The sequence below is a fragment of the Paenibacillus methanolicus genome (assembly GCF_008124765.1).
GTDB lineage: Bacteria > Bacillota > Bacilli > Paenibacillales > Paenibacillaceae > Paenibacillus_Z > Paenibacillus_Z methanolicus.
In genome coordinates this window covers 1,037,436-1,095,106 of record NZ_VNHS01000001.1, presented here as the reverse complement: position 1 = coordinate 1,095,106, position 57,671 = coordinate 1,037,436, and the positions used below count along the sequence as shown (strand labels likewise).

Genomic DNA, 57,671 nt, shown 5'->3' with positions numbered 1-57,671 from the left:
TCGTTCGAGGGCAAAAGCTACGGCGTCTCCACCGGGGGCAACACGTTCGGCATCGTGTACAACAAGCAGGCGTTCGCCAAAGCCGGTATCGCGGAAGTGCCGAAGACGCTCGACGAGTTCTACGAGGCAAGCCAGAAGCTGAAGGACGCCGGCATCGTGCCGTTCGCTTCGAACTTCAAGGACAAATGGCCGCTCGGCGCCTGGTCCAACGACGTCGTGTCGATCATCTCCGGCAAGCCGGACGTCGCCAATATGCGCGCCGAGACGGATACGCCTTACGCGCAAGACAGCACATACTTCCAATCGTGGAGCATCATCCGCGAAATGTACGCCAAAGGTTTCCTTGAGAAAGACGTCAACTCCACGAACTGGGAGCAATCGAAGAAGGATATCGCGACCGGTAAGTTCGCGATGTACGGCCTTGGCAACTGGGTCATCAATCAAGTCATCGGCGCAGGCGCCAAATCCGAAGACGTCGGTTTCTTCCCGTTCCCGGCCGACAATTCCGGCACGCCGAAGGCGCCGCTCGGCTCCGACTACTTCTACGCGGCCAGCAAAGACGGCAACACGGCGGCGGCCAAAGCGTTCATTCACTGGATGATCGAGGAATCCGGTTACGAGGACTTCGCGGGCTTCATCCCGACGCTGAAGAACAAACCATCCGGACTCGCGCAGCTGGCCGAGTTCAAGGGCTATAACCCGACATTCGTCGAAGCGGTGGCGGGCAGCGACAAAGCGACCCAAATCCAGAACGAGGCGAAGATCGATCAAGAAGCGCTCGTGCAGGAATTCGTGCTGTCGAAGGATCCGATCAAAGTCATCGACAAAGCGAACGAGCAATGGGCGAAAGCGAGAAAGAAGATTCAATAGAACAATAGACGAGAAGCTTGACGGGGGCTAATCAATCGGGCAAGGACGCGCGCTTCCGGGCGCATGCTGACCTTGCCTCCCTTGTCAGGCGCCAGGAATCGGAGGGAGGGGAAGACATGCTGGGCAGATTAAACTTTTCCACGCAGAAAAAAATCATCATTATCGCGTTCGTCGCCATACCGGTACTGCTGCTTCTCACGTTCGCGTATTATCCCGCGCTAGAACTCGTTCGCCTCAGCTTCACGAATTGGGACGGAATGAGTCCGACTTCGGACTATATCGGCTGGGATAACTACAAGGAAGTGTTCAGCAATCCCGAAATTTTCGGCGTTTTCAAAAACAACTTCGCTTATTTCGCGGTCGGCATCGTGCAGAACATCGTCGCGATTTATTTCGCGGTCATCCTGAACGGCAAGCTGCGAGGGCGGAACTTCTTCCGGCTCATGCTGTTCCTGCCGTATATTCTGAACGGCGTCGCGGTCGCGTATTTGTTCAGCTACGTATTCGATACGACGCAAGGCTCGCTTAATTTCCTGATTGGCCATCTGGGCTTCGCCAGCGATACGAGCTGGCTCGGCAACGAAAGCATGATTAATTACACGCTGGCTTCGATCGGTTTCTGGCGGTTCATGGGCTTCAACATGGTCGTCTATCTGGCCGCGCTGCAGGCGATTCCGTCGGATATTTACGAAGCGGCGGCGATCGACGGAGCGGGGGGCTGGAAATCGTTCCTTCATATTACGCTGCCGAATCTGTATAAGATCATCGAGCTTAATCTGTTCCTCACCGTGACCGGCGCGCTCGAAGTATTCGATCTGCCGTACATCGTCACGAAGGGCGGACCGGCGGGCGCAAGCGAAACCTTTGTCATGAAAATCGTGGAGACGGCGTTCCAGTTCAACGATTACGGACTGGCGTCGGCGATGAGCGTCGTGCTGCTCGCATTCGTCGTCGTGCTCCTTTCGATACAACGTTATCTTCTGAACCGGGGAGGCCAAGACTAACATGGAAAGACGAACTCCGATCTGGACGACGGTCAAATATCTCTCCCTGCTCGTCGCGGTATTCGGCGTGCTCTACCCGCCGTATATTATCGTGGCGAACGCTTTCAAGACACGCGATGAATTCAATCTGAAGCCGGCGACGTCGCTGCCGGACAGCTTCCTGAATTTCAGCAACTTCGGCCAAGCCTATCAAGCCGCGGACATGACGTCGGCGTTCGGCAATCAACTGATCATCATCGTCTGCACGCTCGTCTTGAACCTCACGCTCGGCTCGGCGTTCTGTTACGCGGTCGGCCGGTTCAAATTCAAAGGCAGCGGTTTGATCATCGGCCTCTTCATGTTCGCGACGATTATCCCGGGCATTACGACGCAGGTCGTCAACTTCAAGACGATTCAAAGCCTCGGCCTGCACGATCATCTCGGCGGACCGGTGCTGCTGTACGTCGGCGCCGACGTGCTCATGATTTTCATCTATCTCCAATTTATCCGGAACATCCCGTACGAGCTGGACGAGAGCGCGATGATCGAAGGCGCGTCGCTGCTTAAAATCTTCACGACGATCATCTTCCCGCTGCTCGTGCCGGCGACGGCGACGATCGCGATCTTGAAGGTCATCGGGATCTACAACGACTTTTTCGTGCCGCTCTTGTACTTGCCAAGTCCCGAGAAGGTGGTCGTGTCCACGTCGCTCATGCGCTTCTTCGGCAATAACAGCGGCGATTGGCAGATGGTGTCCGCGGCGCTCTTAATCATCATGATTCCGACGGCGCTGCTCTACTTGTTCTTGCAGCGGTACATTTTCGCGGGGGTAACCAACGGCGCGGTCAAATAAGAGGCGGGACTTGCAACTTCCCCGCCGATGCGGCACACTGGTGGGACATAGACAGGTTCGGCGGAAGGGCGGCGTTATGGCTTGAACATCATCATTGTGGACGACGAGGAATTCATCCGGCTGGGACTGGCCAAAATCATGTCGAGAATGAGCTTGCCGATCAACGTCGTCGGCTCCCATGCGAACGGGAGGGACGCGCTGACGCACGTGCTTAACTTGGCCCCGGGCGCGCTGGATTTGCTCATAACGGATATTAAAATGCCGATGATGGACGGCTTGAAGCTGATCGAGCAGGTGCGGGAAGCGCGGCGCGACCTGCCGATCGCCGTGCTGAGCGGCTACGGGGAATTCGAATATGCCAGACTGGCGATGCGCCATGGCGTGAAGGACTATTTGCTGAAGCCGGTCGATACGGCGCAGCTGCACGAGCTGCTCGCGTCCGTCAATCAAGGCACGGCCGCCGAGTCGGGCGCGCCGGAGGCGGAGGATGGGCTTGCGGAAGGCGAGGAGCGGGACCACTATGCGGTCGAAGAGCTCAAGCGAATCTTGCATGCGGAATACAACAAAAATTTCGAGCTCGAGCAGCTGGCCAAGGCGGTCGGAATGAGCGCCAGTTACATCAGCCGGTTGTTCCGCAGCCGAACGGGGCTCACGCTGACCGATTACGTCATCGGCTTGCGGATGGAGAAGGCGAAGCAGTTTTTGACCGATCACCCGCATTTGCGCAATTACGAAATTTCGCAGCTGGTCGGCTATTTCGATCCGGTCTACTTCAACAAGCTGTTCAAGCGGACATTCGGCATGACGCCGAAGGAGTATAAGGAGAAGCATCATACGTAAGCGTCCGCGCCAGGCAGAGGCGAGGGCAAGGAAGTCGAACCTAAGAAGGCTCGCGGCCTTGAGCCGCGAGCCTTCTGGTCGTTTTGGTGAAGCCCCCATATATGACAGGCTTATGTCTGAGGACTGATTTCAAAACCCACTGAAGCTTTGTCCGCCAGGATAAAAGCGTGCCACACTCAATCCTTCCCGCCGACCGCGAACAAACATGTCAGCACGAAATAGGGAGTCCTGAGCGTTTTCAAAGGAAAACGCACTTCGGAAGCATACGCTTGGGCAAAGCCCTGAACGCTTTCCAACGGAAAGCGCACTTCGGAAGCATACGCTTGGGCAAAGCCCTGAACGCTTTCCAACGGAAAGCGCACTTCGGAAGCATAGGCTGTGGAGCCTCCTCGGCGGAGGAGGTGGGAGGAGGGAGCTACAAAACTCGGGTTAAAAGGGCGAAGCCCTCTTAACCTGACAGCATTGCAGCGGAGGGGAAGGGGGAGGAAGCAATAAATGTCGGGTTAAAAGGGCGGAGCCCTTTCGTCCCGTCTATCCGGACTGCCGCACGACCAGCCTGGAGGACAGCGCGATCCGTTCCGCGAGCGCGCCGGGGTTCTCGCGTCGGCGGGCGAGCTGCTCGACGCCGCGGTAGCCGAGCACTTCCTTCGCCAGCTCAATCGTCGTCAGGGGCGGGTCGAAGTAGGCGGCCTGTTCGATATTATCGAAGCCGGCGACCGCGCACCGTCCCGGGATGTCGACGCCGCGTTTCTTCAATAGCTGGATCAGCTCCAGCGCGATGTGGTCGTTGGCGCAGACGATGGCGTCGATGTCATGCTCGGCGAGCAGCTGCTCCGCTTTGCGCCCCAGATTATCCTGCCACCCGGTCTCCTTGTAGCGGATCGTCAGCTTCCGTAGCACGCAGCCCGATGTTCGTCCGCCTAATTCCTCCACGGCCTGCCGGCATCCCGTCCACCGGTCGCGGAAGCTGACGGCGAACGAATCGTCGCCGACGAACAGCAGCGAACGGCGGCCGGCTTGCGCAAGGTGGCGGACCAGCCGGGCGCCGCTCTCCGCATTGTCGTTGAACACCGAATCGGCTTCGATCAACGGGTCGCGGTGATCGATCAGCACGACCGGCTGCCCCATCTGATAGATGGAGGCGACCGATGCCGTCGGCATTCGGCCGACGATCAGATGGCCGAGACATAGCCCTTCGTCCAGGTAATGGGGGAAGGAGGGACGCCCGGAGTTGCCGCCGCTGCCGGAGGTCATAACGTAATGCCAGCCCAAGGCGCTCGCGCCCGCGGATATGCCGGACAGGACGCGTCCCCAATAAGCCGGATCCTGCGCTTGGCGTTCATCGATCCAGATCAGAATATAGGACGCCGGCGTTGCGGCCGCTGCCAATTCACTGTCTGATTTACCCAAACGATAACCTAACGTTTTGGCTGCGGCCCAAACGCGCTGCCGGGTTTCCTCGCTGACGCCAGGCTTGCCAGATAATGCCTGGGACACGGAATACTTGGACAAACCGAGATGATCCGCAATGGTTTGCATCGATATTTTGGCCATAAGTTCGGATTCTCCTCTTGACGATTACTAACATTACGCTTAAATTGACTGAGAAAATCATAACACGAACCAAACATACCTAACAAGGAGACTCATCCAATGAAGCCGATATTATTTTATGACGAAACATTCCCATACCCGGGTCAGCCGCTAGCGGCCGAGACGCTCGAGCAGCTGAACGACGCATTCCGCATCGTGAACGCGAACGAGCTGGCCGAGGCGCTTGCCGGCGATGAAGGCGAATGTCTCGTTCATTTGCACGGACCGTATTTCCCGAAGTCGGCTTGGAGCGCGATTCTAAGCTATTTGCGCCAAGGCAAAGGACTGCTTCATACGGGCGGAGCGCCGTTCAAGATTCCGGTGAACGACGAAGAAGGGAGCTGGAAGGCCGAACGCGAACAGACCGCTTACCACGCGCAGCTGTTGATCCACGAGACGCTTCGCGTCAAGCGCGATCCGATCGCTTCGCTGGCTCACAACCCGGATCTCCCGTTGTTCGCCTCGCATGAATCCCTGTTCGGCATCGAGGACACGTACGGACTGATCCTCCACGTCACGCGCAGCGACGACCACCCGGACCAGCTCGGCTCGAGCGGCCCGATGGACGCGCATATTTATCCGCTGCTAAAGGGCATCTCGAAGGACGGGCGCGAGGTGGCGGCGCCGGCCGTGCTGCTGGAGCATACGAAAGGCGATTACGCCGGCGGGCGTTGGGTGTTGATCAACCAGAAGGTGAACGAGACGTTCTGGCGCAGCGGCGGCGCTCAGGCGCTGCGGTCTTGGGCGACATTCGCCGGACGGCCGGTAACGGAGGCTTGGGTGAAACCGAATTACGCGAGCTACGAACCGGGCGAGAAGCCGGTGTTGTCGATGCAGTATCAGACGATCCGCCGCGCCGACTCGCGCTCGTGGCGTTACGCGCTGAGCGTACTGCGCGAAGGCGCGGAAGTGTGGAGCGGAGAAGGCGACCTGAAGACGTCGAATGATATCGGCTTCTTGCGTACCGCGCTCCCGATCGCCGCGGAAGCGGGGCTGTACGAGGTCGTCTGCGCGCTGACCGCTAGCGACGGCGAGCGCCGGACGCTCCGCCAAGGGTTCTGGGGAATGGACCGCGAGCTGCTCGCGAGCGGAGAATCGCTGCGCTGCGGACGCGATTATTTCGTGAAGAACGGCAAGCCGATGCCGATCGTCGGCATGACGTATATGACTTCGGACGTGGCGCGAAAATTCCTGTTCCTGCCGAACGTGTCCGCCTGGAACCGCGATATGGGGCAGATGGAGAAGGCGGGCATCAATCTGATTCGCACGGGCATCTGGACGGCATGGCGGAACTTCGCGTTCGTCGACGGTCATACGACGGAGGAGACGCTGCGGGCGATCGACGCGTTCATTCTGACGGCGGCCCGTCACGGGCTGGAGCTGACCTTCAACTTCTTCTCTTTCACGCCGGAAGCGTGGGAAGGCGCGAATCCGTACCTTGACCCGCGCAGCGTCGAGGCCCAGAAGCGGTTCATCGCCTCGGTCGTCTCCCGCCATACGGAGTCCAGGAACGTGCAGTGGGATCTCATCAACGAGCCGACGATGTTCGATCCGAAGCGGCTGTTCCAAGGACCGCGCTCGGCGCGCGATCCGTTCGAGAAGGCTCGCTTCTTCGCCTGGCTGCGCCAACGGCACGGCACGATCGAAGCGCTCCAGGAGCGGTGGAACATGACGCCGTCCGAGCTGCCGGACTTCGAGTCCGCGGTCGCGCCGGAACCGACCGACATCAACTTCAGCGTGCAGGACGTCGGCGGCATGAAGCGGGGACTTCGCTGGCTCGACTATTGCCTCTTCTCCATGGATATGCATAACGTCTGGGCATCCGAGCTGACCGCCTCCATCAAGCGGATCGTGCCGAACCAGCTCGTCACGGTCGGTCAGGACGAAGGGCTTCCGTCGCAGCGGCCTACGCCGTTCTTCTACGCCGAAGCGGTCGACTACACGACCGTGCATACGTGGTGGGAGATGGACAATCTCGTCTGGGACGGCGTCTTCACGAAGGATCCGCAGAAGCCGAACCTCGTGCAGGAGACCGGCATTATGTACGTAGAGACGGCGGACGGCAAGGCCAAACGGAGCGAAGAGGAACTCCGGAACATTCTGGAGCGCAAGTACGCCTACGCGTTCGCGACGGGCGGAGCAGGCGCGGTGCAATGGGTATGGAACACGAACTTCTATATGAACAACGTGAACGAGTCGAACATCGGCGCGCTGCGCGCGGACGGCACGGAGAAACCGGAGGCGGACGTCTCCTACGATTTCGGCGCGTTCATGAAGCAGGTAGGCGGTCTGTTCGAAGGCCGCAAGCTGGAGGAGATCGCGGTCGTCTTCCCGTACTCCAACGATCTGGGCAATCGCAGGCTCGCGTATGACGCGACGAGCCGCCTCGTCCGTCTGCTCGCGTACGATATGAAACTGCCGGTTCGCGGCATCGGCGAGTACCAGCTGGATCGGCTTGGCGACGAGCGCGTGCCGCTGATCATCGTGCCGAGCGCGCACAACTTCCGCGACGAAGCCATGACGCAGCTGCTCGAGCGGATTACGGAGAAGGGCGGCACGCTGATTCTGACGGGACCGGTTAGCTTGGATGCCTATTGGGGCGTGAACAAGCGGCTGGCTAACGTGCTCGGCGAGACGGAAGTCGTCAACATTCGCCGAGAAGAGCTGCTCGACCTGGACGGCCGCCTCTATCCGGTATCCTTCGGCGGCCAGCGGATCGCCGATACGAACAAGGAAGTGCCGGCAGGCGATACCGGAGCGGCGAAGCTGGTTACGATTCAGGTCGGACGCGGCACGGTCGTCTGGTGTCCGCTGCCGATCGAGCTGAACGAGCGCAAGGACGTCATTCTAGCGGTGTACGAGCAAGCGTTGGCGAAGGCGGAGATCAGCACGGAGTTAACGTGGCGCCAAGGCGGCGAACTGCCGGGCGTGTACGGACGCAAGCTTGCGTTCGACGAAGGCAGCTTGTTCGTCTTCGTCTCGGAGCTGGGCAGCGATGCGGACATCGAGGTCGGCGATCCGGCGACGGGCGTAAGCTACGCCTTCAAGCTGGAACGCGAGCGCAGCGTGTTGTTCTTCGCGGACGCGAAAGGCGAAATTACGGCGGTCTGCCGTCCGGACGACGTCCGCGTGCAGACGATGCACAGCCAACTGACCTAGCTAGCCAAAAGACGTGGCTAAGAAGCGGCCTGAGAGTCGGTATGGTGCCTGCAACAGCGAGTGGTAGGCCAAGACCGAACGAAGGACACGGGTTTTCGCCACGCTTCTAGACCTGAGCGTGATAACGGTTTCCGCAAGGCGAGTCGATTTCATCCGTCTGGCGGGCAACCGAATGACAGCGCGGGTTAACAGCATGAGCGAACGAACAGGGGAGAGGGGACGTTCTATATGAGCTTGACTATAGCGGCATGGCAAGAAGAGATCGAGCAGGAATGGAAGAACGGAATTTTAAACTTTTGGATGACGCATGCGGTCGACGCGGATAAGGGAGGATTCCACGGCGAAATCGCGGAAGACGGCACGCCGAATCCGGCGGCGCACCGCAGTCTGGTGTTGAACACGCGGTTGCTGTGGACGTTCGCTTCCGCTTACCGGACGACGGGCGACGAGCGGTATCGTGGGTTGGCCGAGCGCGCATACGGCTATTTGACGGAGAAGTTCGCGGACGCGAAGCACGGCGGCATGTACTGGATGATCGACGCGTTCGGCGTGCCGGTAGACGAGAAGAAGCAGGTGTACGGCCAAGCGTTCGCGGTATACGCGTTATCGGAATACGTCCGCGCGACAGGCAGCCGGGAGGCGCTTGACCTAGGCGTCGATATTTTTCGTCATATGGAACGCTATGCCTTCGACCCGTTGCATGGCGGTTACTTCGAGGCGCTCGCGCGCGATTGGGACCGGTTCGAGGATTACAGCTTAAGCCATCACGGCGTGAAGGCCGACAAGACGATGAACAATCACCTCCACATCATGGAAGCTTACACGAACTTGTACCGCGTATGGCCGGAGGCGGAGCTTGCGCAGAAGCTCGCGGCCGTCATCGAACTGACGTTGGACCGCATCGTTAATGATGCGAACGGACACTTTCACTTGTTCTTCGACGACGCGTGGAACGTTCAGTCCGCCCATATCTCGTACGGCCATGACATCGAAGGCAGCTGGCTGATTGCGGAAGCGGCGAGCGTGTTGGGCGAGGCGGACTTGATCGAACGAGCGGAGATAGCCGCGATTCAGATGGCGGACGCGACCTTGAAGGAAGGCGTCGACGCGGACGGCGGACTATGGAACGAAGGCACCCCGGAAGGGTTGATCGACCGGAACAAGGATTGGTGGCCGCAGGCGGAAGCGATGGTCGGGTTCTACAACGCCTATCAGCTGACGGGCGAGCGCCGGTACCGGGAAGCCGCGGTTCAGTCCTGGCGCTTCATTCGCGAATTCCTGGTCGACAAGCAATACGGGGAGTGGTATTGGAGCGTCACGGAGAACGGCGAGCCGCTCTCGAAGGTCAAGGCCAATCCGTGGAAATGCCCTTATCATAACGGACGCGCTTGTCTGGAGATGCTCGAACGGCTGGAGCATGACGCGAGGGAGCATGCGACCGCGCCATGAACACCGCATCCTCCATCGACACGCAGCCGCTTGACGTCGAGCAGCTGTTCGAACAAGGGCACATCAAGCAAGGCAGGGCGCTAAGGGCGCTGCTCGCGCTTTACCGCGGCCAGCGTCTAAACCTGGCGCTGTCGGCGTTCTTTTTCCTGATTAAGCATTCGCCCGTGTGGGTCATCCCGATTATTACGGCGGACATGATCAACCACCTAAGCGATCCGAACATGCAAGGGTTCGGCTGGCTATGGATCGATCTGGCGATCGTCTCGGTCGTCATCGCGCAGAACATTCCGACTCAGATCGCTCACGTCAGTTTCATGAGCCGGGCTTCCCGACACATCGAAGCGGCGCTGCGCGGCACGCTGATCCGCAAGCTGCAGCGGTTATCCATGTCCTATCACAGCGACATGAAATCCGGCCGCATGCAGTCCAAGGTGCTGCGCGACGTCGAGGCGATCGAGACGATGTCCAAGCAAATGATGTACGCGTTCGTGCCGGCGGTGCTGAACGTCGTCGTGGCGCTCGCGATCACCTTGACGACAAGCTTGACGATCGCATCGTTCTTCGTGCTCGTCATCCCGTTCGCCGTCCTGATCGTCTTCGCGTTCCGCCGTCGCATTCAGCTGGGCAACCGCGAATTCCGCAAGGAAGTGGAGCAGATGTCCGGACAGGTGGCGGAGACGGTGGAGATGATTCCCGTTACGCGGGCGCACGGACTGGAAGAGACCGCGATCCATAAGATGGACCGGACGCTGCGCAGCATCAAGTCCAAAGGGTATAAGCTGGACGTCATGGAAGCGTGGTTCGGATCGTCCAGCTGGGTGACGTTCACGCTGTTCCAGATGCTCTGCCTCGGCTTCAGCTGCTGGCAGGCCGGACAGGGCGTGATCGGCGTCGGCGACGTCGTCATGTATCAAGGATTCTTCTCTTCGATTCTAATGGCGGTGAACCAGATCATCGTCGTCTACCCGCAGATCGCCAAAGGGCTGGAATCGATCCATTCCGTCTCGGAGGTGCTGCTCTCCACGGATACGGAGGCTTACAAGGGAACGAAGCCTTGCGATGCCGTGAAAGGCGATATCGAATTCGATCGCGTCCAGTTCAGTTATGGCGATACCGACAAGCATGTGCTGGAGGACTTCAGTCTGCGGGTGAGGGCGGGAGAGACGATCGCGTTCGTCGGCGCCTCGGGCGCCGGCAAATCGACCGTGCTGAACTTGGCGATCGGCTTCTATCGGCCGACCTCGGGCACGGTGAAGGTGGACGGCGTCCCGTTCGACGAGCTGGATATGCGCAGCTACCGGCATAATCTCGCCGTCGTCCCGCAGTCGACGGTGCTCTTCTCGGGCACCATTCGCGACAATATCACGTACGGGCTGGACCAGGTGCCGGAGGAGAAGCTGCGGCGCGTCATCGAGCTGGCGAATCTGCGTGACGTCATCGACGGGATGCCGCAAGGGCTGGATACGATGATCGGCGAGCACGGCGGCAAGCTGTCAGGCGGCCAGCGCCAGCGGATCGCGATCGCCAGGGCGATGATCCGGGAGCCGCGCATCATTTTGCTCGATGAAGCGACTTCGGCGCTGGACAATATTTCGGAGCATGTCGTCCAGCAAGCGATGCAGGAGCTGATCAAAGACCGGACGACGTTCATCGTCGCCCATCGGCTGTCCACCATCCGCGATGCCGACCGGATCGTCGTCATGAACAACGGGCGGATCGAGGAGGTCGGCACGTACGAGGAGCTGATCGACGTCCGCGGCGCGTTCTACGAATTGAAGCAGCTGCAAGCCTAACGTTATTCGCGCGTTATTCCCATCGCGACGAGCAGCTCCGCCATACGAAGGCGCGGGCTGCTTTAAGCTGGGCTTCTGCCAGCCGTATTGTACCGCAACCGCCGTTCCGGCTAATTTACGCGATTCGTTATGATCTCGCGGCATTGTTATGCACCTAACATTCTAGTATATTTAGGATAACAAGAACGAAGCCATACATATCGCACAGACCGGAGTTGGTAAGGTTGAAGAAGGTAACGATGGAACAAATCGCGCGTCAGGTCGGCGTATCCAAATTCGCCGTGTCGCAAGCCCTCTCGGGTAAGCCGGGCGTCGCGGAAGAGACGCGCAGCCGGATCGCGGAGGCGGCCGAGCGGCTTGGCTACCGCAAGACGATCAAGATGAACCGCAAGAAAGCGGAAATGAAAGATAGCCTGGAGAAGCGCGCAGGAGAGCTCGCCGGCACGATCATCATCCTTATGCCTAACGTTAGGTTCCAAAGCAGGGAGTCCTCCTATTGGGGGCGGATCATCGATGGCGTACTGGCCGAACTGAACGCCAGGGACATCGGCGTCATGATGGTCACCGAGAGCAGTTCGGAGCGCCTCATGAATAGCATTAATCCGGATGGCGTGCTCGGCCTGATCGGAATCGGTTATATCGCGGGTTCGCTGCTCGGGGAAATTCGCGCGACCGGGATTCCCGCCGTCTTGATCGACCATGAGGACGAGGACGTGCCGACCGATACGGTGTTCATGAACAATTACGATTGCATGCGGCAGCTCGCGAAGCGGGCCGTGCGGATGGGGCATGCGGATATGCGCTTCGTCGGCGACGCCGCTTATTCCCGCAGCTTTCATGACCGCCTGCTCGGCTTTCGGATCGCGCTGGAAGAGGAGGCGCTGCCGCTTCCGTCCGCGGACGATCCGCTGCTTCGGCTGGGGGACGACGCGCACGGCGCGATCGAAGCCGAGCTCTCCCGAATGAAAGGCCGCAAGCGCTGGCCGTCGCTGTTCGTCTGCGCGAACGATTCCCATGCCGAGCTTGTCATTCGCGCGCTGCGCGAGCAAGGCGTCCGCGTGCCGGAAGACGTCTCCGTCACGGGATTCGATCATACGCCGGGCAATGCGGATCTTCCGGCGATCAGCACGATCGAGGTGCCGAACGAGCTCATGGGCAAGCGGGCGGTCGAAGTGCTGCTGAGCCGGCTCCGCGACCCGGCGCGTCCCTGCGAGAAGCTGCTCATCAACGGACCTTTTATTCCTGGCGCAACGCTTAGAAGCATGCAGTGAATTTCCAATACGAGAGGGGTTCCTCCATATGATATCCATTACGCTAGAAGGCGCTTGGACGGTGAAGAACGAGCGGACGGGCACGACCTATCCGGCCGTCGTTCCCGGTTTCGTACAGAAGGATTTGACCGAACAGGGGGTGCTGCCGGATCTGTACGATACGCTTCTAGAGGAGAAAATCGAGTGGATCGAGCACGATGACTGGACGTATAGCCGGAGCTTCCGGCTTACGCCCGAATCGCTTGGAGCGAAGCGGATCGAGCTGGTATTCGAAGGCATCGATACGTATGCCGAGATCGAGCTGAACGGCCAGACCATCGCCCGCGCCGACAATATGTGGCTGCCCGTACGATGCGACATTACGGAGTTGGCCCAGGAGGACAACAAACTCCTCGTGATGATCGCGTCGCCTACCCGAACTTTGCAGGATATGGAGCGACAATTCGGCGATCCGTTGAAGCTGTGGAACGGAATCCCCGCGCGGTTGTTCGGACGCAAAGCCCAATACGGCTATGGATGGGACTGGGGGCCAAGACTGGTGACGGTCGGCATTCACCAGTCCGTCCGCGTCGAAGCGCACGGCGGCATCCGCGCGGAGAAGCCGGTATATCAGCTGCCGTTCGTATCGGATGCGCAGGCGCTCGTGAACGCTAGCGTGCGGATCGCGAATACGACCGGCTCCGCGCGGCCTTCGACGATCGAATGGCGGCTGCTCGACGGCGAGGCCGTCGTCGCAGAGGCTTCCGTATCGGCCGAGCTTGCGCCGGGCGAGAACCGCTGCGCCGCGCCGCTCGCGATCGCGAATCCGAAGCGCTGGTATCCGATCGGCTACGGCGAGCAGCCGTTGTACCGGCTGGAAGTCGAAGTAAGGGCGAAAGGGTGCGTATCCGAGTCGGCTTGCACCGTCGGCGTCCGCGAAGTTCGGATCGCCCAGCCATACGACGAACAAGGGCGGAAGTTCGTGTTCGAGATCAACGGCGTGCCGATCTTGTGCAAGGGCGTCAACTGGATCCCGCTCACCCTGTATCCGAATCTCGACAGTCCGCAGACCTACTTGGACGAGATCGAAGCGATCGCGGCCGCGAACATGAACATGATTCGCATCTGGGGCGGCGGTACGTACGAGAACCAAGCGTTCTATGACGCATGCGACCGGCTCGGCATTCTGGTCTGGCAGGATTTCATGTTCGCGTGCGGCGATTACCCGGACGACGACGCCTTCTGCGCGCTCGTGCGGCGGGAAGCGGATCATGTCGTCGCCGCGTACGGCGACCATCCGAGCATCGTGCTCTGGTGCGGGAACAACGAGAATCAGCATTTTATCGTGAACAGCAAGAAGCATCGCCGCGAAGGTTATGGGGAGAAACTATTCTTCGAAGTGCTCGCGGACGCCGCGGCCGTCGACACGCTTCGGCCGTATTGGCCGACAAGCCCGTACGACTTGAGCGTCGACAGCTCGGCGAATAACGAGACATGCGGCGACATGCATTACTGGCATGTGTGGGGACGGACGCATCCGTACGAGGATTACGCGAGCGTGAACGGCCGTTTCTTGTCGGAGTTCGGCATGCAGTCGTACCCGTCCATGCAGGTGCTGGATGCCGTCGACCCGGAAGCGGACTTGCGCGATCCGAAGTTCGTCAGCATGCAGAAGGCGCCGAACGGTCTTCAGCGACTCCTGTATTATACGGCGGGCGATTATCGCCTGCCGGCGAGCAAGCGGGAATTCGTGTACGTCAATCAGTTGATGCAGGCGAATGCGCTCAGGCTGGCCGTAGAGCATTGGATATCCCGCATGCCGGATACGTCCGGGGCGCTGATCTGGCAGTGGAGCGACCTGTGGCCGTCGATCAGTTGGTCGATCGTGGATTACAATAAAGTATACAAGCCTTCGTACTACGCGATGAAACGCAGCTTCCAAACGCCGAACGCGCTGGCTAAAATCTTGCCTGGCGACGGCCAAGCCGAGTTATTCCTCATCCATGAACGCGGCGATTTCCAAGGCAAAATCGTCGTTGAGCTGTACGACATCGAAACGGAGACGACCGTGCATACGGAAGAAATCGAAGCTGTCGGAACCGGCTTCCGTTCGACCCGAATCGGTCAGATTGCGGTCGGCGGATACGATCCTTCCCGTGTCGTCCTGTTCGTCCTTTTGTACGAGGGCGAGCGGCTGCTTGCGCGGAACAGCTATTTGCTGGGCAAGCCGCATGCGCTCCGCTTGAAGCCGCCATCCCTCGAAATCCAGCGCAAGGAGACCGCGGATGGCGAGGAATGGACGGTGATAAGCCGCGTGTTCGCGAAGGATGTGTGGATCGCGGACGTGACCGGGGCGCTCAGCGACAACGGCTTCGATCTGAAGGCAGGCGAATCGCGGACGATCGCGCTGCCGAGAGGCGCATCGCAAGGCGACGTGCAGCCAACGCTGCTCAGCTTGAACGGCGTAACGAGCATCGGATACGTGTAGGCAAGCATGCCGGGAACGGATGCGGGTTCAAGTTTTTGCTTGACAGTGCAATCCGGTCATGCTAATTTAATATCACACTTGATACATCGGAATAATTAGCTTAATCAAATGACCACATTCGCATACCGTCTACCAATCCAGTTGGAGGCTTTCGATTCTTGTAATCGGAGGCCTCTTCGCGTTCCAAGGGACGATGCGATTACTTATACCGTCAACCGTATCTACGGAGACATCTCGAATGAGCATGTCTCTTTTTGATTTTTTGGCGCTATTCGCGTAATGCTCGGTCACAAGAATGGACAAAGGGGAGAAGCGGCTATGAACGGAACGAAGGCCGGAGCGCTGACGGGAAGAAGGGTGTACAAACGAAGCACGATCGCGGCGTTGGGATTCGCGTTCCCGGCTGCGCTGTTGATCGCTTGGCAGGTGTTGGGCCATTACGAGCGCATATCGCCGCTGCTCTTCCCGACGCCATATTCGATCGCGGAGGCGTTCGTCTCGCTGGCCGCATCCGGCGCGCTCGCCGAGCATCTGCAGATCAGCCTGGCGCGCGCGTTGACCGGCTTCGCCCTCGGCGGCGGACTCGGTCTGCTGCTGGGGCTTGCGGTGGGGTTATTCCGCGTGACGGAGCGGGTGCTCGATCCAACGGTCCAAATGATCCGCATGGTGCCCAGCCTGGCGATCGTCCCGCTCTTCATTCTGTGGTTCGGCATCGGCGAGGAGTCCAAAGTGCTGCTGATTGCCAAGAGCGCATTCTTCCCGCTCTATATCAATACGTTCCTCGGCATCCGCAATGTCGACAACAAGCTGTTCGAGGTGGCCAAAGTGTTGGGGTTCAGCCGGCTGAAGCTCATTACCCGGCTGGTCATTCCGGCCGCGCTGCCGAACGTGCTGCTGGGCGTGCGCCTCTCGGTCGGCCTCTCATGGCTGGGGCTCGTCGTGGCGGAACTCATCGCCTCCACTTCGGGCATCGGTTACCTCATGTCGGATGCCCGCCAATTCAGCGATACGCCCGTCGTGTTCGTCGGCATTCTCGTCTTCGCGGCGGTCGGGAAGCTTAGCGATTCGCTCGTCCGTTACTTAGAGCGGCGAATGCTTCGGTGGCAGGACAGTTACAAAGGATAACGGGAGAGGAGCGGTACGGATGAGCAACGGTTCGGAAGCTGCGGCAAGAGATGACATCCGTCATGCGCAGCAGACGCCACGTCGGGCGGGAGCGGCGATCGCGGACGCTGGGGGGAGCGAGCAGGCGAGGGTAGATCCAGACTTTCGAACTCGCGGCGCCGGCGCCGAGGAAGCGGTGCGGTCTCCCGTAACGGAAGAGACGCGCGTCCAGTCGCCGCGGTTCGACAACCGCGCATCGCCCTCGCAGGCCGGGGCGGCGCCGCTTCCCGTCATCGCGGAAGCAGCCGCGGCTGCGGCTGGCGAGCGCGCGTATCGCGCAGGGTCGGACGCCATCGCCGAAGCGGTTGCTTGGCGGCCGGCGCCGCCGGTCGGACCCCCGAGGCCGGCGAACGGAGCCTCCCATAACCAGCCGAGACGCCCCGGCTATTGGAAGCGCACGGGCGCGGATCTGGGTTTGGCATTGATCCTGCCGATCGTGTTGCTGGCGGCATGGCAATACGCGGGGAGCTCGGGGATCGCGTCGCCCGAATTTCTGCCGACGCCGATTGCGATCGCGGAACGGCTGGCGGGACTGCTCGGTTCCGGCGAGCTGCTTCATCATCTAGGCGTAAGCATCGGACGCGCGCTGACCGGCTTCGCGATCGGCGGTTCGCTCGGCCTGCTGCTGGGCTTGCTGACCGGCCTGTTGCGGGAAGCGGAGTACGTGCTGGATCCGAGCGTGCAGCTGCTGCGGCTCGTGCCTCATCTTGCGGTGGCGCCGCTCATCATTCTGTGGTTCGGCTTCGGCGAAGTGTCGAAGGTCGTGATTATCGCGAACGGCGCCTTTTTCCCGATGTACTTGAATACGTACCTGGGCATCCGGAGCGCCGACAACAAGCTGTTCGAGGTCGCGCGAACGCTGGAGTTTCGGCCGCTGAGGCGGTTGACCCGGCTGACGATTCCCTCGGCGGCGCCGCATCTGCTGCTCGGCCTTCGCTTGTCGCTGGCCGTCTCGTGGATCGGGCTGGTCGTCGCCGAGCTGATCGGGTCGCGGTCCGGCGTCGGGTTTCTCATTAATGAAGCGAAGCAGAACGCGGCGACGGACATCATCTTCGTCGGCATCCTGCTCTTCGCGGTCGTCGGCAAGCTGATCGATTCCTTGGTGCGGCTGCTCGAACGCAGATGGCTGCGCTGGAGAGACGGCTACCAAGGCTGAAGACATTCGAGGCAACAACGGCATTGAACCATACGCATAACGAATATTGGGAGGTAGAGGGGATTGAGCGAAAAGACAGCGACAGGCGAATTGCGATTGAAGACCGACGTGTTGGTGATCGGCGGCGGACCCGCAGGAACTTGGGCCGCGATAACGGCGGCTTCCGGCGGCGCGAAGGTGGTGCTCGCGGATAAGGGTTATTGCGGTTCGAGCGGCGCGACGGCGCCTTCGGGCACGGGCGTCTGGTATGTGAAGCCGGAGGAGAAGATGCGCGAAGAAGCGAAACAAAGCCGCTTCGCGCTCGGCGGGCAGCTGGCGGAGAACGGCTGGATGGACCGCGTGCTCGACCGGACGTACGCGAATATGAACAAACTCGGCGAATGGGGCTATCCTTTCCCGCTCGACGATGGAGGCAACCCTTACAAGCGAGGACTGCAGGGACCGGAATACATGCGTCTCATGCGCAGGCTCGTACAGAAGGCCGGCGTTAAAATTCTCGACCACTCGCCGGCGCTGGAACTGCTCGCCGACGAGCACGGCGTTGGCGGAGCGGCCGGCGTTCGCACGCAGGCCGGCGGAACATGGCGCGTTCAGGCTGGCGCGGTCGTCATCGCGACGGGGGGCTGCGCGTTCCTGAGCAGGGCGCTCGGCTGCAACGTCTTGACCGGCGACGGTTACTTATTGGCGGCCGAGGCGGGCGCCGAGCTGTCGGGCATGGAATTCTCGAACGCCTACGCGATCTCGCCGACGTTCTCTTCCGTGACGAAGACGGCTTATTACAAATACGCCAGTTTCTATTACGAGGATGGTTCCGTCGTCGAAGGGGCAGGCTCCCAGCGAGGTCGCTCGATCATCGCGCGCAACCTGCAGTCTGGCAGGCAAGTGTACGCTAGGCTCGATCAGGCTCCGGAAGATCTGCGGCCGCTCCTGCGCGTCGGCCAGACGAATTTCTTCCTGCCGTTCGACCGAATGGGCATCGACCCCTTCGCGGACAAATTCCCTGTCACGCTGCGGTTGGAAGGCACGGTGCGCGGCACGGGCGGCATCCATATTACGGATGAGACGTGCGCGACCAAGGTGCCCGGCTTGTACGCGGCCGGCGACGCGGCGACCCGTCAACTGATCTGCGGCGGCTTCACCGGCGGCGGCAGCCACAACGCGGCATGGGCCATGTCTTCGGGATCGTTCGCCGGCGAAGGCGCGGCCGCCTACGCGCTGAAACTTGGCAGTCATGCGGCGGATCGGAACGTCGGCGGGCTCTCGTCCGCTCCGATCGCCGCCGAAGGGCATACCGTCGGGGATTCCGCCAAATCGGCGGCCGCCACGCAGGAGGCGGTGCGCGCGGTTCAAGCGGAGGTGCAGCCGTACAGCATCAATTTGTTCCGCACGGAGAAGGGGCTGAACGAATCGATCGGCCGACTGGACGGCATCTGGAACGAGCTTAAGGGCCGGGACGTCGCCCGCACGACGGAAGGCGTCAAAGCCCGCGAAGCGGCGGCGATGACGGCCACGGCGCGGTGGATGTATCATACGGCGATCGCCCGGACCGAGACGCGCGGCATGCACAAGCGGGAGGATTTCCCTACGCTGGACGAAGCGCAGCACTACCGTTTGATCAGCGGCGGGCTGGATGACGTGTATGTGAAGAAGGAGAGCGTAACGAAGGAGGCTGTTACAGGTTGATCGAAATCATCAGCGAGACGAAGTGCATCTCTTGCAACCAATGCGTCAGCGTCTGCCCGACGAACGTGTTCGATCGCGTACAGGACGGCATTCCGGTCATCGCGAGACAGAGCGACTGCCAAACCTGCTTCATGTGCGAGCTGTATTGCCCGGTGGATGCGCTATATGTCGCGCCGGATTCCGAAGGGCTTACGCTGATCAGCGAGGCGCAGGCCGAAGGCGAAGGATTGCTCGGGGGCTACCGGGAGAAGGTCGGATGGGGCAGAGGCCGTCAGCCGGTCGCGAGTCATGCGTTCATGTATGAACTGGCGAAACGAACGAGCTTCTAATCGAGACGGCAAACGGAGCAAGAGAGGGGTTTAACGATGCACACGCAAAGAAAAGGGGGCGGCGCGGCTTGGCGGGCCGCGTTCATCGTCGGCTTGCTGCTGACGCTGGCATTCATGCAAGCATGCGGCTCCGCCAATAATGGCGGGAGCTCGAACGCCGCTGCGAGCGGCGCCGGCAATGGCGGCGAAGCCAAGACGGCTGCGGCCGAACCGGCGGGCGACGTACCGGCCGTGCTGAATTACGGCTATATCGGCACGAACAAGTTGAATTTGCCAGGCGGGGCGGAAGGTTGGGGCTTCTATAAAGGCATCATTCAAGAAGAGCTCAAGAAACACGGCATTACCGAGGTGAAGCTGACCGGATTCCCGAACGGTCCGGACCAGAGCGAGTCGCTCATCAGCGGCCGGCTGGACATGGGCAGTCTCGGAGATACGCCGGCGATTCTCGCGCGCGCCTCGGGCGCCAAGACGAGGTTGATCACGCAAGGGGCGACGGACTCGATCGGCTATCTCATCGGGAAGAAGGACGGCCCCAAGACGCTGCAGGAGCTGAAAGGCAAGACGATCGCCATTCAGAAAGGCTCTTTCATGCATCGGTATGTCGCGGGTCTGGTGAAGTCCGAAGGGATCGAGGACGTCAAATTCGTGCATATGCTGCGTCCGGACGGCGAAGCCGCGCTCGCGCGCGGCGACGTGGACGCGATGACCAACAACGGCGTGTTCGCGTTGAAATTAATTGAAGCGGGTTACGCGCATTTGGACGACGCGACGAAGCATCCCGAGCTGTACGGGACGAGCGCGACGGTCGTGTCCGAGGATTATTTGGCGAAATTCCCGGACTTCCCGAAGGCGTGGAACGCCGCCCGGTTGAAGGCGATAGAGGATCTGAAGCAGCACGAAGAGGAATATTACGCGTTCATTGCGGAGCAGCAAGGCACGACCGTCGAGCTCGTCAAGAAAGCGAGTCCGATCAGCTACATCAAGGACGTTCCGTTCACCGATCCGGGGCTGAAGCTGCTGGACGGCACGAAAGCGTTCCTGGTGGAGGAGAAGCTCGCCAAGAAAGACTTCGAACTGGACGATTGGGTGCTGAAATCCGAATAATCATACGAACGCCGCCGGCAGCTCGCGCTCCGGCGGTTTTTATTTTTTTACCCCTCTGTGGTGCGACTGGAGGGAGTGTAAGCTCCAACGAAGTAAGAGCCTTGTCCGTCAGGACAAAAGCGTGCCCCAATCGAATCACCCGCCGTCCACCGCCAATCGAGCAAGCACGAAAGCGGATGTCCAGAGGGCAGAGCCCTCTGAGCCCCCTCGGCAATGCGGTCAGGTTAAGAAAAAGCGTACGGTGAAGCCACCGGCAGCCATGTAGACAGGCTTGTGTCTTAGTACTGACGTAACACCCACTGAAGCTTTGTCCGGGAGGACAAAAGCGTGCCACACCCAAGCCTTCCCGCCGACCGCGAACAAGCGAACTAGCACGAAAGGGGAGTCGAGATGAAGCTTTGTCCGTCAGGACAAAAGCGTGCCCCGCTCGAAGCAACCCGCCGACCGCGAACAAACAGGCCAGCACGAAATAGGGAGTCCAGAGGGCAAAGCCCTTTGGAGCCTCCTCGGCGGAGGAGGTGGGAGGAGGGAGCAATAAAAGTGGGGTCAACGGGGCGCAGCCCTTCTTAACCTGACAGCATTGGCCCCCTCGGCGGAGGGGGTGCGGGGGAGCGACTTTGTGAAAACGCTAAAGTACAACCCGGACCGAACCGATAAAGATGCTAATATCTTGTTCCGGAATCGCGAGACAACGAGAACCTAAAGGCGGGGCATTCCATGGTATCTTTTTTCGTCGCGGACTTTTTCATTTTGACCGCATCCTTATTCTTAAGCATGTTCGTCTTCAAGCGCTTGCCCGACCGGTTCAAAACGACTTGGCGCATGCGCGTCCTAATCGGCGTCTACCATTCGTTCTTCGGCATGCTCATGATGCTGTTCAGCGTGGAAGTAGCCGATTCGGTACTGCTGGATTTGCGGTTGATCCCGGTTCTGCTCGCCGCGTATTTCGGCGGGTTGCGAAGCTCGCTGCTCGCGGCCGGCCTCATCTCGACGGGAAGGTTCGCGCTGTTCGACGGCTTCACGCCCCAAGCGGTCGCGGCGGTCGCGCTGGTCATGCTGATCGGCATGCTGTCCGGCATCGCGGCCGAGCGGATCATTGCCTTTTGGCGGCTATGGCTGCTCAACACCTCTACGGCTATGTTACTCACCGGTTTGTTCTACGGTTACGTGCTTCAAGCCAACGGGATGGCCTTGAGCAAGCTCTGGATGATGGAAGTCTTCTTCCTGGTCGGAAGCTTGTTCGTGTTTGGCTGCATTTATTTCCTCAAAAACACGTATGACCGGCATTTTCTCAACAAGAAGCTGTACGACATGATCCACTCCTTCCATAACATTGACAATGTGAACGATATCTATGAGAAAACGCTTCGCGAGTTAAGCGATCTGTTCCGAACGGACCTAGGCAGCATCGTGGCGATCCGCAACCATCGGTATCAACTAGTCGGCTTTCTGAGCGGCGGCGAATACAACCGAATCGGCAGCAGCGTGTCGCTCGCGGATATCGAAGCGCTCGAGCGGGCGCTTGCCGGTCATTCCTCGATCTATCCGGATTGGACGGTACGCCAGCCCAAAGGCTTGCTAGAGGTGGCGATTTACGAACGAGGGGCGCGTTCCTCGATCCATGTGCCGATCCGATATAAGAACAGAGTCATCGCGCTGCTGAATCTGGGCTCGTCCACGCCGAATTTCTTTAACGCTCGGGTCATGAAATTCGTCGAGGATCTGACGCCAAGCATCAGCATGGCGCTGGCGCTGCTGGAATCGGAAGCGCGTTTCAGCTCGATCGTCGATTCGAGCAAGGATGGCATCGTTATCGCGGACAGCGAGTTGAATATCGTTTCGTGGAATTACGGCGCGAGCCGCACGTTCGGCTATTCGGAGCAAGAAGCGCTCGGACAGCCGGTTAGCATCCTCATTCCCGAGCGGCGTCGCAAGTTGTATTTGAAACGCATTGACCGAATCATAAACCACTTGGACCATGCTCGGGCAAAGCAGAATACGGTTGAAGCGTTCGGGCGTCGCAAAGACGGCACGATATTCCCGATCGAGCTGTCGTACAGCATATGGGAAGCGTCAGGCATTCGATATTACAGCAGCATCATTCGCGATATCACGCGGAGAAAGCGCAACGAGGAACAAATCTTGACCTTGCAGCGCGATTTGGCCGATACGATTCACTTCCAACACGGCGTCGTGCTCAAATATAAAAAGGTTGGCGATGATTTCATTTATACGTTGGCCGACGGCCAAATGCTGAAGGAGATCGGCGTCACCCCGCAGCAGCTGATCAGCCAGTCGTTGGCAGCGGCATCTCCGCCCCGGTTGCTGGAATTTATGCGCGAGCAATACGCGCTTGCTTGGAGCGGACAAGTCGTCGAATGCGAATACGGACACGGCAGATTCACGTTCTTCTCGACATTCAATCCCGTCTTCAAAGAAGGACGCGTGCATGAGGTTGTCGTATCGGTCAGCAATATCAGCCGGCGGAAGCAGGCTGAAGAAAAATTGATCGAAGCGAACCGTAGATTGGAGCTGCTCTCCAACGTGGACGGACTGACCGGGCTTCACAACCGGAGAAGCTTCGACCGGCAGCTGGACCAGGAACGCGAGCGCTGCCGCGAACGGGGCGTGTCGCTTACGCTGATGATGATGGATATCGACGCCTTTAAGTCGTTCAACGACACGTATGGTCACGTGGCGGGAGATGCGTGCTTGAAACAGGTAGCGGACATTTTTGGCGAGTTGGCCGAAGCGCAAGATTTTTTCGCGGCTCGTTATGGCGGCGAGGAGTTCGCCTGTATCATGCCGGGAACTTTGCCTTCGGAGGCGGCCGAATTCGCGGAGTCGGTGCGCGCAGCCGTCCAATCGCTCGACACGCCGAATGAGCGGTCGGCGGCCGGTATCGTCACCGTCAGCATCGGCACGGCGATATGGCCGGCCGAAGAGATCGGCGAATCGACCTTCATCATCGATACCGCGGACCAAGCGTTATATGCGGCCAAGTCGGCCGGGCGGAACCGGGTGGTCGGCGTATCGTATATCGAATCGGTCGCTCCGATAGATTAGACGAGGTGAAGCGGCGCTGGTGACGTCTTGTACCGGAGGCACGCGTTCGCGAGTCAAGCTCATTCCTGTCATTCAAAAAAAAGCCCGCGAGGGCTTTTTTTGTTGGGATGTTTCGCGCGTAAGCGAAACGGGTAAAAATGAATATTTCTTTGTCTACCACCTGGAAGGAGCTGTAATTATTATGCAGTCGAGTCCTATACATACCATTGGTCACCGAGCGCTATTCGATCATGTCTTTCATCATTCCCCGATCGGCATCGCGTTCATCTCGCTGGAATATATGTGGCTCAGCATCAATCCGTCCGCATGCCGCATTTTCGGTTACACGGAGGAGGAGATCGTCCAACAAGACCCGAAGTCGCTATTGAGCGGCGAGGGCAGAGAAGGGCTCGAATCTCTGTTGACCCGATTAGTCGACGGCCAGGAGTCGCTGATCGATATCGAGATTACGTACACGAAGGAAGAAGGCAGGACTATTTGGGCGTCGGCTCAGATTTCGCTTGCGCGCGAAGAGCATTCCGGGCAGCCGCTGTTCTATATTTTGCAAGTCGTCGATATTTCGAAGAGCAAGATTGCCGAGCAAAGTCTGCAGGAAAGCATTGAACGCTATACGTCGCTGAAGAAGTACAATCATGACGCCATCATCTCGTTCGGGCTCGACGGCAAAATCATGAACGGGAACCAAATGGCGGAACAGTTGACCGGCTATACGATTCCCGAGCTGATCGGCTCCAGCATCGCCAGGTTGATCGGTCAAGCCAATCTGGAGCGGATCTTCGAGATGAAGTCGGATTATCAGTCGGTCGAGCAGAACTTGAACTTCATCCTGAACCGGGAGGACGGCGCCGTCGAAGTGTTATGCACGCTCGCGCCGATCATTATCCACGGGAGATCGGTCGGCTTCTATTTGATCGCCAAGGACATGACGGAACAGAAGAAGCTGATGATCGAAAAGGAAGCCGCGGAGAAGACGAACAAAGCGAAGAGCGAATTTCTGGCGATGATGAGCCACGAAATCCGCACGCCGATGAATGGGGTCATCGGGATTACGGACCTGCTCATGGAAACGAGTCTAGACGCCGAACAGCGGGAATACGTGCAGATTATCAAGAAGAGCGGCGAGACGCTGCTGACGATCATCAACGACATTCTCGATTTCTCGAAGATCGAATCCGGCAAGGAGGAGCTCGTCGAGAGCCACTTCAAGGTACGCGACGTTCTGCTGGACACGCTGAATATGTTTTTGCCCAAAGCCATGCAGAAGAATCTGGATATTTCCACCTCCGTCAGCTCGTCCGTTCCGGAGTTCGTCTGCGGCGACATCATGAAGCTGCGGCAAATCTTGATGAACCTGCTGAGCAACGCGCTGAAGTTCACGCCGAACGGAGCGATCGCCATCTCAGTTCGTCAAGCCGGACGGCAGGAGGAGGAGGTGACGCTCGAATTCGCGGTTCGGGATACGGGGGTCGGCGTTCCGTTAGAGAAGATTCCTTATTTGTTCGAGCCGTTCTATCAGGTCGATTCCTTCATGTCCCGCTCCGTCGAAGGAACCGGACTCGGCCTTGCGATCTGCAAGAAGCTGGTCGAACTGTTGGGCGGGCGAATATGGTACGAGACGACGGAAGGCGAACCGGGCTCCACGTTCCGGTTCACCGTGCGATTCCAAACGGCTTCGCGCCAGAGCGCCAGCGGCGATCAACCGGACGAGGAGAGCAACCTCACGCATCAATCGCTCAAAATTCTGATCGCCGAGGACAACGAGGTGAACCAAATCGTGTTGAAACGGATGATCGAGAAACTAGGCTATACGGCAACCGTCGTGTCCGATGGCCGCGAAGCGGTCGAGGCGCATCAGCGGTATCCGTACGATATTGTGTTCATGGACATCCAGCTGCCGATCATGGACGGACTCGAGGCGTGCAAGCTCATCAAGGAATCGCAGGCGGGTAAGAAGATACCGGTCGTCGTCGCCGTGACGGCGCATGCGATCAAAGGCGACAAGCAGAAATACTTGGCGCTGGGGATGGACGATTATATAAGCAAGCCGATCAGCATCGACGCCATCTCGACCGTGATCGAACGGTATAAGGAACAGCACGAGCCGAATTTATCGGCGGGCTAGTTCGGAAGAGAGACAAGCGACGCGAGTAAGCGAATGAAGATGTAGGAAGGCGGTTCACCGGATGTTTCGTCCGGCGGCCGCCTTTTTCATTTCATCCGGAAGAGGTCAATATAAGCGCCAAATTGATCAAAATACCGTCATCGCGGACAGTGCCGGATTCTCTATAATAAGGACAACTACGCTTGCGAAACGAGGTGTCTAATCATGAATAAGACGACGGCGCGCGCCGGCGCGGTCTCGTCCCGGCATGCCGCAAGGTCGCGTCTGCGTTCGCTGGCTGCCGGCGAGAACATGGCGGGTTGGCTGTTCGTTAGCCCGATGCTGATCGGCGTGTTCCTGCTGGTGCTGCTTCCGATCTTGGCTACGATCGTGCTCAGCTTCGCCGATTGGAATTTCGTGCAGGGCTGGAGCGGCATCGATTGGGTCGGCTTAGGCATCGTCAACCCGCCGATGTGGATCGCCGATCCGAACTTCGCGCTGGTCTCGATCATGATGATCGTCATCTGGACGTCGATCGGATTCAACCTCACATCTACATCGCGGGCTTGCAATCGATTCCGAAGGATCTGTACGAAGCCGCGGCTATCGACGGGGCCGGCGGCTGGACGAGATTCAGCCGGATCACGTTCCCGCTCTTGTCGCCGACGTCGTGCTTCCTGCTCGTGACGGGCATGATCGCAACGTTCAAGGTGTTCGATATTATCGCGGTCATGACACAGGGCGGCCCGATCGGCTCGACGTCGCTCATGGTGTGGTATTTGTACGACACGGCATTCGTCAATTTGAAGGTCGGTTACGCGTCGTCGATCGCCGTCGTGCTGTTCGTGTTCGTGCTGCCGATCACGTTCGGACAATGGATCGCGCAGAAGCGATGGGTCAATTATTAGGAGAGAGGTGGTTGACGCGTGTCGTAAGGGAAGGGAAGGCTTCAACCGGCGCAAAGGGTTGCTCACGGTGTTCATGTTCGCGATCAGCATCCTGTTCTTGCTGCCTTTCATCTGGATGCTGGCGACGTCGTTCAAGGTCGAGTAGGGCGTGTTCGTCTATCCGGTGGAATGGATCCCGAAGCAGTGGAACGCGATCGCCAACTACAAGGAGGTGTGGGCCGGCGATTACCCGTTCTGGAAGTATTATCTCAATTCGGTTAAGGTGGGTTGACCACGACGGTCGTCTCGGCATTCATCTCCGCGCTCGCGGCGTACGGTTTCTCCAGGATCCGGTTCAAAGGGAGCGGCTATGTCTTCCTCGTCGTATTGGCGACCTATATGGTGCCCGGTCAAGCGATCTTAATTCCGCAGTTCATACTGTACCGCCAGATCGGGCTGTTCGACAGCCATCTGGGCTTGATTCTGCTGGGCAGCTTCAGCGTGCTCGGCACGTTCATGCTCCGGCAGTTCTTCATGGGCATCCATCAGGAGTTCATCGAGTCGGCCAGTGACCGACCAGAAGATGGAGCGGGCCAAGAAGCTGTTGGATCAAACGCAGCATACGGTTCAAGAGATTTGCGACCGTCTCATTTACGACAATCAAAGCTACTTCATCAAGACGTTCAAGGCGCACGCGGGCGTGACGCCGGCCGAGTACCGCGGTTAACGGCGGCATGCGCGAGGCAGCCGAGTACGCGGGTAGCCGGGACGAATCTCCTCAGAGAGGGGTTAACTTGCAGCGTGAAGACATGAGCATAGGGGAGGGGAATCCGGGCAGCCGAATGGCTGCTCTATTTGTCGATCCGGTGACAATATTTTCTCTGTCGAAAAATGACGAATAAGAATGGCGAATTTACGCGGACAATGATAAAATTTTAATACACGGCTTCATTATTATCGTAGACCAAGTCGATTCTGATGCGGGAGTTCGAGATTCGGATGTCACTCAAAACTAAAATTGCGCTGCTCATCACATTGTCCATGTCCGTTCTCTTGGCGCTTCACGGCATGTTATCCTTCCTATCGGCAAAGGATATGTTAATCGACAATCTTAATAATAAGTTCGGCATGCTCTCCCGCCAGATGGCGATAAGCGCGGAATACGCGCAGAACGGCTTCGATGTGGCGCAGCAGTCGATGGACGATAAGTTGAAATTCGCTTCGCAAGCGGCGCAGTCGAGGCTGCCCAAGCGAATCGACGACGTCTCCAACGAACAATTGGCCGCGTTGGTGGAGGAAATGGACATCTCCTCTATCACTTTGTTCGGCGAGGCGAACGGCGGCATCGAGTCGCTGCGCGCGTCGAATCCGAAGGATATCGGCATTCGGGCCACGGATCGGGAGATCTGGGATGGCGCGCTGCAGGAGCTGCTCGGCCGTCAGCAAGTGACCGATGCGGACGGCCAGACGCATCGCTATTATTGGACGAGCGCGTTCGCGAACAAAACCTCGGTCGTCGCAAAGAACGAGCGATGGGGATTCTATAACGATGGCTCGACCGACTATTTGCTCAACTTGTTCATCCAGGAAAGTTCCTTTGTCAAGCTCAAAAGCCAGATGAGCCCGGAAGCGATTTTCGAACGGCAAATGAAAAGCGTGGAAGGCTTAATGGAATTCACGGTCTTCAATCCGTTAACCATTCGGCAGCTGGTGAACGTGGAGGAGCTGGATAACGCGATGTTCCAGCCTCTGGACAATCATCCGATCCGCTACGGGACCTATGTATACCGGAACGGTCAAGATTTCGCCAATATCGCGAAAGCTTGGGAGTCCGGCGCCCAAGTGACGGACATCACGAGAGCGCTGGGCCGGAATATTTTGAAGAGCTATATCCCGCTTCAGACGAATCCGCCATACGTGCTTGCCATCGTCTACGATTACGATATCGTCGAACGGGAGCTGAACGTGCGGATGATGGCGGATTTCAAGCGATTCGGCATTCTGCTGCTTCTCCTGTTCGCGGTCTCTTATTTGCTGGCGGGATTCTTGCTGAATCCGATCAAACGGCTGCTTCGCGGAGTCGAGGAGATCGCCAAAGGGAATTTCGGCGAGACGGTTCACGTCGGGCGCAGGGACGAGCTTGGGCAATTGACCGAACGGTTCAATCTGCTCTCGACCAACCTGCTGAATACGATGAGCGAGTTGAACCAGAAGAACGAAGATGCGCTTCACGTGGCGTTTCACGATTCTTTGACCGGACTGTACAACCGCCTTGCGTTCCAACGCGAACTGGCCAGACGAATTCATGAAGAGGGGACGAGCCCGTTCTATCTTGCCTTCATCGACGTAGACCGGTTCAAGAATGCGAACGATCTGTACGGCCATGGCATGGGCGATGCGCTGCTGCAAGAGATCGCTGCGCGTATATCGGATATGCTTCCTTCGGACGCGATCGCTTACCGTATGGGCGGAGACGAGTTTATCGTCATCCTATCCGGAACGGACGAAGAACAGACGCTTGCCTATGCGAAGAGCTTGCTGGCTCGATTGGCGAGACCGTTCGCCTGGGAAGGCAACGCGTTCAAGACGACGGTTAGTATCGGGATTAGCAGCTATCCGGCTGACGGCCGTTCGGAAGACGTCCTGGTCTCATCCGCCGACGTGGCGATGTTCAAGGCGAAGCAGCAGGGCGGGAACGCCTACACGTTGTTCAATCGCAAAATGCAAGAGGAGCTGCAGCGCCGGATCGTCATCGAGACCGGCCTCCGCGTAGCGCTGGAGCAGAAGCAATTCTCGCTCGTCTATCAACCGCTCGTCGACCTGCAGAGCGGCCGGATCGTCAGCAACGAGGCGCTCATTCGCTGGACGCATCCGGAGCTGGGCTTCGTCTCCCCGGTGGAATTCATCGCGATCGCCGAGGAGACCGGAATCATCGGCGACATCGGGTTATGGACGCTTCAGGAGGCCTGCAGACAAACGAAGAATTGGCAGCGCAAAGGCCGTAGGCAGCTGGGCGTTGCCGTCAATTTGTCGGGCAAGCAATTTCTGGAGCCGGATCTGGTGGCCAACGTACGCGCCGTGCTGGAGAGCACGAGGCTTGATCCGTCCTGCCTGACGCTCGAAATTACCGAGAACGTGGCGATATATAACGAGGATATCGTCATTCAGACGCTTAAGGAATTGAAGGCGCTCGGAATTCGAATCGCGCTGGACGACTTCGGCACGGGCTACTCCTCGCTCAGCTACTTGGCGAGATTCCCGATGGACGTGCTCAAGATCGACAAGTCGTTCGTGCAGAACGAGAACGAGGACGAGAAAGAAATCGTCAAGACGATCATCGCGATGGCGCACAGCTTGAAGCTGCGCGTGACCGCGGAAGGCGTCGAGACGCAGCAGCAGCTGGCTTACTTGAGGCAAGAGTCGTGCGACGTGCTCCAAGGCTATCTGTTAAGCAAGCCGAGGCCGGCCGCGGATTGGACGGAAGCGTTCATTAAGAACTACGATCCGCTTCGTCCGGACTTCGAGACCGTCGTTAAGCCGGAAGCGCAGTAACGACGCGAATACAAAGAGGAACAACCGCCATCCGTTGGCGGCTGTTCCTTTTTTGCGTTTGGCAGGCTAAGGTCGTTCATGCAGAAGTTGATAAGCGTTCACGACCGAAGCGGCGACATCCCCGATGCGCCTGCGTTCGTTCATGGCCTGCTTGCGGAGCATATCGTACGCTTCGGCCTCCGAGATGCTCCTCATGCTGGACAGAAGGCCCTTCGCCCGCTCGATCCACTTGCGCTCTTCCAGTCGGGTAAGCAGCTGCTCCCGTTCCTTGGCCCATTGCCGCCTGGTTTGATAAGCCCTCGCGCCGAAATAGAAGGCCCATTCAAGTTCAGCAGGATTCATGCTGGCAGAGAGGATGCCGTCCGCCGCGATGCTGCCTAAGTTGGCGGAGGGCTTCAGGTTGGCGGTATGCTCGGAATACCACCATAATATGGGGAGCGCGCGGTGGACGGTTAGCTGTTCTCTCCATTCGGAGAAGACCGATACCGGAACGTCAAGCACGCAGGCTTCCGCGCCCGGCAAGAGGGGAAGGGCTTGCTCGCACGTGAACGCGGACGTCACCTGATAGCCGCTCCGGAGCAAGACGGCCGCCGCCGATGCGGGGGAATGGAAGCCATCGCTTGACTCCCGGGACGGCATATTCCGATTTTCAATTACGACTAAGGCACGCATGCTCCGAACTCCTTTTGGTTAGTTATGTAACATTATATAACGTAATTCGCCGTTGTCTATCTGATTTCTGAATTAAATTTTCTATGGTGTTATATTTGTTTACGTCATTATTGGTTATAAGGGTAAGGGAGCGGTGGTTAGATTATTTATGCATCCAAAAAAGAGCAGCTCCGGCGAGCTGCTCTCTCAATCATTCGCTATGCCTCGATTAACGGAATCGCGCGTCCGGCTTCGATCGAGCGATAGCCCGTCAGCGCGACTAGCGCCGCCCGCCGTCCGTCTTCGCCGCTGATCGGCACGGGCTTGCCGCTGCGTATCGCATCAATGAACGCCTGGATCATATGCGTATCCATGTCGTCTCCCCAATAATCCCATCTTCCTTGGTCTGCGGACCGACTGTACACTTCGTTCTTCTGGGCGAGCGCGTCGACGAAGAGCGAACCTCGCGTGCCGGTGATTTCCATGGTCACGTCTCCCCACGTCGGGAAAGGCGCTTGTCGCGACCAGCTCGTATCGATGACGCCGATCGCGCCGCTGTCGAAACGGACGTGGAGCATGCCGGCGTCGTCCACATCCAGTCCGGGCTGGAATAGGTTCGCCGCGTATGCATAGACGGTGTCCGCCTTAGCGCCGGTTATCCAGTGCATCAAGTCCATCACGTGGACGGTATGGTCAAGCAGCGCGCCGCCGCCGGACAACTCGGGGCGGACGAACCAACCGCCCGGGAAGGTTCCGCGGTTCGTCCCCTTGATCGCCACGATGTCGCCGATCTCGCCTTGATCGATCAGCCGCTTGGCTTCGCGCACCGCAGGCAGGTAACGGCAGGGGAAGGCGGTCATCAGCTGGACGCTTTGATCGCGGCAGGCGAGAATCATCGCATCCATCTGTTCCGGCGTTATGCCGAGCGGTTTCTCGCACAAGACGTGCGCGCCGCTTCTGGCGGCCGCGATCGCATGCTCGGCGTGCAGCGCGTTCTCGGAGCAAATGACGACGGCATCCAGGCCGAGCGCGAGCAGCTGTTCGTAATCCGCAAAGTAACGGATGCCGAATTCATCCGTAAGCGATTGGACGCGTCCTCGCTCCGGGTCGGCGATGCCTGAGATTTCGATGCCTGGCATGCGGCGCAGCGCGTGAAAATAGGCGAACGCATGGCCGTGGGCGAAGCTGATCATGCCGATTCGTAACGTTGTCATCGGTGGTCACCTCCATGGTATCCTTGAGCGGCGGGAGCGAGCTGCACGGGATGGCCGGTCTGGCTGCTCTGCTTGGCGGCGAGCGCGATCTCAAGCGCTCGCAGCGCATCTTGGGCGGTGACCGCCGGCTCGGCTTCGCCTCGGATACAAGCGATAAAATGCTTCAGCTCCAGCTCGTACGGAGAATGGAAGCTCGGGCTGCCGGGAATCGCGACGAACGGCCCGTTCTCGGACGCCGACTCTCTTCGGTGAACGCGTACCGAGCTGCTGTCCAAGCTGCTAGTCTGCACGATGCCGCCGCTGCCGGCCAGCTCGGCTTTCGTCTGGAATTGGCCTGGATAGCCCCAATATGCCTCCACGTTCGCGACGGCGCCGCTTTCGAATTCCAGCGTGACGAGCGCGTATTCCAACAATTCTTCATTGCGAACCATGCCGTATACCCGGGCGACTTCGCCGAACGACCAACGAAGAAAGTCCAGATCGTGAATCATCAGATCGACGATGACGCCTCCGCTTTTGGCTTCGTCGGCATACCAAGGATGCGTCGCGGCGGGATGTCCGCCTTTGCGGGAGGCGTGCGCGACGCCTGGCTTGCCGATCGCGCCGTTATCCAACGTTTGCTTCAGGTGGACATAGTCCGGGAAGAACCGAACGACGTGACCAATGAACAGCCGAACCCCATTCGCCTCGCAGACGTCGATCATGTCGCGGGCGTCTTCCGCCGTCAGCGCGATCGGCTTCTCGCAGATGACGTGTTTCCCCGCGCGGGCGGCCTGGACGGCGTACGCGTGATGCAGCCAGCTCGGCACCGCGATGCTGATCACGTCAAACTCCGCCTCCTCAAGCATGTCGCGGAAATCGGCGTAGGCGGCGACGCCCAGCTCTTCGGCAAGACGATCCGCCCGGCCGGCATCGATATCGCATACCGCGGTCAACGACACTTCCTCCATCCCGGCGTAAATGCGCGCGTGGACATGTCCCAGCCCGCCGCAGCCTAATACGGCAACTTTCATCCATCAGCACTCCTTGTTATTGAGAGATCGCCCTGTCAGGCGTGCAAACCAATCCCCTTTGATCCGAATGCTGCCCGCCTTATCAGGCGTGCAAACCAAACGTATATCTTAAACTCAATTAAATGGTACAATCAAACCGTTGGCGTGGGAATGCGGGATTTAAGCCGATTACTCTTCTTTTTTAACTAGCGGGGCGGGGTGGTGGAAGCTGTGCGAACGTTTCAGGAACCGATTCACTATCAGGATCCTCGCCTTCGGCTGAAGGTGTGGACCTTCTCTTATACCGGCGTCGGCGATGCCGGCGTCGCGATCTGGCATTATCACAAGGAAGTGGAGTTTATTCTGGTGTTGGACGGAGAACTGGAGGTGTTCACGCCGAACAACCGCTATCCGCTGCTAAGCGGCGACGTCGTCGTGATCGGGAGCAATCAGCTGCACCGCTCGAGGACGGCGCAAGGACGAGATGTCCGCTACGTTGTGCTTCACGTGGATCTCAGCACGTATTTCGATCCGGCGATGATGCATTATTCGCGGCACTTCATGGAGGTGCTGCATCCGTTGGAGTCGCTCAACTATATGTTTCGGGAGTCGGCTCAGGCGCGCGGCGAAGCCGGGGCGGTGCTGCTGCGTATCCACGACGAAGTCATCGGCCAGCCGAAAGGCTACGAGATTGCGGTCAGCATGTACATCAAACAGCTGCTCTTGACGCTGCTGCGCCATGACGACCGGGAGCTGCTTCAGCCACATGAAGGAATCGAAGCCGGTCTGCTCGGCACGATCGCGGAATACGTCGATTCGCACTTGGGCAGCCGGATCGATATGGGGAGCGTAAGCGAATTGGCGGGGATGAGCTACGTTTATTTTTCGAAATATTTCAAGCGCAAAACCGGTCTTGCGTTCACGGATTACGTCAATCGGAAGCGGATCGCCCGCGCCGAGCAGCTGCTCATCGTCGAAGGCTTGAGCGCGAACGCGGCGGCGGTCGCGGTCGGCATCGAGAACATGTCGCATTTCTATGCGTTGTTCAAACGGTTCAGCGGCTGCACGCCGAAGCAGTTCCAGAGCAGAGTCGGCCGCGCAGGCAAGCGCATGGAAGCGCCCGGGTTAGCCGTGCACGATGAGGATGCCGCCAAATAAGAAGAAGCCGATTCGAAGCGCCTGCGTCTGCTGGCGGCCGAATCGGCTTTTGTCGTCTAGAAACCGCATCATGCGGCCGGGCGGCCACTTGCGGATGGATGCGAGGGTGGTTAATCGGAGCGGGCGAAGCGAGTGATAATCCGGAGAGCGGCCAGGGCTGCCAAACGTGGGTGGAAGGCGAAGCGGGCGAATCGGAGATGGGCCATTCATGCGCGGCAATAGGGGAGTCTTTATGCTTACGCGTTTTCTTCAATGTTGAGGGGGAATGTCGCTTGCGCGTTCGTTGTTTCTTTCTTGTCTTTATATTAGCACTCGCCCCTCGCCCTCCGGTAGAGGAGACGGTTCCCGAAGTTCGGGAAGATCGGACGGTGAATTTGGGAATGGCGGGAATCCACCCGTACCTTCTTTCCGATGGAGATTTATGCAAAAAAAGGAACCCTTGACGGGTTCCTTGAGCAAAGTATCGATTACGGCTGCTTGCCGCGGTCGATTATTTTTTGGCGTACAGCCATTCGGACAGCGCGTGGATTTCCTCTTCGCTTAGCGTGCCTTTGAACGCCATCATGCCGTTTCCGCCGTTCGTGATCTGGTTGTGGATTTCTTCGAGCGTGCGGCGCGATCCAACCTGCTGCAGGTTGCTGTTCGGTCCCATATTGCCTTTAAGATCGACCGCGTGACACGACACGCAATTCGCCTTGTAAATTTCCTCGACTTTTAGCGTCGTCGCGGCACCGGCATTGGTCGTCGTTCCGGCATTGCCTGTTGCGCCTTCTTCCGTCGTTGTGCCGGTATCTGTCCCGGTATTGTCGTTGTTTCCGCCGCAGCCTGATATGATCAAGCCAAACGCGAGCAGCAGAATTAGTAGTTTTGCATGTTTCATTGCTAGCCTCCTGAGTGTGATGGGGATGCAGGCGTAGCATTTGTCGAATGTGGATCATTCATGCGGCGGTTGGCGTATTACGTCGATTGCCGGCTGACCGCCGTTCTGCGCAGACGCGGCCCCCATTCCCGCCAGTTGGTCAGCACGATGCCGGCTAGCACGAAAGCGCTGCCGACAACCGAATAGCCGTTCAGCTGTTCGTCGTATAGCGCGGCGCCCAGACCCAGAGCGATGATCGGCGACACATATAGCCAGGTAGAGGGGAAGAACGCGTTCGTCGCTTTCAGCAGCCATGCATATAAGCTGTGACCTATCATGGAGCCGACGACGATCAGATAGACCAGCGAACCGGCGGCCGCCCACGAGCCGAACGCCGCGGGACGGAATTCCTCGGTGAAGGCCGATAACAGCAGCAGCGACAACCCGCCGAACATCATCTGGACGGCGTTGACCGCGATCGGAGGCGTCTCCTTCGCCTCCATCATGACTTTGCGGGTGAACAAGCTCCCGGCCGCATAGCCGAGTTCGCCCAATAAGACGAGCAGACAGCTAAGCAGCCACAGCGCATCGGTGCCGATGCCCAGCTTGGGGAGCAGGAGGACGAAGACGCCCGCGAAGCCGACGGCGCAGCCGAGGAAAGCGCCGCCGGGCGGCGACTGCCTGGCGATCGCGCTCTGCAGCACGAGAATCATCATCGGACCGGTGGCGGACAGCATCGCCGCGATGCCGGAATCGATATGCTGCTCCGCCCAATACAGCGTGGCGAAGGTGAAGAACGTGCTGCCCAAGCCGATCAGCCAAAATTTACGATCAAGCAGCATGCGTAACGTTGCCTTGCGCTGCGCGAGGAGCCATAGGAACAGGAGCAATCCCGCTATGAAAAAGCGGAGGCCGGCCGCGAAGAAGGGAGGCAACCCCGACTCGACCCCGATTTTGATGGCTAGGAACGTCGTGCCGAAAATCGCGCACATGAGCAAATAAGCGGTAAGTATCATAGCGTTTCCTCCTTTTTGTATACTATAATAGGCAACAATAGAACAGATGGAAGGACAATAGAACAGATGATGCGTCATGTTGATCATGACGGAGCTGCAAAGGAGAGCGCTAATGGCATCGATCGGGAACATGCACGAGGATGAAACGGGCGGTCGGCGGACGACGAAATCGGTATACGAGGCGATCTTGGGCGGAATAAGAGCGGGGCGCTGGCTTCCGGGCGGCAAGCTGCCGTCCGTCCGGGAGATGGGGGAGCTGATGAACGTGCACCGGCTTACGGCGTTGAAGGCGTATCGGCAGCTCGCGGATGAAGGTCTGGTGGAGGCCAAGTATAAGTCGGGATACTATGTCAAGACGCATGAAGCGAGGGCGCGCGAGCCTTCGCTTGAGACAGAGTGGGACTACAAGGCGCGTTCCCTCTATGTAAACCGGAGCCGTCTATCGGATATCCACCGGCAGCAGGTCGATTATCAAATGTCGGAGGCGCTGATCGATCCGAATCTGCTGCCCAATGCGTATTTGTCCAATTACGTCAAGCAAGTGTTCGACCTCTATCCGCGCGTGCTCAGTACCTATTCCACCGTTCTTGGCGACGCGGAACTGAGAGAGAAGCTGGGCGGCTTCTTCTTGGCCAAACACGGCATCAGCGTGCATCCGGACGAGCTGCTCATCACGACGGGGTCGCAGCAGGCGATCGACCTGGTGTCCCGCGCGCTGGCCAAGCCTGGGGATAAGGCGCTCATCGAGCGGCCAACGTATTCGCCGGCGATCGACGCGTTCCAGCAGCAGGGGATCGCGCTGCTTCCGGTGACGATCACGCCGGAAGGTTATGACTTGGATGAAGTCGAACGGCTGATGAAGACCGAGCGCCCTCGCCTGTTCTATATGAATCCGACCTATCAAAATCCGACGGGGTATACCGTGCCCGCCATGCAGCGCAAACGACTGGTAGAGCTGGCGGAGCGGTATCAGTGCCTGCTCGTGGAGGATGACGTCTACCACGATATTTACTTCGGCGGGCCGCCGCCGCCGCCGCTATTCTACTACGACACGGAAGGGTACGTACTCTACATTCGGAGCTTCAGCAAATATGTCGCGCCCGGTCTTCGCATCTCCGTGCTTGCCGCTCGACCCGCGCTAATGGAAGCCATCGCGCCGGTCAAAGCGTTATCGGACAATGGCACGCCGCTGCTCAATCAGAAAATATTCCAGCATTACTTCTTCTCGAAGCGGCTGCAGGAGCATGTCGCCAAGCTGCGCACGGCGCTGGAGCTTCGGAAGACGGCGATGGAATCTTCGCTGTCGGATACCGGCTGGCAATGGGCTAGCCCGAACGGAGGACTCAATCTGTGGGTACGGCTGCCGGATCATCTCTCCGTAGAGGAGCTGCTGCGGCGCGCGTTGTCCCGGTCGCTTGCGTTCGTGCCGGGGAGTATCTGCGATCCGCTGGGCGGCATGAACGACTGGATCAGATTGAGCTATTCTTACTTGAACGAGACGAATATAGCGGAAGGCATACGCCGGTTAGTCGACATTGCGGAAGAAATTCGTTCGGAGCATTGATGCAAGCGGCGCAACAAAAAACGGCTCCCCGAGCAACCAAGCTTGCGCTTGGTCGCCGGTGAGCCGTTTCTCATTGAGGGTAAGAGCCCGAACCTTAAGACTTGCCGCGCTGTTCGATCGACTTGCGCATGGCCGCGCCTAAGATCTTAGCCAACGTCGCGCGCGGCAGAACGCGTCCGAGCAGCGCCGTGAAATAATTGTTCGCGCCGTCGATGACGAAGCCTTTGTTCGTCTTCAACGCGCGAAGGGCGGTCGCGACGACCTGAGCCGGCGTGCGCTTGGATTTGGTCTCGACTTCGCTCGCGGTCCGGAAGAAGTTCGTATCCGTCGGCCCCGGACAGAGCGCGAGCACGCGAACGCCGCGATGACGATACTCTTCCCACAGCGATTCCGTGAACGACAGGACGAACGCCTTCGTCCCGCTGTAGACGGAACAATACGGGAACGGCATGAAGGAGAGGAGCGAAGCGACGTTGATGATCGCGCCCGACTTCCTCGCGGCCATGTCGGCGAGAAAGAGATGCGTCATCTCCATTAGCGTATTGACGTTCAGCATGATTTGTTCCCGATAGGACTCGACCGGATGATTCAGAAACTCGCCGCTAAGCCCGAATCCCGCGTTATTGACCAGAAGATCGATTCGAAGGCCGAGCTCCGAGATTTCCGTATGAATTCGAAGCGCCGCGCCGGGTAGGCTCAGGTCGGCCGCGATGACGTGCGTCTTCACGCCGTGTTGAGCCGAGACTTCCGCCGCAAGCCGCTCTAATTTGTCTTTGGAGCGCGCGACCAAGACGAGGTCGTTCCCCCGCTGGGCGAGCTGCCGGGCGAATTGCTCCCCGATGCCCGATGAAGCGCCCGTAATTAATGCCGTAGTAGACACGATGAGTTCATCCTTCCAAGCTGATCTGGCTGCCATTCGTGGCAGAATGGCTTAAGTATAGCGTGGATGATGCAGAACGCGCCAATGTTTTTCGACAATATTCTCGTAATTTCGAATAGCGCCAGATCAAAAGGCGCGCCCCGTTTATGGGACGCGCCTTGAAATGGAAAGGAATATGCTTTTGCGGTGCCGCGCAAACTAATGGAACATCAAATCGCGCTGCCGCCGAACACGAAGCGATACTCCCAATGCTTGCCGGCGATGCTGCTGATTGTCACGCCTCCGGACTCCTTGGAATACGTGTGCAGCACTTTGCCGTTCCCGAGATAAATGCCGACGTGCGTTATGCGCTGAGTCGATTTGTTGATGCCGGCGTAGGCTGATTTGCTTGTCCCTTTATAGCTCATGAAGAACATCAGATCGCCCGGCTTCAAATTGCTCCATTTGGTTGTCGTTCCGCTTCGATTCTTCACGTACGTCGCCTGGCTTCTAGAGTCGGCCGGCAGCTTCACGCCGGTCGCGTCCAAGAAAGCTTGGCGCACGAAATCCGAGCAATCGAACGTGCTTGTATTCGAACGGCTGGAGCCGTTCTCGTACGGGGTACCCATATATTTCATGCCGGCGTTGATAACGCTCTGCTTCGTCGCCGCGGAAGCGGCGTGCGCGGTCGTGCCAAGCGTCGGCGTAACGACGGCGATCATGGACATGGCGGTTACGGTTGCTGCGATCATGAGTTTCTTCATCGATAAATGCCTCCTTAGGTTAGCCGGCGAGGTTAGTTGTCGGGTTCGGACTTAAGGAGCCAGCCCTTCGCGAATATTCGCGTTCACCCCAAGCAGCGCGACTAATTCGCGGCTGCGGTGTTTCAATCGCTGAATGCTGCATTCCCAGTCTTCGGATTGTGAACGCAAACCAATCAGCTTCACGATCGCTGAATGCTGCAATCCCAATCTTCGGATTGTGAACGCAAACCAATCAGCTTTTCCCCCGCACTCCGGGTTTGCCGAAGTTTTGGCTCACACAGCGTACCATGATCCCAAAAGCGGAATACACCCATAAAATATGGGAAACAGTGTGCTTTCCTATATAGTACCGGCTTAAAATTGACGTACAGACATCGATGAAATGAGCGAAAATCAAGGATAAAAACAGGATGAAAGGGGAAAAATGGGCGGTAGGAGGTGGGTATATGCTACCGATGGAAGCGGAGACGATGGGGATGCTGACGATCGGGTTTTGGACGATGATGTTCGCCATGTTTACCGTCGTTTTCATTATGCTTCTGCGAGACCGCAGGCTCGAAATGATCTGGATTTTGGCGCATCTGATCGTGTTCGCGATGGCCGTGCGAAGTTGTTTGCATGCCATCGGCAACCGGGTTCATCCGATCATGGCATCCGAAAACAATTCCTGGTGGCTGGGAATCGGCGGCGTGCTTTGGGCTATCAGCATGTTCTTGCTGCTTGGCGGCATCGTCAGTCTCGCGACCGGTAAAATTCATGCCGAGCTGGCGCTTGAAGCGAATGAGAAAGAGGGACGTCCGCGTTAACGGGACGTCCCTCTTCTATTAAGAATCGACGGATAAGAGCGAGTAAGTCTTGCTCATGCATATACGACGAGATTGCGTCCGCCAAACTTCGCGGACCGAAGGGATTTCTGCGCCGCATGGAACAAATCCGCCGGACCGCTCAACGCCGCAGGCAAGGCCGTCGCGCCGCCGATGCTGACCGTTACGTATGCGCCGGAACCATCTTGACTGCGCGGGATTTGCATCCCGAGCACGCCTTGTCGGATTTGTTCCGCCAGCGCGGCCGTTTGATCGCGATCGCGTCCGCCGACGAGAACCGTGAACGTCCCGCCCTCATAGCGGGCGATGACCGTCTCCTCGTCCGAACCGGCGCAAGCGCGCAGCACGTCCGCGATCCATTGAATGCAGGTATCGCCGCCTTGAAGTCCGAACAGGGCATTGTACGCTTTGAAGCCGTCGATATCGATAATGAGAACAGACAGAGCTTGCCCGTTGTTGCGCCCGAAGTCCCAAGCTTGAAGCAGCCGGTTTTCGAAGAAACGGCGGTTGGGCATTTCGGTCAGCGCGTCCGTCTCGATAATGCTTTGCAGCTGTCTGGCCGTATCGCGGTAGACGGCATCCTCATCGGCGCCTTGCTTCTGTTCGACTTGTCGCGCGATAGCCAGAATCGAAGGTTTGCCGTTGTAGATGACCTGTGCCATGGATGTCTCGAGCAAGTACTCGGCGCCGAAGCAATCGACCGTCATCTTGACGGTGGAGACGAGCGTTCGGTTGAGCGAGCCATCCTTCATCTGGGCGGCCAGCTGCGATTCTTTGCGCAGAAGAGACAGGACGCGATGACCGATGAGGTCTTCGGCCTGCGCCGCTTTGACGAGATCGGCGGCTTGTTGGTTCGCGTAGACGATTTTGCCATCCGTGACGGCGAAGAAGGCGACGGGCGAATATTCCATCAGCTGCAAGTACCGCTTCTCGTTGTCCCGCACGGCTTGGAGATGCTGCTCCGCGAGCTCTTCCGCTTGCCGGAGCTGGGTTTGCGTCCGTTTGAAAATGATGGATTTCAGCTCGGGCAACAGACGCAGCTCGGTGTCCAGCCAAGGCGCGGAGCTTGAATCCACGGTCTGCAGCCACTTCTCGAACGACTTACGCGGCGAGATGCGCATTCCGTTATCCGCCTGGGTGACCGCCTTGGCGGGATCGCCCGCCCACTCCACGGTCTGCACGACTTCCTGCCGGAACCAGAGGATGAAATCCTTATGTCCGCCGGATAAGGCCAGGTAGAGCATACCGGATGCGGTTGCCTTGTAGCCCGCGGCCGGCGCGAATTCAAGCGGCAGCGTCGATGTATGGTAGGCATGATCGATCGACTGCTCCTTGGCCCAAGCAGCCAGTTCTATGACTTGCTGCGCCGACGGCGAATCGCCGTAGAGCGCCAAATGATTATGGAAACTGACCGCCGCGCCCGACGCGCGCATGAGCGCGAGAAGGGCGGATTGTTCCTGCTCCAGCTGCTCCATGATCCGGGCAGGCGTCGGTTCGCCGATGAAGATGGACGCGATCCGGGTCGAGAGCGATTTTAGCCGCAGCTCCGTCTCGTAATTATCCAGCTGCTGGCGCTGATACAGCTCGCGCGAGAAAAACTCGCCCAGGAAGTTGCACAAATTGCGAATGCGATGCGGGACGTATTTTTTCGTTTCATGATGGCACGTTATGAGTCCCCACAGCTCGTTATTATGGATGAGCGATATCGTCACCGTCGCGCCGACGCCCATATTATGCAAGTATTCGATATGCATCGGAGATACGCTGCGCAAGGCGGATAAGCTTAAGTTAAGCGGCTGTCCGTTGTCCGGACGAAGCGCGGGGACGAGTTCGACCGGTTCGTAATGAACGTCTACGATCGTTCGCAGCCAATTGCGCAAATACAGCGCCCGCGCTTGCTTCGGGATGTCCGAAGCGGGATAGTGATGGCCGAGGAAGGGCTCCATATGGGATTCTTTCGCCTCCGCGATGACTTTCCCGTTCCATGCCGCGTCGAATTCGTAAATCATGACCCGGTCGTATCCTAGCATCAGCTTGATTTGCTCGGCCGCGATTTGACTCGCTTCCATTCGGTTGTCCGCTTGCTTCAGCATGCCGAAGAACGTCTGAATCCATTCGAAATCGTTCGTGCCGCTTGCCTGCTCATCGGGTTGCTCCGGTTCCAGCTCCAGAATGAACAGTTCGTCGCTCTCGTGCAGAATGCCGCAGAACGAACGCTCGGTACCATCGATCGCTAGACGCAAAGTCATATTGTGCAGTTTATAAGGATCAGCCGCGGCACGGGCGGCCTCTGCCGCGATCATCGCGGTTCGGGTCTCGCCGAACAGCGAGAGGAGCGGACGATCGAGCAAGTCCTCGGGCTGCACGCCGAGATGCTCGTTTGCGTTGCGGCTGCACTGCAGGATGCGAAACTCGGGCGACGGGCTGATCGCAAGCAGCACGCCGTGCGGTTGGATGCGTCCCGGGATATGGATCGGCTCCTTCTCGCAATTCGTCAGGTCGACCGGTTCGTGAAGCGCATATTCGCCATCGGTCAGGAGTGCGCGGTTCAGTAATTCATTGTTCCGTCTCTGGATTGCATCGGTCATGTCTTCGTCCTCCGTTCGCGATAAGCGACGTGAAAATACGCGGTAATCGCCGCTAGTCGGCTCCCGTCTATGTTATTGCTGAATCCAGCGATCTAGAAGGCGAAACGTGTCCGTCGCGGTCTGGACGATCCGCGCTTCGGCAGCATGGTCGCCTCGCTCCGCAACCGATTCGAGCAAGACGCGGAATTCGCCCCATCTGGCGCGGACGTCTTCGCCGTAGCTGTTGAAGTAACGCCCGTTCGTTTCCGGTTGCACCGGCAGAAATTTGGCGAATTGGCGCATGATGACCTGTCCACCGAGCGTCGAACCTTCCAGCACGTACATATAGCCGAGCGCGCCTTCGAAATCGGAGACGTCCGGCAGCTCCTCGCAGCGCGGAAGCGCATGGATAGCGGCTTCGGATAGACCCGATTGACGCAGATCGCTCGCGATCAGGTCCGCCTTTGTCCGCTCGTCGAAGCGAAAATCGTTCGCTTCCCATTCCGGCCTGGACGCGATCATCCGTTCGATCGGTTCGACGAATCCGTAAAATTTGACCAAATAAGCTTGATAGCCGTCCATCGTCAGCGATTGGTCCATAATGCCTTTGGCATACGGATTTTGTTCGATTTGTTTATGGAAGGTCGCGGTATGCTCCCTCAGCTGCTGCAGCACGTTCATCGTCAACGATTCTCCTTTGTCGCGAGCCAAAAGTATTTTCATAATTCTTACCAACTATAGCATAACTGGTTGCACGAACGTCCCGGATGAGGAATTATTCATCTTCGGCGTACGGCATTTCAAGGCGGACTTGTTAACTTTTGAACGATAAGAGGCTATTTTTGCGGCGCGAATAGCGCGAACGGCGGAGCGGGGCAGGTTCGATATGATCTTCTTCGCCGACCAGCTGCATTTGATCTATCCGAGCCACGCGGCGGCCGGGCATGTTCGACCCGATCGCGCTGCTCTCCGCGCTGTCGATGGCCACGGAGCGGATCGACATTTCCGCCGGGAGGCCGCGCACCATTAGAAGCAGTTCTCCGCTCAAGCAATCTCTTCGGCTGTTGCCCGCTGAAGAGGTTGTTTCTTTTTCGCGCGCCTCGGGATGCGGGATCGGCCGTCCTCCGTTATAATCTTCGTGGGGGAGGGGATGCGCGAATGACGATTTCCTTAAGAGGCCATCACCTGCTATGCCTGCTCGGCTATCGCGGGATGGGGTATTCGGCGGAATACGTGAAGAACATGACGAACGTCCATCGGCGTCTGCTGCGCGAACCGGAGACGGAATGCCTGATCGTAGAGGGTCCGGACCAGCTGTGCGCTTGTTTTCCCGCCGACGGTGATTATCATTGCGAGAGCCGTACCGTCGGGGAGCGAGATGCGCTCATTATCGCCACGCTCGGCCTTGCGGTCGGTCAGCGTCTCGCTTGGTCGGAAATTCTGGCACGCGTCGCGGCATCCGTGAAGCCGGAAGATTTGAACCGAATTTGCGCGACCTGTCCCTGGCTCGCCTATGGCGTGTGCCAGGAAGGCGTGCGGATGGTCGGCTGCGGACAGCCGCTGCCGGCCGTGTGATGGCGCGAGAGCAAGGGTGAAGGCCGTGAAGTTAATGCGCATAATGTCGTTAATAGCCTTAATCTTGCCATAAGGCCGATTTCGCGAGATAACGAGAGAAGGAACGTACTTATTGAAGCGGGAGCCGGCCAGCGATGAACGTATTTGTGCAGATTATCGTCAACATCATTTTTCCTGTATTCGCCTTGATCGGCGTCGGGTTGTTCGCGCATCGGAAGTTTAAGTTCGATTTGCAGACGCTCTCGAAATTAACGACGTTTATTCTTATGCCGGCCGTCAGCTTCGCCAATCTGTACGAGAGCCGAGTGGAGTGGGGACTGTTCGGGCAAGTGGCAGGTTATTTGATCATTCTGAGCCTTTCGCTCATCGCGGTGTCGACCGTTTTTTTCCGTCTGAACAATATGGACGGAAAGTCCGCCGCCGTGTTCAAGAACAACGTCGTGCTGATCAATTCCGGCAATTTCGGTTTGCCCGTCAGTCAACTCGTCTTTCAGCATCAGCCGGTCGGCATGGCCGTTCAAGTCATTATTTCGGTCTATCAGAATTTGCTGACGTACAGCTACGGCATGCTTAATTCGGTATCGGCGGATCGCGGCGGCGGATGGCGAGCCATTACGGCGTTCTTGAAAATTCCGACGCTCTATGCGGTGCTGCTCGGCTTACTGCTGAACACTTGGAATGTCGAGCTGCCGGACTATCTTTGGAAGCCGATCGAGAACGTGTCGGATGCGTTCCTGGCGCTCGCGCTCTTCACGCTGGGGGCGCAAAGCGCGGCGCTCCGAATCCGGCCGATTCCGTCTTTGCTCGTGTTCAGCATGGTCGGCCGATTGCTAGTGTCGCCAATATTGGCTTACCTGCTCATTCGCCTGCTCGGCATGGAAGGCGTCGTGGCGCAAGCCTGCTTCATCGCCAGCGCGTTCCCGACGTCGCGCAACGCTTCGCTGCTGGCGCTCGAGCACGACAATCACCCGGACTTGGCTGCGAAAGCGGTCATACTGAGCACGTTTCTAAGCAGCGTTACGGTATCGGTGGTTATCTATTCGTCTCAATTGCTATTCGGCTGATAAAGGTTCTGCCAAGTCGATGAATGCAGCTCCCCGGCTTGCGCAGGTTCTTCTCGTAAGAAAAGCCGGATACGATGGAACACCGGTAAGATTGCAAAGGAGAGAGAGCTTTTATTTTCAGGCTGAAACTATGGGCTGAAGATGAAGGTTTTTTATTAATGACGTAAAATAGTTGCGAACATCCTTGAAATGTCCATTTACGTTGAGAATGATTTTCATTTAGAATCTGTAAATGAAAATGATTATCATTATTAACCGAGAGGGGTATCATCATCTTATGTTTCGCAACGTACTCACGCATGGCATTCTAGCGGCAGCTGTACTGCTCGCTCCGGCTTCGGCCGTATTCAACCACGCGGCGTCTGCCGCAACGGCGGCATCTTCGATCCGCGTCACGCTCGACGGGATGGCGGTCGCCTTGAACGGTTCGCCGCAAGCGGTGAACGGCACGACGCTCGTTCCTTACGGAAGCATCGTTACGGCGCTTGGCGGCAAGGCGGATTGGAACGCCTCGACCAAGACGGTAACGGCTACATATGCAGGCACGAAAGTGAAACTGACCGTTGGTTCCAAGACCGCTTACGTCAACGACGTGCGCACGGAGCTGGATACCGCGCCGCGGTCGGTTAGCGGCAGGACGCTGGTCCCGGTTCGACTTATCTCCGAGGCGTTCGGCAAATGGGTAACTTACAGCAAGACGACGAGCACCGTCGCGATCAAGAGCACGCTCACCGTCACGACGAGCACCGGCGCGTTCACGCTGAAGCAGAAGCCGAAGCGGATCGTCACGCTGTCGTCCTCGGATACGGAGATCATCTACGCGCTCGGCGGATCGGTCGTCGGACGGTCCACGTCGCTCGGACCGGTGATCCCGGCAGCGGCGGCGTCCGTGCCGGAAGTCGGCAGCGCGCACAGCATTCAATTCGAGAAGCTGGCATCGCTCAAGCCGGATCTCGTCATCGCGAACCCGTCGCTGAAGACGCAGCAAGCGACAATCGAGTCCCTTGGCGCGCAGGTGATGTTCCATTCGCACAACAGCTATTCCGACATTCAAGCTTCGATTCGTCTATACGGCGAAATTCTCGGCGCATCGGCCAAGGCGGAGCAGTTGGTCTCGGGCATGAACGCACAGATCACGGGTCTGTCGAAGCCGAAAGAGGCGCCGAAGACGCTAATCGTGTACGGCGCGCCGGGCAGCTTCGTCGTGGCGCTGCCGACCAGCTACCCGGGCAATTTCCTGGAGCTTGCGGGCGGCAAGAACGCGGCGGCATCGTTCCCGAAAATGGACAAAATGCCGCAATACGCCGAGCTTAGCTTAGAGCGGATCGTCGGCGCGAACCCGGATCTCATCCTGCTGATCACGCACGGCGACGCGGCCGAGGTGAAGGCGAGCTTCAAGAAGCAGTTCGAATCGAACCCGGCTTGGAAGAGTCTGAACGCGGTCAAGAACGATCAGTTCGAAGTATTGCCGTCCGATCTGTTCGCGGCGAATCCGGGACTGCGCGCGCCGCAAGCGATCGAGACGATTAATAAACTGCTGCTGCAGGTGAAGTAGGACCATGTCGGCGGTCGTATCCAACACCCCGGCCAGCGCTCGGCGGGCTCAGCCCGCCCAAGCCTTGAAGCACGGTTCCATCGTAGGTATCAGTCTTATCCTGTTGACTCTTGCCATTCTCTATGGCTTGATGTCGGGGGCGATCTCGACCCCAGCGCGCGACGTATGGACGGCGCTAACGCAGAGCGGCGAGTCGGAAGCGAGGCAGATCGTCTGGAATCTTCGTCTGCCCCGCGTGCTGACCGGCCTGCTCGCCGGCATGTGCCTGGCCTTGTCCGGCGCGTTCCTGCAAGGCGTGTTCCGCAATCCGCTTGCCGATCCGGGCATTATCGGGGTTTCGTCCGGAGGCGGCTTGGCGGCCGTCTTCATCATGATCTTGTTCCCGGAGCAAATCGGTTATTTGCCGATATCCGCGTTCCTCGGCGCCTTGGCCGCCGCGGCGCTCGTCTATGCGCTGGCGTGGAAGGGCGGCGCGTCGCCGATCCGCCTCATCCTGGCCGGCGTTGCGGTCAACGCGCTGCTCGGCGCGGCGATGTCGAGCTTGATGATTCTGAACAGCGAGAAGGTGCAGGCCGTCCTGCCTTGGATGTCCGGCAGCTTGAACGGGCGCAGCTGGCCGCATTTCGATGCGCTGCTGCCGTATGCCGTCATCGGAGTTGTAGCCTCGATCTTCTTGGTGAAACAGGCGAATCTGCTCGTTCTGGGCGACGATGCCGCCAAGGTGCTCGGCGGCAAGGTCGAGCTCAGCAGATTGGTCATCATCATGCTCGCCGCGCTGCTGGCGGGAGCGGCGATCAGCATCGTCGGCATGGTCGGCTTCGTCGGTCTTGTCGTGCCGCACGTCGTGCGGATGGTGGCCGGCAACGATTATCGGATTTTGCTTCCCGTCTCCGGTATCGGCGGCGGGGCGCTCGTCATCGCGGCAGACACGGCTGCGCGCAGCTGGTTTGACCCCATCGAGTTCCCGGTCGGCATCCTGCTCGCTCTGATCGGGGCGCCGTTCTTCCTCTATTTGCTTCGAAAGGGCGTGCAGAAGTGAACGAGACGCTAATTGCCGAAGAATTGGCCTGCCGATTCGGGAACGTCGACGTCGTGGACGGAATCTCGCTGAAGGCGGTCAAAGGCGAATGGCTCGGCATCGTCGGTCCCAACGGATCGGGTAAATCAACGATGCTTCGCATGCTGGCCCGCTTGATCGTCCCCGACCGCGGGAGCGTACGCCTCGACGGCGACGATGTGCGCCGCATGAATACGAAATCGCTGGCGCGACGAATGACGATGTTGGCGCAAGCGAACGATCCCGGGCTCGACATAACGGTACGGGAGCTTGTCCGCCGGGGCCGGCACCCGCATCTGAAGTGGTACGAAGAATGCAGGGGGACGCACGAAGAGGTCGTCGATTGGGCGCTCGCGGCCACGAAGACGGATTTGCTGCAGCATCGGAAGCTGGGCCAGCTGTCCGGCGGGGAACGGCAGCGGGCTTGGTTGGCCATGAGCATGGCGCAGACGCCGGAGCTGCTGCTGCTCGACGAGCCGACGACCTATCTGGATATCGCCCATCAGCTCGAGCTGATGGAACTGATCCGCAACTTGAACAAGGAGCGCGGCGTTACGGTGCTGATGGTCATTCACGATCTGAACCAGGCCGCGAGATATTGCGATCGCATCATGGCCGTGAAGGACGGACGGATCGCCGCGCAGGGAACGCCTGCGGAAGTATTCCGTCCGGCCTTCTTCCGTGACGTGTTCGGCGTCGAGGCGAAGGTCTACGACGATGGCGGCGTTCCCGTGTTTATGCCGAGCGGCATCGCGGCGCTTCGAACTAGCGAAGGCGAGCGTCCAAGTGGAATCGCATGGTGAATTTAGATACAATACGAAGGAGGACGCATACATGCCTGGAGTTCCGCTGTCGACGGAATTGGTACGAGAATTTGTAGGCGCCGCCCATGGCAACTTGCCGGCGGTGCAGGCGCTGCTGCAGCAAGAGCCGGGGCTGCTTCACGCGGTCATGAATTGGGGCGGAGACGATTGGGAGAGCGCCCTGGGGGCCGCTGCCCACGTCGGACGGCGCGATATCGCGGAATGGCTGCTGGCGCAAGGCGCGCGAATGGATATTTTCGCGGCGGCGATGCTTGGAGAGCTGGACATCGTGCAGTCCATGATCGAGAAGTTCCCCGCGATGGCGCATGCCCGCGGACCGCATGGCATCTCGCTGAAGCAGCATGCCCTGCTGGGCGGGGAGCGGGCGCAGGATGTGGCGGCCTATTTGAAGTCATTCGAACTTAACGAGCAAGGGAGCGAGAGAATCGTGATTCTAGTGGAGAACCGGATTGAAGTGCGCAAGGGATACGGCGAAGCGATTCTAGAGCGTTTCCGCACGCCGAAGAACGTCCATACGTTCCCGGGTTTTATCCGAATGGACGTGCTGCACGCGGAGAATGCGGACGGCAATGAAGAGATTCGGGTATGCACGACGTGGGAGAACGAAGCGGCCTTCCAAGGCTGGGCGAACAGCGATTCCTTCCGCGGCGCGCACGCCAAACGCGCCGAACAGGCGAACGCGCAAGGACAAGCGCAGCCGCACGGTCAAGGACATGGCCACGGCGGACGTCACGGCGAGGCGGAAGGGGCCGAGTCGGCAAGTCCGATTATCGGGAACAAAGTGACGATCTACCAAGTCGTCGCGTCGCATCTTCCGGCGCCTGCCCAAGCGGCATCGGAAGCGTAACGCTCGTATAATGAAGCAAGCCCCGTAGGCGGAATGCGTTCCGCTAGCGGGGCTTTCGCGTCATTAGGGGGATTGCTGATCATCGCCTCGGAGCGAACGGATGGCGGATTGGAGCAGCTCGGCGACGCGGATCTGCTTTTCTTCGGGCATTCGTCCCTGCGCCGCGGCTGCGATCCGCTCGAAGTTGTCGATGACGTGATCGGCGCTCATGCCGCGCTGTTGGAGCAGGTTGTTCAACCAGAGGGCATAATCCGTGAACACCTTGTCGTCTTTCAGCGCAAGCGACGTCTCCAAATATCGGCAATGATGCTCGTTATCTTCGATGCATTTTCGTTTGCCGGATTCGCCGTATTTGTCCAACAGCTCGGGGTAGGCTTCGTAAATCCCGTCCGTGACTTCCCGAATAATCGCGTCGTACATCCGGATGTCGGGCTGTCCGCTCATTGCGCCACCACCTTGTATTTGCTGAATGAAGGAATCACGCCGGCAAGCTCGGGGTCGGGATATTGCCGCTCTAGCGCTTGAATGCGCTTATACTGCTCGCCGGTTATCCATGCCATATAATCCGACTTGTTCGCCCATTCCATATGCACGGTCAATTCGCCCGGCTTCTGCTCGTTCTGAAGGAGAAGGAATCGGATGAAGCCAGGCGCCTCGTCGACGGTCTTGGAGCGATTCCGGTAGATGGCGATGACCTCGTCCGCCTTGTGCGGAGGGACGTCGAACGTGGAATGCGCGATATACATGTAAGTCTCCCTCCATCATTACGCTAGTAGATTCATGGTACAAGCGACGCGCGCGCGTCGTCAAGCAAGACGGGGGACGGAAGCCCGGCATGCGGCTGGCGTGGAGGCGAGAGGCGGCTTTCGCAATCTTGCGCTTCTATCCGACGAACGTACATAAGTTCGCTTTTGCAGGTATAATGGGAATGGAGGTGAGGCGTAGGATGCGTTCAAACGAAAGCGGATCGAACGGCGGGGAGCGGGATAGGCCCCGTGAGGGCAGGCCGGCGTCCGACCAACAATGGGATGCGATTATCGCGTGCGATGGCGCATCTAACGGCACGTTCTTTTATGCCGTGAAAACAACGCGCATCTTCTGCCGGCCGTCCTGCAAATCAAGGGAGCCGAAGCGCGACCATGTGCTCGTATTCGACGACGCCCGGGATGCCGCCGGCGCGGGCTTCCGCGCATGCAAGCGCTGCAAGCCGACGGGCGAACGAATGCCGGACCAAGAGTGGGTTCATCAAATGACCGATTATATCGACGCGCATCTGCAGGAGGATCTGTCGCTGGAGTCGCTCTCGCAGGTTTGCCACGGCAGCGTCTTCCATATGCACCGCACGTTCAAGCGTCTGCAAGGCGTGACGCCGATCGTCTATATTCAGCATCGTCGGATCGCCGAGGCGCGGAGCTTGTTAGCGCAATCCGGACTAAGCATCTCGGAGGTGGCGGCCAATGTCGGATTGACGAACGTGCCGTACTTCACGACGCTGTTCAAGCGGAAGACCGGCATGACGCCGGCCGAATTCCGAACGACCATGCAGAAGATCGAACCAAGCGGAAAGGAAGGATGAAGATGACGCAAACGATGCCGGTTTCCATCCGGTGGGCGCAGATCGACGTTGAGCCGGGACCGCTCTTGATTGCGGCAAGTCCGTCGGGCTTATGCTACGTCGGCTCGCCCGGCGCTTCGTACGAGGAGTTGGAGCGCGGGCTCAAACGGGCATTCCCGGGCGGCGTCGCGCTGGATAATGACGAGGACGCGATGGCCCAATATGCAGCGCAAGTTTTCGCCTATTTGAAAGGGGAGCAGGGCGAATTTACCCTCTCGTTGGACTTGATGGGAACGCCGTTCCAGCGGAAGGTATGGCAGGCGCTGCTGGATATTCCATATGGACAGACGTCCTCGTATTCGGAGATCGCGCAGCGCATCGGACGTCCCGATGCGGTCCGCGCCGTCGGTACCGCCATCGGCGCGAATCCGGTGTTGATCGGCATACCTTGCCATCGCGTGATCGGCAAGAACGGCGCGCTGACCGGTTATCGCGGAGGACTGGAGATGAAACGCCATCTGCTGGAGCTGGAGCGACGCGTGCCGTCGAACGGCGAGATCCGATGATGCGGTACGTGACGACGAAGACTTTCGACTACGGCGAAGCCGAGATCGCGCATTTGATGCGGGAAGACCGTAATATGGGAGAGGCGATCTCGCGAATAGGGCGCATCGAACGCACGATCATCCCGGATCCGTTCGGCGCGCTCGCGCATGCGGTCGTCGGCCAGCTGATCTCGGTTAAGGCGGCGGACGCAATTTGGCTGCGGATGCAGCAACGGGTAGGCGAGATGACGCCTAGCCGCGTGGCGGAGCTGCCCGTTGAAGCGCTTCGAGAATGCGGCGTCACGATGCGCAAGGCGGCGACAATTCGCGCGATCGCTTGCGCCGAGTTAGACGGAGAACTTGACCTAGGCCGGCTGAACGAACGATCGGACGCCGAAGTCATTCAATCGTTAACGGCATTAAAGGGAATTGGACGATGGACGGCGGAGATGCTGCTCATCGGCTCGCTCGAACGTCCGGACGTCGTCAGCTGGGGCGACGTCGCGATCCGGCGCGGAATGATGAAGCTGTACGGCCTGCCCGAATTGACGAAGGCTCAATTCGATGAATACCGCGTGCGATACTCGCCCTATGGCTCGGTCGCCTCGATCTACTTGTGGGAAATCTCGAGCACCCCATGAGCAATCAACATGCCGAAGGAGTCAATGACGTGGACGCGAACAGCTGGATCCGCCAACAATTATCCGACGCCGCCGAAGACCGATACCGCCTGTTTGCTTCATCTTTGATTCCGAACATCGACAACGTCTTGGGCGTACGTTTGCCCGCGCTCAGGAAGTTGGCCGCGAAGCTGGCTAAAGACGACTGGCGAGCTTATCTCGACGAGGCGACGGACGAGTACTTCGAGGAGACGATGCTGCAGGGGATGGTGATCGCGCAGCTGGATGCGGATTTTCCGGAATGGCAAACTCGGATCGCGGCGTTCGTGCCGAAGATCAACAACTGGTCGATATGCGACTCGTTCTGCAACGATCTGAAGCGAACGAAGCGTCATTTGACGGATATGTGGTCGTTCATCGCTCCGTATTTCGCTTCGAATGAACCGTACAAGCTGCGTTTCGGCGTCGTCATGCTGCTCCATTATTATTTGACCGACGACTACATAAACCGAGTGCTAGCGCTTCTCGATGCGGTAGAGCATCCGGACTACTACGTGAAGATGGCGGTTGCGTGGGCGGTCTCGATCAGCTATGTGAAGCAACCGGACGCGACCCTGGCCTATCTTCGCGAAAATCGACTGGATGATTTCACTTACAGCAAATCGCTTCAGAAGATCACGGAGTCCCGTCAGGTGGACGCGGCCGAGAAAGCGATGATCCGCGGCATGAAGCGGAAATAACCGCGTGCGATATTTCCTGGGCAACCGCAAAACTCGACGGAATGCGGGGTAATCCTGCTTGCGTTGTCGGATCCAAATTCATGTTCATAATGACGTAACCCCCCGCAGCGCGCTCCGGGGGGTTTGACTTTCTCGGATGGATCGCAGGCGGCTACCGGAGCTCATGATGGAACGGCGCGGCAGCTTGCCTCAAATCGATCCGGTGCATTTCTCGCGATTCGAATGTGCTAGATTTGCGCCAATCGGTTTAAATAAAACTATAAAACTGCAGGATCGTTCGCGCGTAGAGAGGATGGTTGTATATGACAAGGAGGCAAATTCTCGTAATGGATTCCGACAGTAGCACGAGTAGTGGCATTGGTTTCTTCGCATTATTGAAAAAAGGCAATACATCGTCCGCCACGGCCGCCATCGGCAATACCGGCATCGCGATCGTCAAAGGCATCGCGGCCGTCATGACGGGCAGCGGCGCCATGTTCGCGTCGACGATGCATTCGATCGCCGACGCGGTGAATCAAGCCTTCGTCTTCACGGGCAGCGTGCTTGCCGAGAAGCAGGCGACCAAGCGATTCCCGGCCGGCTTCGGCAGGGTTATTAACTTGTTCTGCATGGTCGCCGTCATCGTCGTGACGGTCATGGCGTACGAGACGATCCGCGAAGGATTCCATCTATTGGCCCATCCGACCGAATCGCACGGCTTCTGGCTCAATCTGGCCGTGCTGATCTTATCGATCGCCGTGGACGGTTATGTATTAATTAAGGCGATGAAAGAGATCGTGCATGAGGCGCGCGTCGAAGCGCAGGGCATGGCGATCGTGACGCAAGCGTTCCGCAACGTCGGACGCGCCGCGCCGCCGACGCGACTCGTATTTTATGAAGATTTGGTCGCGACGACGGGCGCGATGCTGGCGCTGATCGCCGTCATCGTCACTTCGATGACTAGCTTCTGGTTGCTGGACGGGATCTCGACGATTCTGATCGGCTTGCTCATGATCGGCGTCGCGTTCCGCGTCGGGTATGATAATATGGTCGGCCTTATTGGCGTGTCGGCGCCGCCGGACGTGGAAGATAAGGTCGCGCGCATCATATTCTCGAACCCGCACGTCACCGATATTTTTCAGATGCGCATCCTGCAGGAAGGCCGCTATTACCACGTCGAAGGCTTGATCGAGCTCAAGCCGGGCCTGACGCTCGCCGATGCGGACGATATCAAGTTTAAAGTGAGGGACAGTCTGCTGAAGGACGTCGACATTGCCGACGTGACGCTTGGCATTATCGAAGATAACGGCGTGAAGAACTGGAAGCCCGGCGCGGCTAAAGTTTAATCGCCTCCTAATTTGAGGACGGACTGCGGGAGCGGTCCGTTTTCTTTCTTCGTTAACAAGCACAACGCTGCTCACCTAGAAGACATTCTATGGCGGCGGCGTTATAATAGAGAGACAGATTTCGCGAAGAGGGGGCACCCGCGTTGTCATTGATAGGAGAAGAGAGAAAAGACTATATTCTGAATAAGCTGAACCTCGAGGGCAAGGTCAAGTCGTTCGAGCTCGTCGAAGCGCTGCAGGTCTCTTCCGAGACGGTCCGCCGTTATTTGGAGGAGCTCGAAGAGGAGAAGAAGCTGAAGCGGGTTTACGGAGGCGCCATCAAGATCAACGCGTTCGGCGAAGAACCTGCGCAGCTGAGCCGCGAAGTGATGCATGCCGAAGAGAAGAAACGGATCGGCAAAGCGGCGGCATCGCTGGTCGAGGACAACGACGTGCTGTTCATCAGCGACGGCACGACCTCGCAGCAGATGATCCACTACCTGCTCAATAAGAAGAATCTAACGGTGCTGACCGTTTCGATCTCGGCTATGCATCTGCTTATGGACTATCGGAACAAAGAGCTCTTCGATGGGGATATCTATTTCATCGGCGGCAAAGTGAGCAGTAAGCACGCGCGCGTATTCGGTCCGATCGCGGAGAAGATCGTCTCCATGTTCGTGGCGGACAAAGCGTTCATCGCGATCGACGGCATCACGCTCCAGAGCGGCATCACCGGGTTCGACGTGGAGAACGGCATGCTGATGGCGAGGATGATCGAGAACGCGAAGCAGACGGTCGTGTTGACCGACCATTCGAAAATCGGCAGCGCCCAGAAGTTCAAAATCGCGGAATACAAGGACATCGATATCATTATCAGCGACGCGGCGATGCCATCCGATTGGGAGAGCGAGCTGGCGCGTCTGAACGTGGAATGGATTCGCGCGGAGTAGCTTTCGTTGCAAGAATGCCGATCAAGGTTGACGCAACCATGTACATAATTATCGAGGCAGCAGACCCTAAGGGGTCTGTTTTTTTGTGTTATCCGGTACTCGTTCGGGTTGGTACGAATATCCGGCATGTTTAACGTGCGGACAAAGGCGTGTGCAAATCTACGAACATGCGCGGATACAACGCTTCGGTCGAAGTATAGTCCAACCGGCTTTGGCCATAGTAAAGTATGGCAACTCAATTCAAATTTGGACGCGAAGGAGAGGATAAGGATGACGAAAGTAAATACGGCCATCATCTACTACAGCTCGACCGGCACGAACTACCAGCTGGCGCAGTGGGCGGCGGAAGGCGCGAAGGAAGCGGGCGCGGAGGCGAAGGTGCTGAAGGTCGCGGAGACCGCGCCGCAGAGCGCGATCGATTCCAACCCGGCTTGGAAGGCGCATGCAGAGGCATCGAAAGACGTACCGACCGTGCAGTTGGCCGACCTCGAATGGGCGGATGCGATTATTTTCAGCGTGCCGACGCGTTTCGGCAACATGCCGTCGCAGATGAAAGCGTTCCTCGATACGACGGGCGGCTTGTGGTTTAACGGCAAGCTCGTCAACAAAGTCGTCAGCGCGATGAGTTCGGCTCAGAATGCGCACGGCGGACAGGAGGCGACGATCTTGTCGCTGTATACGACGATGTACCATTGGGGCGCCATCATAGCCGGTCCGGGTTACACCGATCCGGTGACGTTCAGCTCCGGCGGCAATCCGTACGGGACGAGCGTAACGGTCAACCAGGAAGGGAAAATGATCGAGGACGTACGCGCCGCGGTCATCCACCAGGCGAAAAGGACGGTTGACATCGCGGGCCGCGTGAAGAAATAAGAACGGTTCAAATAGGAAGCCCGAACGTGCTTATGGCGCGTTTGGGCTTTTTGACTTTTGCGTGGCGGGAGAGAATTCGGACAAGGGTATCGGTCCGACACGGATGGACGAGTCGTCGCCAAGAACAATCACGCAGAATAGGCAAATGGCATTTAGCGGGTGTGTGTAAGACTGTTATACAACAACAATATTTTTATCTAAAACAGTATTGCAACAGTTGTGATTCAGTTATATAATAACAATTAATAAAACACTTTGTTATATAACAGTTTGTAGTGCGGAGGTGAACGAATGGATGGTCCTACCGATCTCGAACAAGGCCCGGATGAGAAGCGGTGCGGCCATGAACGGGCGTTTGTCGAATGGTTCTTGACTATTGCGTTCGACGATGGAGGAGAGGTTGCCGAATCGATCGCGCGGGTTGACAAGGCGGCGAAGCCGGGACGCGCCGATACAGAGTTGAGGCATCGGGCAGCCATGTAACGAAGATGTAACGGAGAGGATTGACCTGACTTTATCGATAAGGGGATGCTTGCGCATGATGAACAACCAACCATTTCGGATGTTGGAGACGACGGAAATTTGCTTTTCTTGCGGAGAACGGATGCCGGAACACGGACATGAGGCTGTTGAACGGTTGCGGCAAGGCGATTTGATCTGTTCGGCTTGTTCGGAAGCAAGCGGCAAATCGAGCGCCCATTATTATATGATGCAATATTACTACCGTTTCGCGGATTGAAACCCGACTTTGATGGTATCGCCATATGAGCCCCCAATGAAGCAGCCTTCGGGATGCTATCGTTGGGGGTTGTTCCGCTTATTTCAAAAGCCTACCCGCTGTTATATAATAGTGCCAATATTTGATAAACAGCGGTTCGAAAGGGCGGATGGCATGAGTTCCCCGGAGTTCTCCACGAAACATGAGCAAATTATCCAATACATCGCGGAGCTGTCGGTCGGCTCGCGGATCTCCGTCCGCAAAGTCGCGCAGGAGCTGGACGTCAGCGAGGGAACGGCCTACCGGGCGATCAAGGACGCCGAGAACCGGGGCATCGTCAGCACGAAGGAACGCGCCGGGACGTTCCGCATCGAGCAGAAACAGCCGATCGAGATTGACAAGCTGACGTTCGCGGAGATCGTCAACGTTGTCGACGGCCAAGTGTTGGGCGGCCGGGCGGGATTACATAAGGCGCTGAACAAATTCGTCATCGGCGCGATGCAGCTCGAGGCGATGGTTCGCTACATCGAACCCGGCAACCTGCTCATCGTCGGCAACCGTGAGAAGGCGCACGAGAGCGCGCTTCAGCTCGGCGCCGGCGTGCTGATCACGGGCGGCTTCCAAACGGCGGAGGGCGTGGTGGCGTTAGCCGACGA

At 58.3% G+C, this 57,671-nt stretch carries 49 protein-coding genes, 4 pseudogenes and 1 riboswitch (2 of these 54 cut by a window edge); of the genes and pseudogenes, 40 read left to right on the top strand and 13 right to left on the bottom strand.

All coding sequences use genetic code 11. The annotated features are described in order from the left end of the window. The 4 genes from BCM02_RS04230 to BCM02_RS04215 form a co-directional block, all read left to right on the top strand. A protein-coding gene (locus tag BCM02_RS04230; RefSeq protein ID WP_148927769.1) for an ABC transporter substrate-binding protein crosses the window boundary here: on the top strand, positions 1-870 show its 3' portion. Its footprint begins 483 nt before the window's first position; 870 of the gene's 1,353 nt are visible here — the last part of the coding sequence; its start codon lies off the left edge, out of view; its stop codon occupies positions 868-870. A gap of 116 nt (positions 871-986) precedes the next feature. Then, on the top strand, positions 987-1,874 hold the full coding sequence (locus BCM02_RS04225) for a carbohydrate ABC transporter permease (protein ID WP_148927768.1): 888 nt from the start codon (positions 987-989) through the stop codon (positions 1,872-1,874). Position 1,875: 1 nt separating this feature from the next. Next, a complete protein-coding gene (locus tag BCM02_RS04220; protein ID WP_148927767.1) occupies positions 1,876-2,706 on the top strand; it encodes a carbohydrate ABC transporter permease in 831 nt (276 codons plus the stop codon). Between the two features lie 81 nt (positions 2,707-2,787). Further along, complete coding sequence (locus BCM02_RS04215) at positions 2,788-3,546, top strand: response regulator transcription factor (RefSeq protein WP_148927766.1); 759 nt, start codon at positions 2,788-2,790, stop codon at positions 3,544-3,546. A gap of 531 nt (positions 3,547-4,077) precedes the next feature. Here the strand turns inward: BCM02_RS04215 and BCM02_RS04210 are convergent. Further along, positions 4,078-5,100 (bottom strand): LacI family DNA-binding transcriptional regulator, encoded by a 1,023-nt coding sequence (locus BCM02_RS04210; protein WP_148927765.1) that lies wholly within the window; start codon positions 5,098-5,100, stop codon positions 4,078-4,080. Positions 5,101-5,199: 99 nt separating this feature from the next. On the opposite strand from BCM02_RS04210, the gene BCM02_RS04205 reads away from it, so the two are divergent. The 16 genes and pseudogenes from BCM02_RS04205 to BCM02_RS04130 all read left to right on the top strand — a co-directional run bounded on the left by BCM02_RS04205 (position 5,200) and on the right by BCM02_RS04130 (position 30,320). Next, positions 5,200-8,298 carry an alpha-amylase family protein gene (locus BCM02_RS04205; protein ID WP_148927764.1) on the top strand — a complete coding sequence of 1,033 codons (3,099 nt, stop codon included), beginning with the start codon at positions 5,200-5,202 and terminating at the stop codon, positions 8,296-8,298. A gap of 228 nt (positions 8,299-8,526) precedes the next feature. Continuing rightward, complete coding sequence (locus tag BCM02_RS04200; protein ID WP_148927763.1) at positions 8,527-9,747, top strand: AGE family epimerase/isomerase; 1,221 nt, start codon at positions 8,527-8,529, stop codon at positions 9,745-9,747. Continuing rightward, positions 9,744-11,540 (top strand): ABC transporter ATP-binding protein, encoded by a 1,797-nt coding sequence (locus BCM02_RS04195; protein ID WP_148927762.1) that lies wholly within the window; start codon positions 9,744-9,746, stop codon positions 11,538-11,540. Before BCM02_RS04200 ends, BCM02_RS04195 begins: the two co-directional genes overlap by 4 nt. A gap of 224 nt (positions 11,541-11,764) precedes the next feature. Further along, the gene (locus BCM02_RS04190; RefSeq protein ID WP_148927761.1) at positions 11,765-12,811 is read left to right on the top strand and encodes a LacI family DNA-binding transcriptional regulator; all 1,047 of its coding nucleotides are present in this window, start codon (positions 11,765-11,767) and stop codon (positions 12,809-12,811) included. A gap of 28 nt (positions 12,812-12,839) precedes the next feature. Continuing rightward, positions 12,840-15,278, top strand: a complete 2,439-nt coding sequence (locus BCM02_RS04185; protein WP_148927760.1) for a beta-mannosidase — start codon at positions 12,840-12,842, stop codon at positions 15,276-15,278. A gap of 318 nt (positions 15,279-15,596) precedes the next feature. Then, positions 15,597-16,403 carry an ABC transporter permease gene (locus BCM02_RS04180; RefSeq protein ID WP_246183186.1) on the top strand — a complete coding sequence of 269 codons (807 nt, stop codon included), beginning with the start codon at positions 15,597-15,599 and terminating at the stop codon, positions 16,401-16,403. 331 nt (positions 16,404-16,734) lie between these two features. Then, complete coding sequence (locus tag BCM02_RS04175; RefSeq protein WP_246183221.1) at positions 16,735-17,598, top strand: ABC transporter permease; 864 nt, start codon at positions 16,735-16,737, stop codon at positions 17,596-17,598. A 63-nt stretch (positions 17,599-17,661) separates the two neighbouring features. Continuing rightward, positions 17,662-19,281: an FAD-dependent oxidoreductase gene (locus tag BCM02_RS04170; RefSeq protein WP_148927757.1), complete on the top strand. Its 1,620-nt coding sequence runs from the start codon at positions 17,662-17,664 to the stop codon at positions 19,279-19,281. Next, positions 19,278-19,610: a 4Fe-4S dicluster domain-containing protein gene (locus BCM02_RS04165; protein WP_148927756.1), complete on the top strand. Its 333-nt coding sequence runs from the start codon at positions 19,278-19,280 to the stop codon at positions 19,608-19,610. Before BCM02_RS04170 ends, BCM02_RS04165 begins: the two co-directional genes overlap by 4 nt. A gap of 36 nt (positions 19,611-19,646) precedes the next feature. Continuing rightward, a complete protein-coding gene (locus BCM02_RS04160) occupies positions 19,647-20,714 on the top strand; it encodes an ABC transporter substrate-binding protein (protein ID WP_148927755.1) in 1,068 nt (355 codons plus the stop codon). Positions 20,715-21,431: 717 nt separating this feature from the next. Next, the gene (locus tag BCM02_RS04155) at positions 21,432-23,780 is read left to right on the top strand and encodes a diguanylate cyclase (protein ID WP_148927754.1); all 2,349 of its coding nucleotides are present in this window, start codon (positions 21,432-21,434) and stop codon (positions 23,778-23,780) included. Between the two features lie 181 nt (positions 23,781-23,961). Next, positions 23,962-25,902 carry a PAS domain S-box protein gene (locus BCM02_RS04150; RefSeq protein ID WP_148927753.1) on the top strand — a complete coding sequence of 647 codons (1,941 nt, stop codon included), beginning with the start codon at positions 23,962-23,964 and terminating at the stop codon, positions 25,900-25,902. 204 nt (positions 25,903-26,106) lie between these two features. After that, positions 26,107-26,789, top strand: a pseudogene (locus BCM02_RS04145) (carbohydrate ABC transporter permease). A gap of 73 nt (positions 26,790-26,862) precedes the next feature. After that, positions 26,863-27,362, top strand: a pseudogene (locus BCM02_RS04140) (carbohydrate ABC transporter permease); the annotation flags it as partial. Then, entirely contained in the window at positions 27,352-27,495 is a 144-nt protein-coding gene (locus BCM02_RS04135; protein ID WP_148927967.1) for a helix-turn-helix domain-containing protein, read from the top strand. The pseudogene BCM02_RS04140 and the gene BCM02_RS04135, both read left to right, overlap by 11 nt. Positions 27,496-27,767: 272 nt before the next feature. Further along, positions 27,768-30,320 carry an EAL domain-containing protein gene (locus BCM02_RS04130; RefSeq protein WP_187434013.1) on the top strand — a complete coding sequence of 851 codons (2,553 nt, stop codon included), beginning with the start codon at positions 27,768-27,770 and terminating at the stop codon, positions 30,318-30,320. Between the two features lie 66 nt (positions 30,321-30,386). Here BCM02_RS04130 and BCM02_RS04125 read toward each other — a convergent pair whose 3' ends face one another. The 3 genes from BCM02_RS04125 to BCM02_RS04115 form a co-directional block, all read right to left on the bottom strand. After that, on the bottom strand, positions 30,387-30,992 hold the full coding sequence (locus tag BCM02_RS04125) for an ANTAR domain-containing response regulator (protein ID WP_148927751.1): 606 nt from the start codon (positions 30,990-30,992) through the stop codon (positions 30,387-30,389). Between the two features lie 197 nt (positions 30,993-31,189). Continuing rightward, positions 31,190-32,185 carry a Gfo/Idh/MocA family protein gene (locus BCM02_RS04120; protein WP_148927750.1) on the bottom strand — a complete coding sequence of 332 codons (996 nt, stop codon included), beginning with the start codon at positions 32,183-32,185 and terminating at the stop codon, positions 31,190-31,192. Next, positions 32,182-33,198 carry a Gfo/Idh/MocA family protein gene (locus tag BCM02_RS04115; RefSeq protein ID WP_148927749.1) on the bottom strand — a complete coding sequence of 339 codons (1,017 nt, stop codon included), beginning with the start codon at positions 33,196-33,198 and terminating at the stop codon, positions 32,182-32,184. The genes BCM02_RS04120 and BCM02_RS04115 overlap by 4 nt, the downstream gene beginning before the upstream one ends. 210 nt (positions 33,199-33,408) lie before the next feature. Here BCM02_RS04115 and BCM02_RS04110 point away from each other — a divergent pair, with 210 nt between their 5' ends. After that, positions 33,409-34,335 (top strand): helix-turn-helix domain-containing protein, encoded by a 927-nt coding sequence (locus BCM02_RS04110; RefSeq protein WP_148927748.1) that lies wholly within the window; start codon positions 33,409-33,411, stop codon positions 34,333-34,335. A gap of 490 nt (positions 34,336-34,825) precedes the next feature. On the opposite strand, the gene BCM02_RS04105 is transcribed toward BCM02_RS04110, so the two are convergent. Together BCM02_RS04105 and BCM02_RS04100 are read right to left on the bottom strand one after the other, a co-directional pair. After that, complete coding sequence (locus BCM02_RS04105; RefSeq protein ID WP_148927747.1) at positions 34,826-35,215, bottom strand: c-type cytochrome; 390 nt, start codon at positions 35,213-35,215, stop codon at positions 34,826-34,828. A 77-nt stretch (positions 35,216-35,292) separates the two neighbouring features. Continuing rightward, a complete protein-coding gene (locus BCM02_RS04100) occupies positions 35,293-36,210 on the bottom strand; it encodes a DMT family transporter (protein ID WP_148927746.1) in 918 nt (305 codons plus the stop codon). A 112-nt stretch (positions 36,211-36,322) separates the two neighbouring features. Here BCM02_RS04100 and BCM02_RS04095 point away from each other — a divergent pair, with 112 nt between their 5' ends. Next, positions 36,323-37,774 (top strand): aminotransferase-like domain-containing protein, encoded by a 1,452-nt coding sequence (locus tag BCM02_RS04095; protein ID WP_246183185.1) that lies wholly within the window; start codon positions 36,323-36,325, stop codon positions 37,772-37,774. Positions 37,775-37,868: 94 nt separating this feature from the next. On the opposite strand, the gene BCM02_RS04090 is transcribed toward BCM02_RS04095, so the two are convergent. Continuing rightward, positions 37,869-38,654, bottom strand: coding sequence for an SDR family NAD(P)-dependent oxidoreductase (locus BCM02_RS04090; protein ID WP_246183184.1), 786 nt, complete (start codon positions 38,652-38,654; stop codon positions 37,869-37,871). 209 nt (positions 38,655-38,863) lie between these two features. Beyond that, positions 38,864-39,286: pseudogene (locus BCM02_RS04085) on the bottom strand (C40 family peptidase); the annotation flags it as partial. 116 nt (positions 39,287-39,402) lie between these two features. Next, positions 39,403-39,586: riboswitch (cyclic di-AMP (ydaO/yuaA leader) on the bottom strand. A gap of 257 nt (positions 39,587-39,843) precedes the next feature. Here BCM02_RS04085 and BCM02_RS04080 point away from each other — a divergent pair. Further along, the gene (locus BCM02_RS04080; protein WP_148927743.1) at positions 39,844-40,203 is read left to right on the top strand and encodes a hypothetical protein; all 360 of its coding nucleotides are present in this window, start codon (positions 39,844-39,846) and stop codon (positions 40,201-40,203) included. Between the two features lie 53 nt (positions 40,204-40,256). Here the strand turns inward: BCM02_RS04080 and BCM02_RS04075 are convergent, their stop codons facing one another. From BCM02_RS04075 to BCM02_RS35145, 3 genes are all read right to left on the bottom strand, one after another. Next, positions 40,257-42,809 carry a diguanylate cyclase domain-containing protein gene (locus tag BCM02_RS04075; RefSeq protein WP_148927742.1) on the bottom strand — a complete coding sequence of 851 codons (2,553 nt, stop codon included), beginning with the start codon at positions 42,807-42,809 and terminating at the stop codon, positions 40,257-40,259. Positions 42,810-42,881: 72 nt separating this feature from the next. Next, positions 42,882-43,469, bottom strand: coding sequence for a biliverdin-producing heme oxygenase (locus BCM02_RS04070; protein WP_246183183.1), 588 nt, complete (start codon positions 43,467-43,469; stop codon positions 42,882-42,884). Between the two features lie 133 nt (positions 43,470-43,602). Next, entirely contained in the window at positions 43,603-43,836 is a 234-nt protein-coding gene (locus BCM02_RS35145; protein ID WP_187434012.1) for a hypothetical protein, read from the bottom strand. Between the two features lie 110 nt (positions 43,837-43,946). Here BCM02_RS35145 and BCM02_RS04060 point away from each other — a divergent pair, with 110 nt between their 5' ends. The 7 genes and pseudogenes from BCM02_RS04060 to BCM02_RS35820 all read left to right on the top strand — a co-directional run bounded on the left by BCM02_RS04060 (position 43,947) and on the right by BCM02_RS35820 (position 49,710). Next, positions 43,947-44,363, top strand: coding sequence for a DUF1284 domain-containing protein (locus BCM02_RS04060; RefSeq protein ID WP_148927740.1), 417 nt, complete (start codon positions 43,947-43,949; stop codon positions 44,361-44,363). 134 nt (positions 44,364-44,497) lie between these two features. Then, the gene (locus BCM02_RS04055; protein ID WP_148927739.1) at positions 44,498-45,427 is read left to right on the top strand and encodes an AEC family transporter; all 930 of its coding nucleotides are present in this window, start codon (positions 44,498-44,500) and stop codon (positions 45,425-45,427) included. A 277-nt stretch (positions 45,428-45,704) separates the two neighbouring features. Next, positions 45,705-46,982 (top strand): ABC transporter substrate-binding protein, encoded by a 1,278-nt coding sequence (locus BCM02_RS04050; protein ID WP_187434011.1) that lies wholly within the window; start codon positions 45,705-45,707, stop codon positions 46,980-46,982. A gap of 4 nt (positions 46,983-46,986) precedes the next feature. Further along, a complete protein-coding gene (locus BCM02_RS04045; RefSeq protein WP_148927737.1) occupies positions 46,987-48,021 on the top strand; it encodes a FecCD family ABC transporter permease in 1,035 nt (344 codons plus the stop codon). Further along, positions 48,018-48,842 (top strand): ABC transporter ATP-binding protein, encoded by an 825-nt coding sequence (locus tag BCM02_RS04040; protein ID WP_148927736.1) that lies wholly within the window; start codon positions 48,018-48,020, stop codon positions 48,840-48,842. The genes BCM02_RS04045 and BCM02_RS04040 overlap by 4 nt, the downstream gene beginning before the upstream one ends. Before the next feature lie 31 nt (positions 48,843-48,873). After that, positions 48,874-49,251: pseudogene (locus BCM02_RS35825) on the top strand (ankyrin repeat domain-containing protein); the annotation flags it as partial. After that, positions 49,237-49,710, top strand: a complete 474-nt coding sequence (locus BCM02_RS35820) for an antibiotic biosynthesis monooxygenase (RefSeq protein ID WP_246183219.1) — start codon at positions 49,237-49,239, stop codon at positions 49,708-49,710. The pseudogene BCM02_RS35825 and the gene BCM02_RS35820, both read left to right, overlap by 15 nt. 63 nt (positions 49,711-49,773) lie before the next feature. Here the strand turns inward: BCM02_RS35820 and BCM02_RS04030 are convergent, their stop codons facing one another. Further along, positions 49,774-50,154, bottom strand: coding sequence for a globin family protein (locus BCM02_RS04030; RefSeq protein WP_246183182.1), 381 nt, complete (start codon positions 50,152-50,154; stop codon positions 49,774-49,776). Next, entirely contained in the window at positions 50,151-50,456 is a 306-nt protein-coding gene (locus BCM02_RS04025; RefSeq protein ID WP_148927734.1) for an antibiotic biosynthesis monooxygenase family protein, read from the bottom strand. Before BCM02_RS04025 ends, BCM02_RS04030 begins: the two co-directional genes overlap by 4 nt. A 200-nt stretch (positions 50,457-50,656) precedes the next feature. Here BCM02_RS04025 and BCM02_RS04020 point away from each other — a divergent pair, with 200 nt between their 5' ends. From BCM02_RS04020 to BCM02_RS03975, 10 genes are all read left to right on the top strand, one after another. Then, on the top strand, positions 50,657-51,286 hold the full coding sequence (locus BCM02_RS04020) for a bifunctional transcriptional activator/DNA repair enzyme AdaA (protein WP_148927733.1): 630 nt from the start codon (positions 50,657-50,659) through the stop codon (positions 51,284-51,286). Positions 51,287-51,288: 2 nt separating this feature from the next. Continuing rightward, positions 51,289-51,831, top strand: coding sequence for a methylated-DNA--[protein]-cysteine S-methyltransferase (locus BCM02_RS04015; protein WP_246183181.1), 543 nt, complete (start codon positions 51,289-51,291; stop codon positions 51,829-51,831). After that, the gene (locus tag BCM02_RS04010; RefSeq protein ID WP_148927964.1) at positions 51,831-52,451 is read left to right on the top strand and encodes a DNA-3-methyladenine glycosylase family protein; all 621 of its coding nucleotides are present in this window, start codon (positions 51,831-51,833) and stop codon (positions 52,449-52,451) included. Before BCM02_RS04015 ends, BCM02_RS04010 begins: the two co-directional genes overlap by 1 nt. After that, entirely contained in the window at positions 52,448-53,170 is a 723-nt protein-coding gene (locus BCM02_RS04005; protein WP_148927731.1) for a DNA alkylation repair protein, read from the top strand. Before BCM02_RS04010 ends, BCM02_RS04005 begins: the two co-directional genes overlap by 4 nt. 326 nt (positions 53,171-53,496) lie before the next feature. Then, positions 53,497-54,495, top strand: a complete 999-nt coding sequence (locus BCM02_RS04000; protein WP_148927730.1) for a cation diffusion facilitator family transporter — start codon at positions 53,497-53,499, stop codon at positions 54,493-54,495. Between the two features lie 143 nt (positions 54,496-54,638). Next, positions 54,639-55,424, top strand: coding sequence for a DeoR/GlpR family DNA-binding transcription regulator (locus BCM02_RS03995; protein WP_148927729.1), 786 nt, complete (start codon positions 54,639-54,641; stop codon positions 55,422-55,424). A gap of 270 nt (positions 55,425-55,694) precedes the next feature. Further along, the gene (gene wrbA / locus BCM02_RS03990; RefSeq protein ID WP_148927728.1) at positions 55,695-56,297 is read left to right on the top strand and encodes an NAD(P)H:quinone oxidoreductase; all 603 of its coding nucleotides are present in this window, start codon (positions 55,695-55,697) and stop codon (positions 56,295-56,297) included. Positions 56,298-56,588: 291 nt separating this feature from the next. Then, on the top strand, positions 56,589-56,780 hold the full coding sequence (locus BCM02_RS03985) for a hypothetical protein (RefSeq protein ID WP_148927727.1): 192 nt from the start codon (positions 56,589-56,591) through the stop codon (positions 56,778-56,780). A 55-nt stretch (positions 56,781-56,835) separates the two neighbouring features. Further along, positions 56,836-57,036 carry a hypothetical protein gene (locus BCM02_RS03980; protein ID WP_148927726.1) on the top strand — a complete coding sequence of 67 codons (201 nt, stop codon included), beginning with the start codon at positions 56,836-56,838 and terminating at the stop codon, positions 57,034-57,036. Positions 57,037-57,189: 153 nt separating this feature from the next. Beyond that, a protein-coding gene (locus tag BCM02_RS03975; protein WP_148927725.1) for a DRTGG domain-containing protein crosses the window boundary here: on the top strand, positions 57,190-57,671 show its beginning. Its footprint extends 847 nt past the window's final position; 482 of the gene's 1,329 nt are visible here — the first part of the coding sequence; it begins with the start codon at positions 57,190-57,192; its stop codon lies off the right edge, out of view.

Bases quoted from the DNA above. Each gene is read 5' to 3' on its own strand.
- BCM02_RS04225 (WP_148927768.1), top strand. From the start codon at position 987: ATGCTGGGCAGATTAAACTTTTCCACGCAGAAAAAAATCATCATTATC.
- BCM02_RS04220 (WP_148927767.1), top strand. From the start codon at position 1,876: ATGGAAAGACGAACTCCGATCTGGACGACGGTCAAATATCTCTCCCTG.
- BCM02_RS04210 (WP_148927765.1), bottom strand. From the start codon at position 5,100: ATGGCCAAAATATCGATGCAAACCATTGCGGATCATCTCGGTTTGTCC.
- BCM02_RS04205 (WP_148927764.1), top strand. From the start codon at position 5,200: ATGAAGCCGATATTATTTTATGACGAAACATTCCCATACCCGGGTCAG.
- BCM02_RS04200 (WP_148927763.1), top strand. From the start codon at position 8,527: ATGAGCTTGACTATAGCGGCATGGCAAGAAGAGATCGAGCAGGAATGG.
- BCM02_RS04195 (WP_148927762.1), top strand. From the start codon at position 9,744: ATGAACACCGCATCCTCCATCGACACGCAGCCGCTTGACGTCGAGCAG.
- BCM02_RS04185 (WP_148927760.1), top strand. From the start codon at position 12,840: ATGATATCCATTACGCTAGAAGGCGCTTGGACGGTGAAGAACGAGCGG.
- BCM02_RS04180 (WP_246183186.1), top strand. From the start codon at position 15,597: ATGAACGGAACGAAGGCCGGAGCGCTGACGGGAAGAAGGGTGTACAAA.
- BCM02_RS04160 (WP_148927755.1), top strand. From the start codon at position 19,647: ATGCACACGCAAAGAAAAGGGGGCGGCGCGGCTTGGCGGGCCGCGTTC.
- BCM02_RS04155 (WP_148927754.1), top strand. From the start codon at position 21,432: ATGGTATCTTTTTTCGTCGCGGACTTTTTCATTTTGACCGCATCCTTA.
- BCM02_RS04150 (WP_148927753.1), top strand. From the start codon at position 23,962: ATGCAGTCGAGTCCTATACATACCATTGGTCACCGAGCGCTATTCGAT.
- BCM02_RS04135 (WP_148927967.1), top strand. From the start codon at position 27,352: ATGGAGCGGGCCAAGAAGCTGTTGGATCAAACGCAGCATACGGTTCAA.
- BCM02_RS04130 (WP_187434013.1), top strand. From the start codon at position 27,768: ATGTCACTCAAAACTAAAATTGCGCTGCTCATCACATTGTCCATGTCC.
- BCM02_RS04125 (WP_148927751.1), bottom strand. From the start codon at position 30,992: ATGCGTGCCTTAGTCGTAATTGAAAATCGGAATATGCCGTCCCGGGAG.
- BCM02_RS04120 (WP_148927750.1), bottom strand. From the start codon at position 32,185: ATGACAACGTTACGAATCGGCATGATCAGCTTCGCCCACGGCCATGCG.
- BCM02_RS04115 (WP_148927749.1), bottom strand. From the start codon at position 33,198: ATGAAAGTTGCCGTATTAGGCTGCGGCGGGCTGGGACATGTCCACGCG.
- BCM02_RS04105 (WP_148927747.1), bottom strand. From the start codon at position 35,215: ATGAAACATGCAAAACTACTAATTCTGCTGCTCGCGTTTGGCTTGATC.
- BCM02_RS04100 (WP_148927746.1), bottom strand. From the start codon at position 36,210: ATGATACTTACCGCTTATTTGCTCATGTGCGCGATTTTCGGCACGACG.
- BCM02_RS04095 (WP_246183185.1), top strand. From the start codon at position 36,323: ATGGCATCGATCGGGAACATGCACGAGGATGAAACGGGCGGTCGGCGG.
- BCM02_RS04080 (WP_148927743.1), top strand. From the start codon at position 39,844: ATGCTACCGATGGAAGCGGAGACGATGGGGATGCTGACGATCGGGTTT.
- BCM02_RS04075 (WP_148927742.1), bottom strand. From the start codon at position 42,809: ATGACCGATGCAATCCAGAGACGGAACAATGAATTACTGAACCGCGCA.
- BCM02_RS04070 (WP_246183183.1), bottom strand. From the start codon at position 43,469: ATGAACGTGCTGCAGCAGCTGAGGGAGCATACCGCGACCTTCCATAAA.
- BCM02_RS04060 (WP_148927740.1), top strand. From the start codon at position 43,947: ATGACGATTTCCTTAAGAGGCCATCACCTGCTATGCCTGCTCGGCTAT.
- BCM02_RS04055 (WP_148927739.1), top strand. From the start codon at position 44,498: ATGAACGTATTTGTGCAGATTATCGTCAACATCATTTTTCCTGTATTC.
- BCM02_RS04050 (WP_187434011.1), top strand. From the start codon at position 45,705: ATGTTTCGCAACGTACTCACGCATGGCATTCTAGCGGCAGCTGTACTG.
- BCM02_RS04045 (WP_148927737.1), top strand. From the start codon at position 46,987: ATGTCGGCGGTCGTATCCAACACCCCGGCCAGCGCTCGGCGGGCTCAG.
- BCM02_RS04030 (WP_246183182.1), bottom strand. From the start codon at position 50,154: ATGAGCGGACAGCCCGACATCCGGATGTACGACGCGATTATTCGGGAA.
- BCM02_RS04025 (WP_148927734.1), bottom strand. From the start codon at position 50,456: ATGTATATCGCGCATTCCACGTTCGACGTCCCTCCGCACAAGGCGGAC.
- BCM02_RS04020 (WP_148927733.1), top strand. From the start codon at position 50,657: ATGCGTTCAAACGAAAGCGGATCGAACGGCGGGGAGCGGGATAGGCCC.
- BCM02_RS04015 (WP_246183181.1), top strand. From the start codon at position 51,289: ATGACGCAAACGATGCCGGTTTCCATCCGGTGGGCGCAGATCGACGTT.
- BCM02_RS04010 (WP_148927964.1), top strand. From the start codon at position 51,831: ATGCGGTACGTGACGACGAAGACTTTCGACTACGGCGAAGCCGAGATC.
- BCM02_RS04005 (WP_148927731.1), top strand. From the start codon at position 52,448: ATGAGCAATCAACATGCCGAAGGAGTCAATGACGTGGACGCGAACAGC.
- BCM02_RS04000 (WP_148927730.1), top strand. From the start codon at position 53,497: ATGGATTCCGACAGTAGCACGAGTAGTGGCATTGGTTTCTTCGCATTA.
- wrbA (WP_148927728.1), top strand. From the start codon at position 55,695: ATGACGAAAGTAAATACGGCCATCATCTACTACAGCTCGACCGGCACG.
- BCM02_RS03985 (WP_148927727.1), top strand. From the start codon at position 56,589: ATGGATGGTCCTACCGATCTCGAACAAGGCCCGGATGAGAAGCGGTGC.
- BCM02_RS03980 (WP_148927726.1), top strand. From the start codon at position 56,836: ATGATGAACAACCAACCATTTCGGATGTTGGAGACGACGGAAATTTGC.